This window comes from Brevundimonas sp., assembly GCF_041911375.1.
GTDB lineage: Bacteria > Pseudomonadota > Alphaproteobacteria > Caulobacterales > Caulobacteraceae > Brevundimonas.
This window is the reverse complement of the sequence record NZ_JAYRPA010000066.1, coordinates 1-56,356: the sequence shown is the minus strand read 5'-3', so window position 1 is coordinate 56,356 and position 56,356 is coordinate 1. Positions and strand designations below refer to the sequence as shown.

Here is a 56,356-nt window from a genome sequence, read left to right as displayed (position 1 = left end):
GAACAGCCGCCGGAAGGCGCCGCCGCCGACTGGACCATCCCCCAGAACTGGGCCGCCTACACCGCCGTCGAGCACCAGACCTGGGACACGCTGTACGCGCGCCAGATGGAGATCCTGCCGGGGCGCGCCTGCGAAGCCTTCCTGAACGGGCTGAAGGCGCTGGACCTTAACGCTGGCGGCATTCCCGACTTCGACGTCATAAATCCCAAGCTCCAGGCCCTGACCGGATGGACGGTGGTGTGCGTGCCGGGCCTGGTTCCCGACGAGGTCTTCTTCGATCACCTGGCCAACCGCCGTTTCGTCTCGGGCCAGTTCATCAGGAAGCCGGACCAGCTGGACTACCTGCAGGAGCCCGACATCTTCCACGATGTCTTCGGCCATGTGCCGATGCTGACCGACCCGGATTTCGCGGCCTATATGGAAGCCTACGGCAAGGGCGGTCAGCGCGCCGCCGGCCTGGGCATGCTCCAGAATCTGGCGCGCCTGTACTGGTACACCGTCGAGTTCGGCCTGATGAAGGAGGCCGACGGCCTTCGCATCTATGGCGCCGGCATCGTGTCCTCGGCGACGGAAAGCGTCTTCGCCCTGGACGACCCGTCGCCCAACCGGATCGGCTTCGACCTGGAGCGGGTGATGCGGACCCTCTACCGGATCGACGACTTCCAGCAGGTCTATTTCGTCATCGACGGCCTGGAAGCGCTGAAGGACGAGACGCTGAAGGACTTCGGGCCCGTCTATGAGCGGTTGAAGGGCCAGCCGGACATCGGCATCGAGACCGTCCTGCCCGGCGACCACGTGTTCACGCGCGGCACACAGGCATACGCCGCCAAGGGCGGTCGGTTCGCGGCCTAAAAAGGCAAGCGACGGGCGCAGCGCTCACCGCCGCGCCCGTCGTCCGTCCGCCTATTTCAGCAGGTCGAACCGGTCCAGGTTCATGACCTTGGTCCAGGCGCGGGCGAAGTCGCGCACGAACTTCTTCTGGGCGTCGGCCGCGGCATAGGCCTCGGCGATGGCGCGCAGCTGGGAGTTGGAGCCGAAGATCAGGTCGGCGCGCGTCCCGGTCCATTTCAGCTCGCCCGACAGGCGGTCGTGGCCCTCGAAGACCTGCTCGCTGTCGTCCTTGGCCTTCCACACCGTCTTCATGTCCAGCAGGTTGACGAAGAAGTCGTTGGTCAGCACGCCCGGACGGTCGGTGAAGACGCCCAGGTTGGACGCGCCGTGATTGGCCCCCAGGGCGCGCAGGCCACCGACCAGCACGGTCAGCTCCGGCGCCGTCAGGGTCAGCAGCTGGGCGCGGTCGATCAGCAGCTCTTCCTGCGTCAGGGTGAAGCGGCGGCCGTGATAGTTGCGGAAGCCGTCGTTCAGCGGCTCCAGCACGCCGAAGCTCTCCACGTCGGTCTGGTCCTGAGAGGCGTCCGTGCGGCCGGCGGTGAAGACCACCTCGACCGGATGGCCCGCGTCGATCGCCGCCTTCTCGACGGCCGCCGTGCCGCCCAGCACGATCAGGTCGGCGATGGAGACCTGCTTGCCGCCGGAACCCTTGGCGTTGAACTCGGCCTGAACGCCTTCCAGCACCTTCAGCACCTTGGCCAGAACCGCCGGTTCGTTCGCGGCCCAGTCCTTTTGCGGGGCCAGGCGAATGCGGCCGCCGTTGGCGCCGCCCCGCTTGTCCGATCCCCGGAAGGTCGAGGCCGCCGACCAGGCCACGCCGACCAGCTCGCCGACCGACAGGCCCGACGCCAGGATCTTGGCTTTCAGTTCGTCCACGTCCCCCGCGTCGATGGTGGCGTAGTCGGCTTTCGGGATGGGGTCCTGCCACAGCAGGACCTCCTGCGGCACTTCCGCGCCCAGATAGCGGTCGGTCGGCCCCATGTCGCGGTGGGTCAGCTTGAACCAGGCGCGGGCGAAGGCGTCGGCGAACTCATCCGGGTTCTGGTGGAAGCGGCGCGAGATCTTTTCGTAGATCGGGTCCATCCGCATCGCCATGTCCGCCGTGGTCATCATCGGCGGATTGCGCTTAACCCCGTCATGGGCGTCGGGCACCAGCTCGTGGGCCGCCGGATCGACGGGCCGCCACTGATGGGCGCCGGCGGGGCTCTTGGTCAGCTCCCACTCGTGGCCGAACAGCATGTCGAAATAGCTCATGTCCCACTGGGTCGGCGTGGGGGTCCAGGCGCCTTCGATGCCCGAGGTGATGGTGTGGCCGGCCATGCCCGTGCCGTGGGTCGAGTGCCAGCCCAACCCTTGCGCGGCGATGTCGGCGCCCTCCGGCTCGGGCCCGATCAGGCGCGCGTCGCCGGCGCCGTGGCACTTGCCGAAGGTGTGGCCGCCCGCGACCAGGGCCACCGTCTCCTCGTCGTTCATGGCCATGCGGCCGAAGGTCTCGCGGATGTCGCGGCCCGAGGCGACCGGATCGGGCACGCCGTCCGGCCCCTCCGGATTGACGTAGATCAGGCCCATCTGCACGGCGGCCAGCGGGTTCTCCAGCTCACGCTCGCCCGAATAGCGGGTCGAGGCATGCTTGCTGTCGGCCAGCCATTCGTCCTCGGCGCCCCAGTAGATGTCCTCTTCAGGCTCCCACACGTCCTCGCGGCCGCCGGCGAAGCCGAAGGTCTTGAAGCCCATCGACTCCAGGGCGACGTTGCCCGTCAGGATCATCAGATCGGCCCAGGAGATGCGGTTGCCATACTTCTGCTTGATCGGCCACAGCAGGCGCCGCGCCTTGTCCAGGTTGGTGTTGTCCGGCCAGCTGTTCAGCGGCGCGAACCGCTGGGTGCCCGAGGAAGAGCCGCCGCGCCCGTCGGCGGTGCGGTAGGTGCCGGCGCTGTGCCAGGCCATGCGGATGAAGAAGGGGCCGTAGTGACCCCAGTCGGCCGGCCACCACGGCTGGCTGTCGGTCATCAGGGCGGTCAGGTCGGCCTTGATCGCCTTCAGGTCCAGCTTGCGGAACTCGTCGCGGTAGTTGAACCCCGGTCCCATCGGATTGGCCGGATCGACGTTCTGGTGAAGCACCTTGATGTTCAGCGCATTGGGCCACCAATCACGGTTGTTGCGGCCGCGCGCGGTCGGCGGCTTGGGCGCGCCCGCGCCCGTCACAGGGCAGCCGCCGGTGGGTTTGTTGTCGCTTCCGTCCATTTCGCTCTCCTGTCGTCGGCCCCGTGGGGTGTGGCGGGGGCGCGGGATGACCTTCCCGCGTTCGTGGCTCGACAAGAGGTATCAAAGGCTCGTGGATAGGGTAAGCGTTATCTTTTTGTCCTCTCCATAAGTTGAGGTTATGAAGGCGCTCGCTCAGGTCCGTTGGAAGGGGTAGAAGCCGCCGCCAAGGCCAAGGATCTGGGTCAGCTCGTCCAGTGCGCCCCGGCTCTCGGCCAGGAGCTGCGGATCGGCCAGGTCGGCGGGACGCAGCTGGTCGCGATACCAGGTCGCGCCCCAGACGCTGAGCGCGCCGTGAAGCTCGTCGTTCAGCCGCATGCAAGGATTGACGGCCGCCAGCTCTTCGTCGGTCAGCACCACGCGCAGGCGCAGGCAGGCCGGCCCGCCGCCGTTGCGCATCGACTGGCGCACATCGACGTACCGGACGCGGCCGATGGGGCCGTTGGAGGCGGCTAGGCCTTGGGCGACCGCATGGCTGCGCGGATTGTCGCGGGTTTCGGTCGGACAGATCAGGGTCAGGCGGTCCTCACCCGGGATCTGCACCAGCATGGAGTTGAACAGATAGCTGCTGATCGCATCGGCCAGCGGCAGGTCGGCGGACGACACCTCCACGAAGATCGGCTCGAACAGACCCTTGGCCGCGTGGCGAATGGCGGCCTGCGTCCCAGCCGCGTCCTCGAACGCCAGGTCGTGGAAGAACAGCGTCTCCAGCGCCCCCACGCAGACCACGTCGTTGTGGAAGGTTCCCCCTGCGATGGCCGCCTTGGACTGTTGAGCCAGCACGACGCCGGATGCGTCGTGACGGCGGGCGATCGCCTGGGACGCCTCGCGCGTTTGACGGGCGGGGTAGGGGCCGTCCCAAGGCGTGAAGGCGTCGCGCCCCCACACCAGCAGGTTGACGCCCGGCGCGCCGTGTTCGGCGCACAGGCGGACATGGTTGGCGGCGCCTTCGTCGGCCAAATGGGCGACCGAAGGCAGGGCGTCGTGGACGGCGAACCGCGCCGGGTCGGGAAACAGGGCGTCCAGCGCCCGCTTCGTCTGCCGATGTTCCAGCGACCGATGCAGGTTGGTGACCAGATTGGCGGGGGTGAAATGCACCCGGCCGTCGGCGGCGTCGGCGCTCGGCGTCACCGTCGCGGCGTTGGCGGCCCACATGGGCGAGGCCGAACAGGCGGCGGCGGCGAAGGACGGCGCATCCTTCCAGGCCCGCTCCAGCACCTGGGCGTCCGAACCGGAAAAGCCCAGCGTCCTCAGGAAGGGGATGTTGGGCCGTTCATGCGGCGGCAGGACGAACTGGGGCAGGCCCAGGTCCGCCAGGGTCTTCATCTTGTCGAGGCCCTGCAGGACCGCCGCACGCGGATTCGACGCCTCGCCCTTGTTCAGGCTGGACGCCAGATTGCCCGGCGACAGCCCGGCGTAGGAGTGCGTCGGCCCGATCAGGCCGTCCGCGTTGGCTTCGACGGCGTGGGTCATCGCAACCCCTTGATCTCGCCCTCGATGTTCGCGACCGCGTCGGCCTCGAAGCTGGCGACCGGATAGGCGCAGTAATCCGCAGCATAATAGGCGCTGGGCCGGTGGTTGCCGCTGGCTCCCAGGCCGCCGAACGGCATGTCGCCGGCGGCGCCGGTGGTCGGACGGTTGAAGTTGACCACGCCCGCGCGGATGCGGCGGATGAAATGGTCCCAGTTCTTCGGATCGTCGCTGACCAAGCCGGCGGACAGGCCGTAGCGGGTCGCATTGGCCGCCTGGATCGCGGCGTCGAAGGTCGGGACGCGCATCACCGACAGGAAGGGGGCGAACATCTCCTCGTCCGGGACGTCGATCCCGGTCACGTCGATGAGGGCCGGCTTGACGAAGGCGCCCGGCAGATTGGCGACCGGACCCGAGGCGCGGATGACCTTGGCGCCCAGGTCGATCCGTTCCTGCAAAGCCTTCAACGCCGCGTCCGCCGCGCGCGCCGAGATCAGCGGCCCGGCGTAGGGTTCGGGATCGCTGTCCCACGGACCGAAGATCAGGCGGTCGGACAGGGCGGCGATCGCTTCGATGACCGCATCCCCCTGCGGCCCTTCCGACACGATCAGCCGCCGTGCGCACGAGCAGCGCTGGCCGGTGGTGATGAAGGCGGACTGCACTGCGATGCCGGCGACGGCCTCGGCGTCCGCCGCATCCCACACCACCAGCGGATTGTTGCCGCCCAGCTCCAGCGCCAGGATGACGTGCGGATCGTCCGCGAACTTCCTGCGGAAATGCGCGCCCGCCGCGCCCGAGCCGGTGAACATCAGGGCGTCGATCCCGGCGTCCAGCAAGGCGGCGCCCGTCTCGCGCCCGCCCTGGACCACATTGACCACGCCGGTCGGCAGGTCGGCGGCGGCGAAGGCCTCGGCCATCACCTGGCCGACCAGAGGCGTCTCCTCCGACGGCTTGAACACGACCGTGTCGCCGGCCAGCAGGGCCGGGACGATATGGCCGTTGGGCAGATGGCCGGGGAAGTTGAACGGGCCCAGAACCGCCGCAACGCCGTGCGGCCGATGCCTCAGGGTCGCGCGCCCGAAGGCCGTGTCGCTGGTCCGCTCGCCGGTGCGTTCGTCATAGGCGCGGATCGAGATGTCCACCTTGCCGATCATGGCGGCGGCCTCGGTCTTGGTCTCCCACAGCGGCTTGCCCGTCTCGCGGGCGATGGCTTCGGCGATCTGGGGCGCGCGCGCCTTCAGCACGGCCTGATAGCGCTTGACCGCCTCGATCCGGTCGGCGCGCGGCGCATCGGCCCAGGCGGGGAAGGCGGCGCGGGCGGCGTCCACGGCGGACTGGACCTGGGCGGGGGTGGCGGCCTCGCCCTCCCAGTTGGTGGCTTCGGTGGCGGGGTCGGTGGATTTGAACAGGGTCATGATTTCACGCGAACGGTGGCGCCGGCCTTGATCTTGAGGGCGGCGGCGGTTTCGGCGGTCAGGCGAGCGATGTCGCCGTCGATATCGGCGCGGGCGCGGACGGCGCGGAAGGCGGCGATGCTGTCGGTCGAAATCAGGGCCGGCAGCTCGGCATCGACCGATCCGACGACCTCGACCGTCAGGCGCCGCGCATCGCGGACCGTGCGGATGTTGTCGCGTCCGCACGACACGGTCGGCCCGGCGTCGAAGATGTCCACCAATCCATTGGGCCGGAAACCTTCACTTTCCAGCAGGGCCATGGCGGGCACGCCCTGCGGATGCACCTTGCCGATCACGGCGCGGGCCGGCTCGGGCAGCAGTTCGACGTAGATCGGGTGCCGCGGGGCCAGGTCGAGGATGAACTGCTTGTCGGTCGATCCGGTCATCCGATCGGCGTCGTCGAACTCCATCGGGAAGAATTTGTGCGCCACATGGTCCCAGAAGGGGCAGGCGCCGTCCGGCGTGAACACCCCGCGCAGCTCGGCCAGCACATTGTCGGCGAACAGCTCGGGCTGGGCGCCGATCAGCATATAGCGCGACTGGCTGAGCAGGCGGCCCGCGCCGCCCTTCCTCCGGTCGGCCTTGAGGAACAGCGACCCCACCTCGGTCCAGCCGGTGCATTCATTGACCAGCACCAGGGTCTGGTGATCCAGCTTGACCCCCAGCGATGGCGATGACGCCGTATTGTTCACCACCCGAAACGAGAAGAAGGGCCGTTTCAGCCCCACCGTCGCCTTGACCGAGCCGACGCCGTCGATGTCGCCCGTGTCGCCGTCTTCCAGCATCAGGGTGTACCAGGCCTCCTGCCACGGAACCTCGCCCCGGAAGCTGGCCTGGCTGAGCTCCAGCCGGTCGGACAGGGCGTCGGGGTCTTCGGGCAGACTGGTGAAGCCGGGTCCGGACAGGATGGCCAGTTCCAGCAGGTGATCGAGGTCGGCGGGGCCGGCGGGACGGACGACGAGCATTCTAGAGGGTTTCCATCCGCAGGGATTTCAGTTTGGCCGCGTCGATCTCGCCCGACGCGATCTTGCACAGGATCAGGGCGCTGAGCTGGGCGCGTTCGACGAAGCTGTCGGGCCAGGCGAACTCCTGGTCCGAATGGATGTCGCCGCCGCGCACCCCCAGGGTGTCGATATTGGGCAGGCCGGCGGCGTGCAGATTGTTGCCCTCGCACACCCCGCCGGAGGATTTCCAGGCGATGGGCTGGCCCAACAGGGCGCCGGCTGCCTTCACCGCCTCGAACAGGGCGGTCTGGGCGGCGTCCATCGGCTTGGGCGGGCGGGTGAAGCCGCCATGCAGATCCAGCGTCAGCCCCTCGAACGACGGGGCGGCGGCGATGGCGCGCACCGAGGCGTCGATCCAGTCCGCAGCGGCCTTGTCCGGCACGCGGACGTTGAACCGGACCACGGCCTTGTCGGCCACGACGTTCAGCGCGCCTCCGCCCGAAATCTTGGCCACATTGACGGTCACGCCTTCGCGCCGGCCGTTCAGGCCGTGCAGGGCGGCGGCGATGATGGCCGCGCCGGCCACCGCGTTGCGGCCTTCCTCGAAGGCGCGGCCGGCATGGGCGGCCCGGCCCGCGACGATCAGGTGGTAGTTGCCGCTGCCCTTCCTCGCCCCCGCCAGCGTTCCGTCGGCCAACGCCGGCTCATAGGTCAGGCCTACGTGTCCCCGCGCGCCCAGTTCGGCCAGCAGGGGGGCGGAGGCGGGCGAGCCGATCTCTTCGTCTGGGCTGAGCAGCACGGTCCAGCCGACGCCGTGGCGGTCGGGGTGGGTCTCGAACGCCTCCAGCGCCGCCAGCAGCACGCTGATCCCGCCCTTCATGTCGGCCACGCCGGGGCCGTTCAGCGCGCCGTCGGCTCGTGTGGCCACGGTCTGGAAGCGGCTGTCGGCCGGGAAGACGGTGTCGTAGTGGCCGGTCAGCACGACCTGGATCGGCGCGTCCGGACGGACCGTGATCTTCAGGGCGTCGGCATGGGCCTCGGTCCGCACCGAGCCGTCGTCGGCGACGGTGGTCGAGCCTTGCGTGGGGACGCGTTCGACGTGGGCGGGCAGGACGCGGACCGTCGTTTCCAATGCGTCCAGCACCGCGTTCAGCCCGGCGGCGTTTCGGCTGCCGGAGTTGATGTTGGCCCAGTCGATGGTGCGGCCGATGATGGCGTCGCGGCGCGCGGCGACGTGGTCGAGCACGGTCTGGTCGTCTGGAGATATCCGCATGCCGCCCGACCCTAGACCGCCCCGCCGCAAAGGTGAAGGCGAGCCAAAATCGACCCCGGGACCCGTCGCGTCGACCGCCGTCGTGGGCGATCCTTGCCGCCTTTCCTGTTCCTCAAAGGCGAATCTGAACCTCGGGCGCCCGCCGTTCGCTGTAGCGATCGACCAGCGGTCCGGCGATCTCCCGCGTCAGCAGCGTGAAGCGATAGAGCTCCTCCATCACATCGACCAGCCGGTCGTAGTAGGCGGACGGCTTCATTCGGCCGGCCTCGTCGAACTCGTCATACGCCTTGGCGACCGACGACTGGTTGGGGATGGTCAGCATCCGCATCCAGCGGCCCAGCACGCGCAACTGGTTGACGGTGTTGAACGACTGCGACCCGGCGTTGACCTGCATCACCGCCAGCGTCCGTCCCTGCGTCGGCCGCACGCCGCCGGACTCCAGCGGCAGCCAGTCGATCTGGCTCTTGAACACGCCCGTCATGGCGCCGTGGCGCTCGGGGCTGCACCAGACATGACCTTCGGACCACAAGGACAGGGCGCGCAGTTCGGCGACCTTGGGATGGTCCGGCTCGACCCCGTCGGGCTGCGGCAGGCCGCGCGGATCGAAGATGCGCGTCTCGCCACCCATGCGGCGAAGCAGCCGGTCGGCCTCCTCGATCAACAGCCGGCTGTAGGATCGCTCGCGCAGCGATCCATAGAGCAGCAGAAAGCGCGGCGGGTGATCGAAGCGGCGCGATGGCGTCAGCGCGGTCGCCGTGGGCGAAATGAAACGGGCTTCGTCCACCGCGGGAACATCGTCGGTTGGGGATTGTCGTTGATCCATATTTCCATCATCATAGAAATATGGAATCGATACAAGCCATAGGCGCCTTTTCGGCGCTGGCCTCGCCCGCGCGGCTGGCGATCTTTCGCCTGCTGGTTCAGGCGGGGCCCGAAGGGGTCCGGTCCGGAGATATCGCCGAGGCGATCGCCGCGCCAGCCAATACGACGTCCAGCCATCTGGCGGTTCTAAGCCGCGCGGGCCTGCTGACGTCGCGGCGCGACAGTCGCGCGATCTATTACGCCGCCGACTATGACCGGACGCGCGAGTTGCTGGCCTTCCTGGTCGAGGACTGCTGCGGCGGGCGCGCGGAAATCTGCGCGCCGCTAGCCGAGGTCGTCCAGCGCGCCTGCTGTGCCGAAGGGGGACGAGCATGAACGTTTTCGAGCGCTGGCTGACGCTCTGGGTGGCGTTGTGCATCGTCGTCGGGGTCGGTCTGGGTTGGGCCGCGCCTCAGGCCTTCGAGGCCGTGGCGGCGCTTGAGGTCGCCAACGTCAACCTGCCCGTCGCGGTGCTGATCTGGCTGATGATCATTCCGATGCTGCTGCGGATCGATTTCGCGGCCCTGGGCGGCGTGGCCCGCCATTGGCGGGGGATCGGCGCGACCCTGTTCGTCAACTGGGCGGTCAAGCCTTTCTCGATGGCGCTGCTCGGGTGGCTGTTCATCGGCTGGCTGTTCCGGCCCCTGCTGCCCGAGACGCAGATCGAAAGCTATATCGCTGGCCTGATCATCCTGGCGACGGCGCCGTGCACCGCCATGGTCTTCGTCTGGAGCCGGCTGACGGACGGCGAGCCGCATTTCACCCTCAGCCAGGTGGCGCTGAACGATGCGATCATGGTGATCGCCTTCGCGCCGATCGTCGGTCTGCTGCTCGGCTTGGCGGCGATCACCGTGCCGTGGGCGACGCTGCTTCTGTCCGTGGCGCTGTACATCCTGATCCCCGTGGCGGTCGCCCAGGGTCTGCGCAGGGTCCTGCTGGCCAGAAACGGCGAGGCGGGCCTGGAGAAGGCGCTGGCCTGGCTGGGGCCGGTGTCCATCGTCGCGCTTCTGGCGACCCTGTTGCTGCTGTTCGGATTCCAGGGCGAACAGATCATCGAACAGCCGCTGGTCATCGCCCTGCTGGCCGTGCCCATCCTGATCCAGGTCTATCTGAACGCGGGCCTCGCCTATGGCCTGAACCGGATCAGCGGCGAGGCGCACTGCGTGGCGGGGCCCTCGGCCCTCATCGGGGCGTCAAACTTCTTCGAACTGGCCGTCGCGGCCGCGATCAGCCTGTTCGGCCTCGGGTCGGGCGCGGCGCTGGCGACGGTGGTCGGCGTCCTGATCGAGGTGCCCGTCATGCTGTCGGTCGTGTGGATCGTGAACCGGTCCAAGGGCTGGTACGAAGCCGGACCGGCCGTTCGGCGCGTCGCCGCCCGCCAATCTTCCGCAGGCAGGAGCCATCCATGACCATCACCATCTGGCACAATCCGAAATGCGGCACCTCGCGCAACGTCCTGGAGATGATCCGTCAGGGCGGCGAAGAGCCGGTCGTGGTCGAATATCTGAAGACCGGCTGGGAGCGCGCGACCCTGGAACGTCTGGCGGACCAATCGGGGGAGGGGCTCAAGGGCCTGCTTCGCGTAAAGGGAACCCCGGCCGAGGAACTGGGCCTGACGGCGCCCGACGTCGATGACGTAACGCTTATCGCGGCCATGCTGGCGCATCCGATCCTGGTCAACCGCCCCATCGTCGAGACGCCGAAGGGCGTTCGTCTGTGTCGCCCGTCGGAGGCGGTCCTGCCTTTGCTGGACAATCCGCCCGCCGTCTTCACCAAGGAAGACGGCGAGGTCGTGAAACTCTAGTTCCGGTTCGGCCGGCGGTCGCGGCGGGCGCCGGCCTCGCGGCTTTCGCGGCGCCAGCGGATCGACAGGCTGGTGTCGCCCTGGCCGCCGACCTGGGAGCTGATGGCAAGGTTGCGACGCGGCTGGTACTCGACCTTGACCGCCGCTCCGCCTTCGCCGCCGCCGATGACTTCCAGATAGATGTCGTCGGTGATGTAGCGGCCGCCCGCGACCGTCAGCGCGCTGGCCTCGCCGCCGAAGGACAGTCGGTCCAGTCCGGCCAGTTCCCGCAGATTGCCGATCACGTCGAAGCCGCCGCCGCCCGCCAGCGCCGCGACCCCGGCCGCCAGCTGGGCCGCCTCGAACGCCGACAGCTGCGAGGCCGAGCGGCCGAACAGCACCTGGGACAGTATTTCGTCCTGCGGCAGGGACGGAGTGGAGGTCAGGGCGATGCGCGGTTCGGCCGCCGTGCCGGTCACGTCGATGGAAGCCGTCAGCGCCGGGTCCTCGCGCACCGCCGACAGGTTCAGGCGAATCTGGGCGGGGTCGGTCGACAGGGTCACGCGGCCGTCCTCGTCGAAGACGAAGCGCTTGCCGGCGAACTCATAGTCGCCGCGGACGACGTTGGCCGTGCCCGTCAGCTGGGGCTGGGCGACGGTGCCGCGCACGCGGGCGTTGACGTCCAGGATCACGTTCAGACCGCGTCCCGTGACGCGAGCCTTGCCGCCGGTGGAGCGCAGGGCGATGTCCATTCCGATCTGCGGGCCGCGGGCGCGCTGCTCGGTCTCGACCGGGTCGCCGCCGGGTCGGTTGATCTCGACCACGTCCATCGAGACGATGCCGGTGGCGCCGGGCACCTCGGGCTCGATGCGGGCCTCGTCGACGTTGATCCGGCCGCCCAGCAGGATGTTGCCGTCCTGGCCGCGGACGATGGTGATGGGGCCAGAGGCGCGGGCCTCGGCCAAGTCGTTGTCGATGACGCGGAAGCGCTGAAGCGTCAGCTGGGCGGTGGAGCCGGACCCCTGCCTCAGGCCGATACGGCCCTGGCCCGTGACCGTGCCGCCGGCGCCGTCGTTGGCCGAAAAGGCCTCGATGACCGCGGTGGTGTCGTCGAAGGCGGTCCGCAGCGTCAGGTCGCCCAGCACCAGCCCGACCGCGTTCTCGCGATAGCTGCCCTGCGTCAGGTCGAACCGGCCGTTGATGCGCGGCGCGTTCAGGGTGCCGGCCAGGGTGGCCTGGCCGTCGACCTGGCCCGCCAGGCTGCGCTCGCCGCCCAGGAACAGGTCCCAGATAGGCTGGATCTGACCGTCAATCGCGACCTGGCCGGACATCGCGCGGGTCCGGGCGATGGCCAGGCGCAGCGGCGCGGCTGAGGTTTCCACCGGCAGGACGACATTGGCCGAGGCGCGTACGGCGCCGTCGTCCACGGCGCTGGCGCGGATCGTCAGGCTGTCGCCGGCCAGGGTGGCGTCCACCCGACCATCGACCGACAGGCCGCGTGGGGCGTCGATGCTGCGCAGGCCCTGAAGGGTGACGTTGGCCGCACCCGACAGGTCGTCGCCGGCGCCGCGCAACGACAGACGGCCGGTGGCGCGGCCGCGCAGGTCCGGCGAGATGGAGCCCAGGTCCACGCTGGTCAACTCGGCCTGGATCGCCGCCGTGGAGGCGTCCTGGCGCAGATCGGCCGTCAGCACGCCGCCGCCGACGCCCAGGTCGATGCGCGCCGTGCGGTTGGGGCCGGCTAGAGTGACGGTCGCTGGATTGCGCGTCGTGAAGGCCACCTCGCGCACGCGGCCGCCGCCGCGCAGCGTCAGCGTCTGGGCGTCGCCGCGTCGGGCATAGACGCCCGAGCCGTTGAACTGCACGGGCGTGCCGCCGCCGACGTCCAGGGCCAGGGTGAAGGGCAGGTTGCCCAGCGTGCCGCGACCGTCCAGGTCCAGGGTGCGGACGACGAAGCTCTGGCCCGCCAGCCGGACGTTGCGGCCGCTCACGTCGACGATGGCGCTGTCGGATCCGCCGCCCTCGGTCAGGCGGATTCGGCCGTTGGCCTCGCCCGACGCCAGGAAGGCGCCGGCGCGGGCGGTGAAGCTCAGGTCGGCGCTGGAGGGGATGTTGTCCGACAGGGCGATCGCGCCCTGCGCCGTCACCCCGCCGGCGTTGAGGTCCACATCCGACAGTCGGATGCGGTCTCCGCCCAGGAAGAAATTCCCCTGCGCCCGCGCCGGGCCGTAGTTGGAGCCGCTGGTCACGGTGATCCGACCGTCGGAGGCGTCCGCGCCCTTGCGGAAGCTCAGGATCAGGTCGGCGTCGGTCAGCGTCAGGGCGCCGGCCGTGACGCGCTGGAAGCCGGCGGTCAGGTCGACGCGGGGCTGGGCCAGGGTGCCGGTCAGGGCGCCGCGGCCATTCATGTCGCCGCCGATCTCGACAGGGCCAGCCGCGAACGGACCCTGCGCGTTCCAGTCCAGCGCCAGCCGAAGACGGCCCGCCGTCTCGATCAGGCCCTTGGCGCCGGCGCGTCCGTTCGCGCCGGTCAACTCGCCGCGATCGACCTCGATGCGGCCTTCGTTGAAACGGCCGGCAAGCTGCAGACGCGGCGTGCGGCCCAGCAGGCGGTCCAGTTCGGACATGCCTGTTGTCAGCGCGCGTCCCCGGCCGTCGAAGCTGATCACCCAGGGCGCGCCGGAGCGGGCGGAAGACGCGCGGATCGCGCCGCCGAAGGCGCCCTTGGCCTGCGGCAGGACACGTGAGGCGTCAGTCAGGCGCGCGTCGCCTCGAAAGCCCAGGCCGCCCAGCAGATTGCGCGATCCCGAGCCGGTCAGCGTCAGCCCTTGGCCGCGAGCGTCGATCTTCTCCAGCAGGATGGCGCCGTCCTTCATTCGCGCGGCCTCCATCCGGACGCGCGGCGTCGCGCCCAGCAGGCCGCCGATGATGCCTTCGGCCGCGCCGCCCACGGCGCTGACGTCGGCGTCCACATCGATGCGGCCGTCGCGAACCTGGACGTTGACCGGCCCGGCGATGCGGGTGGCGCGGTAGCTGGCCAGATTGGCGTTCAGCAGGCTGGCCTGGCCCGCCAGCGTCCAGGTCTGGGCGTCGCCCTTGAACAGCCCGGAATAGGCGGCCGGCCCGGCGACGTCTGAGCCCAGCAGGCGGCTGAGCGACGGCGTCGCGATTTCCAGACGCACGCCCTGCGGCGAACTGCGGTCCGACAGGCGGATCAGGCCTTGCGCTTCGGAGGTGACGTTGTCGGAGACCAGTTTCCAGCCCACGCCCTGGAAGCCTTCATCGTCGGCGTCGGGCACGGCGGCGAAGCCGAAGCGAGCGGTGCGGCCCACGCGCTCGACGAACGGAGCCAGCAGGTCCGAACCGCTGAAGTCGAAATAGCCGGAAACGCGCGAACCCTGCTTGCCGAAGCGGCCATCGACGGTCAGCGGCGTGAACTGGCCGGTGCGGACCACGGCATGGATGACGTCGGCGTTCAGCACGGCGACCGCGGTGAAGGGCTGATCCGGCGAATAGCCCAGCGCCCCCGCCAGCGGCCCGCCCTGGGCCTCGTTGGCGCGCAGGTTCAGCCGCGTGTCCTCAAGCTTGCCGCCGAACGACGCCGCCAGCCGCAGGAAGTCGCCGGGCCGGTTCAGGCTGTCGGCGTTCAGGCTGGCGTGCTTGACGCCACGGCGCGGAATGTCGGCGTCGCCGGACAGCGTCCAGCGGCCGTACTCCTTGGAGAAGTCCTCCATCAGTTCGACGTTGGCCGAGAAGCGGTCGATGTCGATGGAGATCGGCTGCGGGCTGGGCGGCTCGCCGGTGGGCGGGTCGATGATGGGCTGGCGCACCAGGCGGATGACGTCGGCGCTGATGTCGGTGGCGTGGAAGCGGCGCGTCAGCAGCGGCCAGTAGGACCAGTCGACGCGCACGTTGCGGGCGTCCAGCCAGACGCCGTCCCGGTCCGTGACGGTGACGCGTTCCAGGGTGAAGTCGTCGAACAGATCGCCCTTCAGCCCATAGACGTTGATGCGGCCATAGCGGCTGATCTTCTGACCCTGCACGAAGCCGGTGACCAGTTCCCGCCCTGCGTCCGAGACGATGTACAGCCGGCCGCCGAACAGGGCGGCGGCGACCAGAAGCACCAGACCGCCCAGGACGCAGCCCAGCACCAGCCCCGCCAGTTGCAGGCGCGTGCGGCGCTTCTTCGCCTCTTTCGGCGTTTCGACGACCTCGGGCTCGGGCGGGGGGGTGTCGGTCAAAACGCCTGGCCGATGCTGATGTAGATCTGGAAGTCCGCGTCGCCGTCCTGCTTGTTCAGCGGCAGGGCGATGTCGGCGCGGATTGGGCCGAACGGCAGCTTGTAGCGCACGCCGAACCCGGCCCCGTAGCGCATGTTGCTCAGGTTCGGCGTCTCCTGAAAGCCCACGGCCCCGGCGTCGACAAAGGCCACGGCCTGAAAGTCGCCGAACAGATCCCGGCGCACCTCCAGCGAGGTTTCGAAAAGGCTCAGGCCGCCGCGCGGGGTGTTGTCGGGCAGGCGGGGGCTGACGCCCTGATATTCGTAGCCGCGCACCGAACCGCCGCCGCCGGCGTAGAAAAGGCGGTCAGACGGTACGGTCAGTTCTTCGCCGCCGACGATGCTGCCGATCTTCAACCGGCCGGCCAGCACGGTGCGGGCGTTGTCCTCGACCGGCAGATAGGCGGTCACCTGGCCCTCGGTCCTCAGGAACAGGACGGTGTCCTCGCCCGCGACGGCCGTGGGCTGGACCGATGCGGTCAGCCGATACCCGGTGGTCGGGTCCAGAGGGTCGTTGGACCGGTCCATGTAGAAGCCGCCGCGCCCCGTCACGATGGCCAGGTCGCGGTTCAGGCTGATCGGCGCCTGGGTCAGCGGATCGTAGCGCCGTTCGTCATAGTGGCCGACGTCCAGGCCCAGCCCATAGCTATACCATGAAGACTTGCCGAGCCGTTGGCGCGCATCGGCGTACAGGACGCCGGCGAACCGGCGGTAGGCGTCGGTGTTCTCGTTCACCACGGCGGCGCCCAGGGACAGCGTCTGGCCCGGCCGACGCCAGTGAGGCAGCTTCAGATCCGCGCCGAGACGGCTGTAGACCTCGGCCAGTCGCGCCTGGAACGCCAGTGTGTCGGCGCGTCCGTAGCGGTTGTAATAGGTCCACAGGCCTTCGATGGCCGAGCCGCCCGTCGCCGAATCGGCGCGTCCCGCCGTCACCGTCGCCTGGGCCGTCGAGATGGTGATCCCCGCTTCCTGCACCCACCGCGGCCGGTCGGTCAGCGTGACCACGATCGGGCGCAGGCCGCCCGCGTTCGTCTGGTCCTGCGGCGACAGGGCGACGCTGACGCCGTCATAGACGCCGGTCTCCAGCAGCCGGCGCTCCAGCTCGGCCACCAGCTCCGGATCATAGACCGCGCCTTCTTCCCAGGGCCTCAGGCCGTTCAGCCAGGCGGGGTTGGTCCGGGTCCGCCTCTGCACGCTCAGCCCGTCCAGCCGCACCAGCGCGCCCGAGGCGATGCGGTACTCCGGCGCGACGGTGAAGGCGGCGTGATCGACAACCACCCGGCGCGGCTCGGCGCGGGCGTCGGCGTAACCGACACGGGTGAGGGCGGCGACCAGTCGACCCTCGCCGGCGATGACCTCGACCGCCCGACCCGGATCGCCGGCCTCCAGGCCGATGGCGGCGCGGGCGTCTTCGGCGGACCGGGCGTCGGGCGCCGGCTCGGTCCAGCGCACGGCCGGCTCGGTCAGCAGGAAGCGGCGACCGGGTTGAACCGAGACGATGGCGACGGGCGAGTCGTCGCCCTCGACCAGGTCTTCCAGGACCGGCTGATAATAGCCTTCCGAACGCAGCAGGGCTTCGGCGGCCTCGGCGGCGGAGCGCGCGTTGCGGCGGGCCTCGAACCGGCTTTCGGGCGCGTCGTCGACTTCGCCCACGGCCCGTTCCAGCATGGCGCGCAGCTCGGCGTCCATGTCGCCCCGGATCTGGGCGCGGGGCGCGGCCTCGGCGCCCTGGGCCACGGCGGAGGCGGCGAGGGCGGCGAGAAGAAGAACGGGCCGAAAACTCAAGCTGAGACCTTGGTCAATGCGCGGAACGCGACGTGCGGGACGCCGCGACCTCCCACGCCCGTGTGACGCCCGAATGGCGATCAATAGAAGAGCGTCTCGCTCTCTGGCTGGACCGTCTCTTCGGACGAGCGTTCCTCGGGCGGCAGGCTGTCGACGGGCGGCGGCGTCGGGGCGGGATCCTGCACCTCGGGCGTGACGACGGCGGCGTCCTCCTCGACAGGGGGCGCGACCTCGACCGGCTGGGCCGCGTCATAGTCGTCGCGGGGCTCCTGGCGATAGTCGTCACAGCCCGCCAGGGACAACGCGCCCAGCGCGGCCAGAACGAGAGTTGTACGTAGCATCAGAAAATTCCCCGGCTTTGCGCCTTGCAACGCTTTGGCGGCGTCGCTGTTCCATAGCGCCGAACCGCAGTGCGGTCATCCCGGCACGGACCATTGCGCCACGGCCTCGTCCAGGGACAGGCCGACGCCCGCGTCGGGCGGGACGGGGCGGGCGCCGTCGAAGCGGGGCGCGGGGGCCGGCAAGCCGTCGTGGAACGTCCCGCGCGCCCGGTTGTGCGGATGAAGCGCCGCCTCGGTCAGGCTGAGCACCGGCGTGACGCAGGCCTCGGTCCCGGCGAAACGCGACGCCCAGTCATCGCGATCTCGCTCAAGGAACAGCGCCTCGAACCGGGCCGCCAGCGCAGGCCAGGCCGCAACGTCGTGCTGAGGCGCCTCGGCCGGGTCCAGCGCCAGACCGGCCAGCAGGGCGGCGTAGAACCGCGGCTCCAGCGCGGCCACGGCGACGAAGCCGCCGTCCCGGCAGGCGTAGCAGCGATAGAAGGGCGCGCCGCCGTCCAGCAGGTTGACGCCCCGCCGGTCGCTCCAAAGCCCTTGGCCGCGCAGGGCGTGGAAAAGGCCGCCCAAAAGCGCCGCGCCGTCGGTCATGGCGGCGTCCACGACGCGGCCGCGCCCGGTGGTCCGGGCCTCGACCAGGGCCGCCAGCACGCCGACGACCAGCAGCATCGCGCCGCCGCCATAGTCCCCGACCAGATTCAGGGGCGGCGTCGGCGGGCGATCCGCCGACCCCATGGCGTGCAGCACGCCGCTGAGGCCGATGTAGTTCAGGTCATGGCCGACCTGATCCGCCAGCGGGCCGTCCTGCCCCCAGCCGGTGACGCGGCCGAAGACCAACCTCGGATTGGCGGCCTGCAGCGCCTCGGGACCATAGCCCAGCCGCTCCATGACCCCGGGCCGGAAGCCTTCGATCACGGCGTCCGCGCCGGCGGCCAGCGCCAGCACGCGGTCGCGGTCGGCCGACGACTTCAGGTCGACCGGCACGGCGGAACGCGCCCGGTGCAGAACCGCGCCGCCGACCTCGTCGAACACGGCCGCGCCGGCGGAGGCCGAGCGGGTCAGGCGCAGGACTTCCGCCCCTAAATCCGCCAGCATCATGCCGGCGAAGGTGACCGGCCCGAGGCCGTCGAATTCGAGGATGCGGATGCCGGCCAGGGGTTGCATCCTGATTGACTATCGACCCATGGCCTTGACCGGAAGAGCGGATTGCAACAGAAGGCGCCCTTCGACGTCTTGGGTCAGCCCCGGACGGCGTGCGGTGCGTCCTTAGCTCAGTTGGTTAGAGCATCTGACTTTTAATCAGAGGGTCCTCGGTTCGAGCCCGAGAGGACGTACCATCTCCCCTTCATCGGAGCCCGCATGAGCCAGCCCGTCTTCCTTGCGGTCGAGACGGGCGGCACCAAGATCGTCTGGCGCGTGGCGGACGCCGCCGGCGCCGTCCTGGGCGAGGGGCGGTTCGCCACCGGCCGGCCCGATGACGCGGTCGAGGCCCTGGTCGCCGCCGCAGACGGGCGCGCCGTGGCGGCCCTGGGCGTGGCCAGTTTCGGGCCGGTCGTCGTTGATCCCCAGTCTCCCGACTATGGGCGGATGCTGCCGACGCCCAAGCCTGGGTGGGCCGGCTTCAACCTGGCTCGCGCGCTCGGCGAACGGCTGGCGGCGCCTTATGCGGTGGACACCGACGTCAACGCCGCGGCGATGGCCGAAGCGGCCCTGGGTGCGGGACGCGGCACGCGGGCGGCGGCCTATGTCACCGTCGGCACTGGGATCGGCGGCGGACTGAGCGTGGAAGGGCGCACGCTGAAGGGCGCGCTGCATCCGGAGATCGGCCATCTGTTCGTGCGCCGGGCGCCGGGCGACGCCCAGCAGAGCGCCTGCCCCTTCCACGCCGACTGCGTCGAGGGACTGGCGGCGGGACCGGCGGTCCAGGCGCGACTGAACGGGCGGCGGCTGGAGGATGCCCCGGAGGTGCGCGCTGTCGTGGCCGACTATCTGGGCCAGCTGGTTGCGGGCCTGGTGTTCGCCTGGGCGCCGGACCGGGTCGTGTTCGGCGGCGGCGTGATGTCCACGCCCGGCCTGCTGGCCGAGGTGGAGGCGCAGGCGCGCGCGGCGGTGGCCGGCTACGGCTCGGCGGTGGTGATGGGCGAGGGCGGCTATGTGGTTCCCGCGGCGCTGGAGCACGCGGGGCTGGAGGGCGCGCTGTTGATGGCCCGCCGGCTGCTGGACTGACGGAGCCGTACGGAACAAGGGCGGCGCCGGGCGGGTTGGCCTTTTGCACGAGCAGAAGGGAGAGCCTCATGCCCCACCAGAATGTCACCGCCTCCAAGGCCACGGCGCAGAACGCCGCGACGGACCCGCGCGCGCCCAACGACAAGGGCGTCGAGGAGAACGACGCCGTGCGGCCCGAGGCGCGCAGCTACGCCGCCCCCGACTACCGCGACGCCAGCCTGGCCGCGCCCGCGGCGGGCGAGATGGGCGACTACGCCGACGAGGGCGAAGCCCTGGGCGACGACGGCCTGCAACAGGGCGGCGCCCACGCCAACCGCCCGATCCGGACCGAGGCCCGTAGCGGCCAGGGCCCCAAGACCGTCAAGGCCAACCGCGACATCGTGCGCGGTCGGAACTGAGCCCTTTCGAGCCCCCGCCGGGCGTGATCTAAGGTCCGCATGAGACACGCGATCCTTCTGGGCCTGGCGCTGCCGCTGGCCCTGGCCGGCTGCAACGCCGGACGCTCGGCTGTCGGCGGCGTCGAACAGGTCGGCGCCGGCCTCGGCGCCGCCGTAGCCGCGCCGCTCGAGGACTTCAACCTGCGCCAGTCGCCGATCCCGATCGTGCTGCTGCAGGCCAAGGCCAACCCCTACGACCTGCGCAACCTGAACCAGTGCACGACCATCGCCGCCGAGGTGGCCCGGCTGGACGAGGCGCTGGGTCCCGAAACCGACGAACCCCCGCGCCAGAACGGCGCCTATCTGAGCGAGCGCGCCGCCGACGCCGCGGCCAAGGCGGCGCTGGATGCGATCCGCGACGCGACCACCGACTTCATACCCGGCCGTAGCTGGATCCGCCGGCTGAGCGGGGCCGAGCAGCACAGTCGGGAAGTCCAGTCGACCATCCAGGCCGGTCGGATGCGCCGCGCTTTTCTAAAAGGCATCGGCATCCAGCGGAACTGCGCCCCGCCCGCCGCGCCGAGCTGGTTCCGGCCGAAGTAGGACGCGGCGTCCCGCGCTCCACGAAGAGGCGACCAAGGCCTCAGCCGTTGGACGTGTGACGGGCGTGGAAGTCGCGGCGGAACTGCTCGAACCGGCCCTCGGCGATCGCCGCGCGCATGGCGGCGGTCAGGGCCTGGTAGAAGGCGATGTTGTGCCAGCTGAGCAGCACCTTGCCGAGGATTTCGTCGGCCCGGATCAGGTGGTGCAGATAGGCCTTCGAATAGCCTGAGGACGCCGGGCAGGGGATGGCGGGATCCAGCGGGTCCTGATCCTCGGCGAAGCGGGCGTTCTTCAGATTCAGCGGACCGTCCCAGGTCCAGGCCTGGCCGTGACGCCCGGCGCGAGTGGGCAAGACGCAGTCAAACATGTCGACGCCGCGCCAGACGGCCTCGACCAGATCGACCGGCTTGCCGACGCCCATCAGGTAGCGGGGGCGATCGGCCGGCAGCATCTCGGGCGCATAGTCCAGCACCTCGCACATCGCCTGGTGGCCTTCGCCGACGGCCAGGCCGCCGATGGCGTAGCCGTCGAAGCCGATCTCCCGCAGCTGTTCCGACGACTGGCGGCGCAGGTCCTCGAAGGTGGAGCCCTGCTGAATGCCGAACAGGGCCTGGGTCTCGCGCTGGCCGAACCGCGCCTTGGACCGCGCGCCCCAGCGGATCGACAGCTCCATGGCCTTGCGCGCCGCGTCCTTCTCGGCCGGATAGGCGACGCACTGGTCCAGCTGCATTGAGATGTCGGCGCCGATGCGGTCGGCCTGGATCTCGATCGAGCGTTCGGGCGTCAGCTCGTGCTTGGAGCCGTCGATGTGGCTGGAGAAGGTGACGGCGTGTTCGTTGATCTTGGAGATGCCGGCCAGGGACATGACCTGGAAGCCGCCCGAGTCGGTCAGGATCGGCTTGTCCCAGCCCATGAACTTGTGAAGACCGCCCAGCCGCTCCATCCGCTCCGGCCCGGGGCGCAGCATCAGGTGATAGGTGTTGCCCAGCAGGATGTCGGCGCCGGTCGCCTTGACCTGATCGACCGTCAGGGCCTTGACCGTGGCGGCGGTGCCCACCGGCATGAAGGCGGGGGTGCGGATGTCGCCGCGCGGGGTCTTCAGCACGCCGGTGCGGGCGCGGCCCTCGACGGCGGCGATCTCGAACGGGAAGGGCATCGGGCGAGCCTCGAAAAAAGCGAGCGGGGGACATGACCGATTACGGCCGTCGTGTCACGCCCTGGACCCTAGCCCCTCGCGCGTAACCGCCCTAAAGGTCGGCGCTTCGCCGATCGGGACACGCCTTGCCGCAGGACGCCGCCAATCCGTATCTGACGCCTGCCTGGGTCTGCGCGCCGGGGGTGCTGAAGGTCCCGTTCCTGAAGGCCTTCCTGCCCGAATACGACCTGCGCCGGACGCCGGGCGGGGATGTGAAGGCCGTGCTGGGCTGGGGCATGAAGCCGACGGCGGCGGCGGGGCGGCGCTGGGCGGCGAAGACGGGACGGCCCTATGTGGCGCTGGAAGACGGCTTCCTGCGCTCGGTCGGGATCGGCGAGGCGGGTGCGTCCAGCCTCAGCCTGATCGTCGACGACCTGGGCGTCTATTACGACGCCACGCGGCCCAGCCGGCTGGAGCGGCTGATCATCGAGGCCGAGACCTGGTGCGACGCAGGCGTGCGGGCGCGGGCGCGGGGGCTGATCGACCGCATCGTCGAGACCGGCGTTTCAAAGACCAACATGGGCGGGCCGCTGGACAAGGCGCGGCTCAAGCCCGGGCGGCGCGTGCTGATCGTCGATCAGACGCTGGGGGACGCCTCGATCGGCTATGGCCTGGCCTCGACCGAGAGCTTCGCCGAGATGATGCGGGCCGCGCGGCGGGACGAGCCGGACGCGCAGCTGATCGTCAAACGGCATCCGGCCGTGGCGGCGGGGAAGAAGCAGGGCTGCATCACGGACCTGGACGGCGTCACGCTGATCGACGCCGACGTGCGGCCGGCGGACCTGCTGGCGGCGGTGGACGCGGTCTATTGCGTGACCTCGGCGCTGGGGTTCGAAGCCCTGATGCGCGGGCTGCCGGTGCGGTGCTTCGGCGCGCCCTTTTATTCGGGGTGGGGCCTGACGACGGATGCGGTCGACACCGGGCGGCGCGGCGTGGCGCGGAAGCTTGAGACGGTCGGGGCGGCGGCCCTGATCGCCTACAGCCGCTATGTCGATCCCGTGACGGGGCGCCGCTGCGAGGCGGAACAGGCTCTGGAGCGGCTTATTGCGCTTCGGGACCGGGCGGACCGGCTGGCGGGCGACTGGGCGGCGGTCGGCTTCGCGCCGGCCAAGCGGCCGCCGGTGCGGCGTCTGCTGAACTCGCCCAAGGCGCGGATGCGGTATTTCTGGCGGGCCAAGGCGGCGGCGGCGCACGCGCGGCGCACCGGCGGGCGGCTGATCTGGTGGGCCGGCAAGGAAAGCGCGGCGATCCGCCAGGCCGCCGACGCCTTCGACGGGCCGACGGTCCGGATGGAGGACGGCTTCATCCGCTCGCGGGGGCTGGGCTCGGACTTCGTGGGCGCCTTGTCCGTCGCCCTGGACGACCAGGGCGTCTACTACGACCCCAGCCGGCCGTCGCAACTGGAGACGCTGATCGAGACGACCGATCTCAGCCCGGCGCAGCGGGCGCGGGCGGCGGCGCTGGGGCGCAGCGTGGTCGGGGCGGGGCTGTCGAAATACAATCTGCAAGGCCGGGCGCCCGAGGGCTGGCCGACCGACCGCGAGGTGGTGCTGGTGGTCGGCCAGGTCGAGAACGACAAGTCGATCCTGAAGGGCTGCGCGCCGGACCTGAACACCAACTCGGCCCTGGTCGCGGCGGCGCGGGCGGACCATCCGGGCGCTTTCCTGGTCTATCGCAACCATCCCGACGTGCTGGCGGGCAACCGGCCGGGGCGGCTGGAGGCCGGCGCCTTGCGGGAAGTGGACGCGACGGCGGACGGCCTCGACATCATCGACTGCCTGGCGGCCTCTACGCGGGTGGCCACCCTGACGTCCCTGACCGGGTTCGAGGCCCTGATGCGGGGCAAGGCCGTGTCGGTCTATGGGCGGCCCTTCTATGCGGGCTGGGGCCTGACGGACGACCGGCTGGGGTTCGAACGGCGCTCGCGGCGGGCGACCGTCGAGGACCTGATCCACGCCGCGCTGATCGCCTATCCGGTCTATGTCACGCCCGAAGGCTGGCCTTGCGAGGCCGAGGATCTGGTCGATGCGCTGATCGCCGCGCGCGACCGGCCCGCGCCGCCGGCGCCGCGCGGAAGGTTGCGGCGCTGGGCCACCGGCGTGATGGCCAGTCTCGACCGGACGCCGCCGCCGTCCTATTGACGCGTTCAAATAGGAAACGCACTTCTGACGCGGGCGCCGCGCGCCGCGCGACAGGAAGCCGCTTCCTCAAGCAGCGAGGCGCCGCGCGCCGAGCGATAGGAAAAGTCCTCAAGCAGCGAAGCGCCGCGCGCCGAGCGATAGGAAAACAAGACCGTGCCTCACGCCGTCATCGCCGCCACCGGCCTTTTCACCCCCGAACAGTCGGTCTCGAACGCCGAACTGGTCACGGCCTACAACGCCTGGGCCGACGGCTGGAACGCCGAACACGCCGAGGCAATCGCCGCTGGCGAACTGGAGCCCAAGACCCATTCCTCGGTCGAGTTCATCGAGAAGGCGTCGGGCATCAAGAGCCGCTACGTCCTGGACAAGGCCGGGATCATCGACCCGGCGCGCATGACGCCGAACCTGGCCGAACGGTCGAACGACGAGCTGTCGATCCTGGCCGAGATGGCGGTCAAGGCCGCGCGTCAGGCGATCGAGGCGTGGGGCAAGCCGGTCTCGGAGATCGGCGCCGTGCTTTGCGCCGCGTCCAATATGCAGCGCCCCTATCCGGCCATGGCCATCGAGGTGCAGCAGGCGCTGGGGATCGAGGGCTTCGCCTTCGACATGAACGTGGCCTGCTCCTCGGCCACCTTCGGCATCAAGACGGCGGCGGACTTCATCGCCGGCGGATCGGTCAAGGCGGTGCTGATGGTCAATCCCGAGATCTGTTCGGCGCACCTGAACTTCACCGATCGCGACAGCCACTTCATCTTCGGCGACGTGGCGACGGCGGTCATCGTCGAGTCGTCGGAGACCGCGGGCGCAGGCGGCTGGGACGTGCTGGGCACGCGGCTGAAGACGGTTTTCTCCAACAACATCCGCAACAACTTCGGCTTCCTGAACCGCCCGGGACGGGACACCGCGCACCTGGATACGCCGGCGGCCGACGACACGGTCCAGAACGACAAGCTGTTCGTCCAGCAGGGCCGCAAGGTGTTCAAGGATGTCGTGCCGATGGTGTCGGACATGATCGTGGACCACGCCGGCGAGCTGGGGCTGGAGCCGCAGGGGCTGAAGCGGCTGTGGCTGCACCAGGCCAACATCAACATGAACTCGCTGATCGGCAGGAAGGTGCTGGGCCGCGAACCGTCGCCGGAAGAGAACGTCATCATCCTGGACGACTACGCCAACACCTCGTCGGCCGGATCGATCATCGCCTTCCACCTGCACAACGACGGATTCGCCCCGGGCGACACGGGCCTGATCTGCAGCTTCGGGGCGGGTTACTCGGCGGGCACTGTGTTCGTCAGGAAGCGCGGCTGAGCGGATGTCCGACGATCGTCGTTAACCTGTCGCAAAGGCTAAATCGTAGCGGAGTATCAACGTGATTTGTGATCACGATCACAAAATCGCTGCTCCGCTTGAACTTCGGGCGGGATTTTGCGAGGCGTTTCATATCGAGAACGATGGGGAGTTCCCGAATGACCCAGAAGACCCCGAGGCATGTGCTGGACAGCCTGGCGCAGGACATCGCCCTCGTCCTTAAGAGCATGGGCGGTTCCGCCCACCAGACCATGATTGTCGACTGCGTCGCCGCGATGAAGCGGCAGCGTGGGGAACCGGTGGTTCCTTCCGACCTGCGCCAGAAGATCGTCGAGGTGTTCGAACACTACCGCGACCTGTTCTTCCGGCCGTTCGGAGAAGGTTCGCAGCGCTGGGCCCTGGCCGACGCTGCGGTCTGACGGCGCCGCATGAAGAAAGGGCGCGCTCCTCGCGGAGCGCGCCCTTCTCATATTCGGGACCGCGTCTGGATCAGAAGCGGCGGACGTAGCTGAGCGAGTAGCTGTCCAGCTCGTTGCTGTCGCCCTCGAAGTCGCGGCGCGTCCAGTCGGCGCGGACGCCGTTCGCGCCGTCCAGATTGTAGGTGGCGCCGGCGCCATAGCTCCAGTGATCGCCGCCGACGTCGGTGGTCTGGCCCGCGATCTCGTTCTTCAGCTCGGTGTGGCCGTAGCCGCCGCGCGCGAAGACCTCCATGCGGTCGCCGACGGGGTATTTGCCGACGACATAACCGGCGGCGTCCCATTCATGCTTCAGCGTGCCGTCCGCGCCGGCGAAGCTGTAGTCCTTGTCCTTCACCCCGACCGAGGCTTCGGTCTCGACGGCGAGGTAGCGGTTCAGATTCACCCCCAGGCGGCCGGTCACGGCGCCGGTATAGGCGTCATCAAGATAAGTATAGCCAAGCGAGCCATAGCCACGAGGCTCGCTATCTACGGTTTGGGCGAACGCCGGTGCGGCGATGGCGGAAACGGCGACAGCAGCGAGAAGAATGTTACGCATTGTTTCTTATTAACTCCTAGATGTGATGACCGTTTGGATCATCAGCCCCATCCAGCGAGTGCTTAAATAGGTCGTGAGCTGATCTGTTCCATAGTCATGCTCTCGCGACGAATGCCTGTGCGGTTCAGGCCACACACGCCGTTCTGCTAAGGCGGGCAGGATTGTGACTGAAACGAAAAAGGGCGGCTTCCGGGGAAGCCGCCCTTTCGACTCTGAAGAAGCGAAGGATCAGCGATCCTTTTCGCGCTCCACATTCAGCGCGGCCTGCGCGGCGGCCAGCCGGGCGATGGGCACGCGGTAGGGCGAGCAGGAGACGTAATCCAGCCCCGCCTTCTCGCAGAAGGCGATCGACGACGGGTCTCCGCCGTGTTCGCCGCAGATGCCCAACTTGACCTCGGGCCGCACGGCGCGGCCCCGCTCCGCCGCGATTTCGATCAGCCCGCCGACGCCGTCCTGGTCCAGACGCACGAAGGGGTCGGTCTCGAAGATGCCCTTGTCCAGATAGGCCTGCAGGAACCGCCCGGAGTCGTCGCGGCTGATGCCGAAGGTCGTCTGGGTCAGGTCGTTGGTGCCGAAGCTGAAGAACTGGGCGTGGTCGGCCAGATCGCCCGCCCGGATGGCGGCGCGCGGCAGTTCGATCATGGTGCCGACCAGGTATTCGACGCTGTCGCCGGCGTCCGCGAACACGGCCTGAGCGGTGCGGTCGGTCAGCTCGCGCAGATACTTCATCTCCGGGCCCATGGCGACCAGGGGGTGCATGATCTCGGGGATCGGCGCCTGGCCGGAGGTCTTCTTCACCTCCAGCGCGGCCTCCAGCACGGCCCGCACCTGCATCTCGTAGATCTCGGGATAGGCCACGCCCAGGCGGCAGCCGCGGTGGCCCAGCATGGGATTGGTCTCGTGCAGTTCCTTGGCGCGCCGCTTCAGCTTGTCGGCGTCGATGCCGGACGAGGCGGCCAGGGCGTCGATGTCTTCCTCGGTATGGGGAATGAACTCGTGCAGCGGCGGGTCCAGCAGGCGCACCGTGACCGGCAGGCCGGCCATGATGTCGAACAGTTCGACGAAGTCCGACTTCTGGAACGGCGCGATCTTGGCCAGGGCCGTGCGGCGGCCTTTTTCGTCGTCGGCCAGGATCATCTCGCGCACGGCGGCGATCCGGGTGTCGTCGAAGAACATGTGCTCGGTCCGGCACAGGCCGATGCCCTCGGCGCCGAAGCCGCGCGCGGTCTTGGCGTCCAGCGGGGTCTCGGCGTTGGCGCGCACCTTCAGGCGGCGCACCTTGTCGGCCCAGGCCATCAGCGTCTGGAAGTCGCCGGTCAGCTCGGGCTCGATCATCGGCACGGCGCCGTCCAGCACTTCGCCCTTCGACCCGTCGATGGTGATGATCTCGCCGGCCTTGAAGGTGCGGCCGCGCGCGGTGAAGACGCCCTTGGCCTCGTCGATATGGATTTCGCCGGCGCCGGAGACGCAGGCCCGCCCCATGCCGCGCGCCACGACGGCGGCGTGGCTGGTCATGCCCCCGCGCGCCGTGACGATGCCGCGGGCGGCGTGCATGCCGTGGATGTCCTCAGGCGACGTTTCCTCGCGCACCAGGATGACCGCCTCGCCCAGGCCCGACAGGCGCTCGGCCTCGTCGGCGTCGAAGACGATCTTGCCGGTCGCCGCGCCGGGCGAGGCCGGCAGGCCGGCGGCGACCACGGTGCGGGCCGCATCGGGGTCCAGCGTCGGGTGCAGCAGCTGGTCCAGAGCCGACGGCTCGACCCGGCTGATCGCCTCTTCCTCAGAGATCACGCCCTCGGCGGCCAGATCGACGGCGACCTTCAGCGCCGACTTGGCCGTGCGCTTGCCGTTGCGGGTCTGCAGCATCCACAGCCGGCCCTGTTCGACCGTGAACTCGATGTCCTGCATGTCGCGGTAGTGGCTTTCCAGCTTGCCGACGACATCGACGAACTGGGCGAACACCTCGGGCATGGCCTCTTCCATCGAGGGGGCGGTCTCGCCCATCTCCTCGCGGCCGACCTTGGTCAGGCTTTGCGGCGTGCGGATGCCGGCGACGACATCCTCGCCCTGGGCGTTGATCAGGAACTCGCCGTACAGGCGCGCCTCGCCGGTCGAGGGGTTGCGGGTGAAGGCCACGCCCGTCGCCGAGGTCTCGCCCATGTTGCCGAACACCATCGACTGGACGTTGACGGCCGTCCCCCAGCTTTCGGGGATGTCGTGCATGCGGCGATAGAACTTCGCCCGGTCGTTCATCCAGCTTTCGAACACCGCGCCGACCGCGCCCCACAGCTGGTCCTTCGGTTCCTGGGGAAAGGGGTGGCCCAGTTCACGCTCGACCACGGCCTTGTAGTCGGCGACGACCTTTTCCCAGTCGGCGGCGCTCAGGTCGGTGTCGACGGTGACGCCCAGCCGATCCTTGTGCTGGTCCAGCACCTCTTCGAAATCGTCGTGGCTGAGGCCCAGCACCACGTTCGAATACATGGTGATGAAGCGGCGATAGCTGTCGAAGGCGAAGCGGCGGTCGCCCGACAGTTTCGCCAGCCCTTCCACCGTCCGGTCGTTCAGACCCAGGTTCAGCACCGTGTCCATCATGCCCGGCATCGAGGCCCGCGCGCCCGAGCGGACCGACACCAGCAGCGGATTGTCCACGTCGCCGAACGTCTTGCCGACCACGCCTTCGACCTTCTCCAGGGCCGCCTGGACCTGGGCCTCCAGGTCGCCAGGATAGGTCTCGCCATTGGCGTAATAGTGGGTGCAGACCTCGGTGGTGATGGTGAAGCCTGGGGGAACGGGCAGGCCGAGCGAGGACATCTCGGCGAGGTTGGCGCCCTTGCCGCCGAGAAGGTTCTTCATCGACGCGTCGCCGTCGGCGGAACCCCCGCCGAAGCCGTAGACCCACTGAGTCATCATCTATCCCTGAGCTTGGTCATCTGATCGGCAGGGTTGGCCCTGCTCGCACGTGCGGCATGACTAGCGCGCGTCGCGCGGCTTGGCCATGCCGGTTGTTACAAACCGTGAAGTGACGCCCCGGGTTCCGGCGAAATCAGGACCGGCGGACCAGAAGCACCCCGGCCAGGACCAGGCCGACCCCCGCCACGCGCCCCAGGTTCAGCGGCTGGCGCGGCACGCCCAGGGCGCCGAAGTGGTCGAGAAACAGGCTGATCAGCAGCTGGCCTCCCACCATCAGGGTGATGGTCATGGCCACCCCCAGCCGCGGAACGCCCCAGGCGGCGGCGACCACGAAACAGGCGCCGTAGACTCCGCCCAGCCAGGCGTACCAGGGCAGGGCGCGCGTGGCGGCGAAGTCCGGCCGGGTGTGCAGGGCGGCCGCCGTCACCCCCAGCACGACCGTGCCGACGGCGAAGGAAATGAAGGCGGCGTTGACCGGCGAGGCCACGGCGCCGGCCAGCCGGGCGTTGGTCGGCGCCTGCAGCGCGGTGGCGCCGCCGGCCAGGACGACGATGAGAATGGCGATCAGCGAAGGGTTCATGCGCCTTGGCTAGCATGCTCCTGCGGCGCGCGGCAGATCGCCTTTTTTGAGGCGGCCTGACGCCGGTCGCGGCATCCGGATTGCCGCCGACGGCCCAGGCGATGCTAGATGACGCCCATTCGGAGAGACCGACCCGTGCAGAGTTCCAGCAGCAACAGCCTGAGCGGCGCGCCGCGCCCGAATCGACGCGCCGTGGCGCTTGGCGGGCTGGCCGCAGCAGGCGCCGCCGCCCTGGCCGGGCCTGCCGCCGCGCAGGCGCGGGTGGAGCGCGCATCGCCGGGGGTCGCATTGACGCCCTTGCCCTTCGTCGTCGGCGGCCGGGTGATTTCGGACGCGGCGGGCCTGACCTACCAGTGGCCCGGCGTCTATTTCGAGGCGGCGTTCACCGGCGGATCGGTCTTCTTCCGCGTCGGCGACGGGGCGCAGATCCTGCACCTGCTGATCGACGACCGACGGGTCGGCGAGTTGGTCCGGCCAGCCGCCGGCCTCTATCGGATCGCGGGGCTCGATCGCGCCGCGCACCACGTCCGGATCGACGTCGTGTCCGAACACCAGGCGGGACCGGCGCGCTTCGGCGGTTTCGCGCTGGACGCCGACGGCGTGGCGGGGACCAGCCCCCGGCGCGCGCGTCGCATCGAGTTCATCGGCGATTCCCACACCGTCGGCTACGGCGCCGCGCTGGACCGGCGCGCCTGCACGGCGGAGGAGGTCTGGGCGTCCACCGACAATTCACTGGCGTTCGGACCGCTGACCGCCCGTCGCTACGCGGCGGACTATCAGATCAACGCCATCTCCGGCCGGGGGGTGGTGCGCAACTATGGCGGCGCGCCCCTGCCCACCTTGCCCCAGGCCTATCCCTACGCCCTGTTCGACGGGGCGACGCGCCATGATGCGAGCGACGGGTCGCCGCAGGTGGTGGTGATCGACCTGGGGACCAACGACTTTTCGACGCCCCTGGCCGGCGGCGAGCCATGGGCGTCGCGCGAGGCGTTGAGGGCGGATTTCGAGGCGACCTATGTGCGCTTCGTGCAGATGCTGCGCGCCCGGCATGGCGGCGCCTTTCTGATCCTGCTGACCCCGCCGAGCGCGGAGGACGAGATCGCGGTTTCGGTCGGTCGGGTCGCCGAACGGCTGAAGGCGGCCGGCGAACAGCGGCTGGCGGTGCTGTCGACAGGGCCGCTGGCCTTCACGGCCTGCGACTGGCACCCCTCGCGGGGGGATCATCAGCAGATCGCAGGCGTTCTTTCGGCCTTTCTGGACGCCCACCCCGAGGTCTGGAGCGGGACGGGGGCATGAGGTTTCCGACACGGCTGGGCCGGGCAGGGCGCTGCATGGGCGCGGCCCTGCCGGCGGCGATGCTGGCTGCGGAGAGGCGGGACGCTTGAACCGCCGCGCGGCGCGCTTTATGCGGGCGGGACAACTGGAGCGCATCTCATGCTGGCCCTCTTCATCATCCTCGGCTTCGTCGCCGTCCTGGCCCTGATCAACTTCGTCGAGTTCGGCCGGGTTGACTGACGCCGTCCCGAGCGCGGGACGCGGCGTCGCCCTGGTCACGGGCGGCGCCAGGCGGATCGGCCGGGCCGTCTGCCTGAAGCTGGCCTCGGCCGGATTCGACGTGGCCATCCATCATCACGCCTCAGGCGACGAGGCCGAAGCCCTGGCTGCGACGATCGCGGGCCTGGGTCGGCGGGCGGTCGCGCTGAAGGCCGACCTGCGCGACGAGACCGCGGTCCGCGCATTGGTCCCCCAGGCGGCGTCCGCGCTGGGGCCGGTCACGGCCCTGGTCAACAACGCCTCGGTGTTCGAGGACGACCGGGTCGGCGGGCTGAGCCGCGAAAGCTGGGATCGGCATATCGAGACCAACCTGCGCGCGCCCATCGTGCTGGCCGAAGCCTTCGCAGGCCAGGGAGGCGAGGGCGCGATCGTCAATCTGCTGGACCAGAAGGTGCTGAAGCCGGATCCGCGCTTCTTCTCCTACAGCCTGTCGCGCAACGGCCTGTGGTGGGCCACGCGCACCCTGGCCCAGGCGCTGGCGCCGCGCATCCGGGTGAACGGTGTGGGGCCCGGACCGACCCTGCCATCCATCCACCAGACGCAGGCCGAGTTCGACGCCGAGGCGGCGGGCACCCTGCTGCAACGGTCCGGCGATCCCGAGGCGGTGGCCGACGCCGTGCTCTGGCTGATTGACGCCACGCTGGTGACGGGTCAGATGATCGCCGTCGACGGGGGCCAGCATCTGGCCTGGCGCACCCCCGACATCGTGCAGGAGTAAGCGCGTGGCCCTTTCCTCCCAGGTGTCGCCCTTCCCGGGCGAGGAGCCGGTGCGGCGCGAGGCGCTGCGCGTCTTCGTCCGCGGGCTGGAAGTCCAGGCCGGGATCGGCGTCTATGATCATGAGCACGGGCGGCTGCAGCGGCTGGTGATCGACGTCGTGCTGGAGATGGAGCCGCACGCCATCGAGCGGCTGGGCGACACCGTCAACTATGAGACCGTGGCCGAGGCGGCGCGCGCGATCGCGGCGGACGGTCACGTCGGCCTGGTCGAGACCTTCGCCGAGCGGCTGGGCCGGGCGTGCCTTCAGGATCGGCGCGTCATCCGGGCCGCCGTGCGGGTCGAGAAGCCCGGCGCGCTGGAGGCGGCCGCGGCGCCCGGCTGCGAAATCGTGCTGGCCCGCTGAGCAGCCGAGGTTGCGCCGGGGCGGACGCCCCGCCATTGTCCGAACCTATCCGCCGCCGCATCGGGCGGCCCGAGAGAAGCGTCTGAACCGCATGGCCGAACCCGGCGATCCCAAGGTCCATCAAGGCGACGATCACGACCACGACGCCGAGATCGGCTTCGTCTCGCCGGCCTCGCTGTCCGGCCGCCAGGTCCAGCAGGTCGAGCGCGACCTGTTCGAGGCGCCTGAGCCCGCCTACGACCCCTTCCGCGCCAGCGCGCCCGCGCCGCTGCGCCAGATGCGGGCGGGCGAACCCGGGTTGCGTCCGACGCCGGCGCGCCGCGAGCCCGGGTGCAGCGACACCACCCCGGAGCCGACGCCGATCCGCGCGCCGTCGACCCTCTACGCCGTCTATGTGCTGATCCTTCTGGCCGTGCCGACGCTCGGCGTCGCCGCCGCGGTCGCCTTGCTGGCCGTCTGGAAGCGCCGCTCGCCCGAGGGCGAGTTCGCCGCCAGCCACTACGTCTTTCAACAGCGCACCGTCTGGATCGCCGCCATCGGGGCCGTGGCCGGGGCGGTGCTGATCATCGTCAACGTCGGCGTCTTCATCCTGTTCGCCGCGGCGGTATGGACGCTTGCGCGCGGCGCCTATGGCGTGATGAAGCTCAGGACCGGCCGCAGCATTCCGCATCCGACCGCCTGGCTGTTCTGAGGAGAGACCGATGACGACGCCGAACTTCACATCCGGCCAAGAGGCCGAGGGCAAGGTTCCGGCGCTGATCGCCTGGGCGCTGTTCATCCTGTCGATCCCCAGCGCCAACATTCTGGTGCTGGTCGGGCTGGTGGTCTCCTACGTCTCGCGCGCATCGGCCACCGGCGTGCCGCGCCAGCACATCGAGGCGCAGATCCGTCTGTTCTGGTCGGTGTTCTGGTGGACCATCGCCGCCTGGATCGGCATCGCCGTCAGCGCGGTCGCCTCGCTGGTTCTGATCGGCATTCCGTTCCTGCTGCTGTTCCTGCTGATCTGGTTCCTGCTCAGCGTCTGGTTCACGGTGAAGAGCGTGCTGGGCCTGATCCAGCTGCTGCAAGACCGGCCGATCTGACCGCCGATGGAACGCCCGCCCTCCCAAGCTGTTGAACCGGCAAAGGAGTTAAGCATGGGCCAGTTCAGGGACGACGCGGGCGAGCAGCGCTTCGAGCAGGATTTCGAGGGGGCGAACGGCGCCGGGCAGGTGTGGGCCGATTACGCCGTGCGCGGCGGGGCGCGGGTGATCCTTCACGTCGAGGCCGAGCAGGCCTTGCGCGGCTCCGGCGCCGCGAGCCGCTTCATGCAGTCGATGGCCGAGCACGCCCGCGAAAAGGGGCTGCGGCTGTTCCCCCGCTGCAGCTATGCGGTGACGTGGCACAAGCGACACCCGGACTACGACGACGTCCTCGCCTGAGGGCCGCGCATAGGTCGGAGGACGGCGCGGTCCTTGCGCGCCCGCGCTGGCCATGCGACCGCAACACCTTCGCCGGCGAAGGCCTGGACCCCCGCCGGCAAGCGCGCCTGGATCGTCCGCTAACCGTCAGCCGCCTGAATAGCCGCCGATGATCGGCAGGATCTCGCCGGTGATGAAGCTCGACATCTGCGGCGAGGCCAGAAAAACGTAGGCGGGGGCGATCTCTTCGGGTTGAGCCGGGCGCTTCATGACCGTCTCGGCGCCGAACTGGGACGTCTTGTCCGCATCCTTGTCGGCCGGGTTCAGCGGGGTCCAGACCGGGCCGGGCGCGACGACGTTCACCCGAATTCCGCGCGGCGCCAGATGCGTGCCCAGGGACCGCGCATAGGCGTGAATCCCGCCCTTGGTCAGCGAATAGTCGAGCAGATCCTTGTTGCCCTGAAGCCCGGTGACCGAACCCGTCATGACGATCGCGCCGCCGGCCTTCATGTGCGGCACCGCCGCCTTGGTCATGTTGAAGTAGCCGTACAGGTTGGTCTTCAGCGTGCGGTCGAAATGCTCGTAGGTCAGGTCCTCGAACGCATTGACGTGCTCCTGAAAGGCCGCGTTGGGCACCAGCACGTCCAGCCGGCCGAAGGTCTCCAGCGTCGCCTTGACCGCCGTCTCGGCGAAGGCGGGGTCCGAGACGTCGCCCTTCAGCACCACGGCGCGACGGCCCTCGGCCTCCACGGCGGCCTTGGTGGTTTCGGCGTCGGCGTCCTCGTCGAGGTGACAGATGACCACATCGCAGCCTTCCCGCGCGAACAGGACGGCGACCGAGCGGCCGATTCCGGAATCGGCGCCGGTGATCAGGGCGGCGAAGCCTTCCAGCTTGCCCGAGCCCTTCCAGAACGGGGCGTCGTAGAGAGGGGCGGGGTCCAGCGCGGCTTCGTCGCCGGGCTTGGTCTGGTGCTGCTTGGGGAAGGGCGGTTCGGGATAGCGTCGCGCGCCTGCCTGGACGGCGCCGCTGTCGCTATCGTCGGCCTGAGCCTTATCTGTCTGGTCGATGTCGCGCTGGATCGCACGCTCGTGGTCGGCCACGTCTTCGGCGCGGGATTTGAATTGGTCGTCCATGGCGGGTCTCCTGAGGCTTGGCCCTCAGGAAGCGGACGACGGCGAAGGACGTTCCGTCCTTTACCCCACGCGGTGGACGATGGTCTTGATTGTCTCGGCCTTGGTGGGCAGGTCGGCGGCGAGGCGGGAGGCCATTTCACGGGCGCCGACGGGATAGGCGTCGCCGCCGTTGGCGATGTCCTTGGCCTTGGCGGCGGCTTCGAGCAGCAGCTTCTCCAGCGCCTCGATCTCTTCCAGCGCCAGGGCGTGGGCCTCCAGCTGAAGGCGTTTCACGCGTTCGGCGGTGGTCTCGGGCGCGCGCATCAGATCATAGATCTCGGCCTCGGCCGCGACGAGCCGCAGGTCGGGCTTGGCGTCGGAACCGCTGTTGCTGGCCATGGAATCAGATCCCTCGCGTCCTGTGGGATGCCAAGGTGATGCGGAACGGCCTCGACGTCGAGCTTGACCGTAGCGGTTCTCGCCACAGTGTGGCCGCCGCGCATCGGTGAAGGTTACAGCTCGGGGGCGCGGGCCGGCACCATGGCCGGCGCCACCGCCGGGGCCAGGACGCCGCCGGCCACCGCGCGCAGCGGCGAACGCGACGTGTGCAGCACGGCCGGATTGACGCTGACGCCGTCCTGCGCCGGGGTCAGCAGGAAGCCCTTGGCGGCCAGGGTGTCGCCCGAGCGGACGCGCGAAGTCCAGACCGCGATCGGCGCGGCCAGCAGCAGGGGCAGCACGATCGGCGCGAACCAGGTCGCCAGGTCGGGACGGACGCACAGCGGAAGGATGAAGCCGACGCCGGCGACCATCTGCCAGCGCATGGCGCGCAAGGCGTCGGACCAGGCCAGGCCGTCGGCCTCGCGCTGCTGGGTCGACCAGCCGGTGTCGTGACCGGACAGGATCTGGATGAAGGCCTTGGTGTTGGCGACCATCAGGATGGGGGCCAGGATGGCCGACAGGGCGATCTCGGCGGCCATGCCGCGAGCGATGGCGCGACGGCCTCCGAAGGCGCGCAGTTCGGCCGGACGGCTGAGAACCAGGGCGGCGCCCATGAACTTGGGTCCGATCAGCAGCACGCCCGACAGGAAGGACGCCAGCATGAAGGGCGTGAACTGCGGGTTCAGGATGTAGAAGAAGCTGGTCCAGTCCACCGGATAGAACATCTGGATGAACAGGCCGACCATCAGCGACGCCAGCCACAGCGGCGAGGACAGATAGGCCATGCAGCCCATGGCCAGCTGCAGGCGGCTCATCGGCGACAGACCCTTGGCGCCGATCAGGCCCAGGTGCTGCAGATTGCCCTGGAACCAGCGGTGGTCGCGGCGGATGAAGTCGGTGATCGACGGCGGGGTCTCTTCCCACGATCCGTCCAGGGCGGCGGTGACGTGAACGGCCCAGCCGGCGCGACGCAGCAGGGCGGCCTCGACCACGTCGTGGCTCATGATGTGCCCGCCGAAGGGCTTGCGGCCTTTCAGGTGGGGCAGGCCGCAGCAGGCGGCGAAGGCGCGCGTGCGGATGATCGCGTTATGGCCCCAGTAGCTGGATTCCGAGCCGGTCCAGTAGGCCAGGCCGGCAGCGGCGACGCGGCCGTACAGGCGCACCGAATACTGCGACACCCGCGCGAAGATGGTGCGGGCCTTGATGATGACCGGGGCGGTCTGGATCAGGCCGACGCCGGGATTGCGCTCCATGGCGTCGACCATGCGCAGCAGGGTCTCGCCGGCCATGGTGCTGTCGGCGTCCAGAACGATCATGTTCTCATAGGCGCCGCCGAAACGACGGACCCATTCGGCCAGATTGCCGGCCTTGCGCTCGCTGTTCTCGGTCCGGCGGCGGTAATAGGCCTTGCAGTTGGCGGCCAGACGGAAGGCCTGGAACACCGAGCGTTCGGCGGCGGCGGCCTCTTCCTTGGTGGAATCGCTGAGCACGAACAGGTCGAAGGCCGACGACGCGCCCAGGCGGGCCAGGGACGCGTCGATCTGGGCCAGGCGCGCGAAGGAGGCGCGTGCGTCCTCGTTGTACAGCGGCATCAGCAGGGCGGTTCGGGTGCGCGGCGTATCCGGGTGGGCGGCGAAGCGCAGATCGGCCTGGTCCTTGCCGCGCAGCATGACGATCAGGCCCATCAGGCCGCTGACGAACCAGCAGGAGATGGCGGTGATCAGCACCATGAAGATGCCGAAGGCCAGCATCTCGGTCGGGTCCCAGCCCTTGCGGGCGTACAGGTAGAAGGGCGCGATCGCCGACAGGCTGGTCAGCGCCAGCGTGCCGACCAGCAGCGTCAGGCGACGGAACAGCACCGTGTGCGGCGAGGTCGCCGGCGTGACGTCATGCGCCGACTGGGCCGCGTCCAGCGACTGGCGTGGCATGGCCAGCGGCGCCTCGTCGGGCAGCCACGACCAGGCCGGCTCACGCGGAGCCAGGTCGGAGATCTCGATTTCAGCCCGTTCGACAGGCCGGATCGCCAGCGTGTTCATGCCGCTCAAGACGCCCCCTGGTGAGCTGCGCCGCCCGGTGGGCGAGACGACGCGGCATGCTGCATTGCAGCACGTTCCCTATACTCGATCACATTCGCGCGATTTTCAATCACGCGATGTTGATAAGGACGAAAAATATCGGGGATGGCCGCGTGGCCTACTCCACCAGGGCGCCGGTCGGGGCGGCCGCGGTGGCGTCCGGGTCGGGATCGCGCAGTTTCCGTTCCAGAACCCAGGCGGCGACGCCGACCCAGCATACCAGAACGATCGCATAGGCGCGCTCCCACCAGCCCACATTCGACGGATTCACTGTTCCCGGAAAGACCAGGTGCTTGGTGAACAGGGTCAGGGCCGCCATGACCACGAAGGTGACGACCAGGAACAGCTTCAGGCGCGGCAGGTCGCGGCGTCGCGACAGGCCCCAGACCAGCAGCACCGGCGCCAGCTGGATCCCCAGGCCCAGGTTGATGATCATGTGGCGCGGATCCGGCCACGGGTACAGGGTCGAAAGCGACAGCCCCGCGCCGGCCAGGACGAACACCGCCGCCGTGACCGCGCCCGCGATTCGCGCCCCGCTCAGCGCATAGACGGCCAGGCCGAAGCCTATGCCCGCCAGCCCGGCCATCACGCCGGCGGCGAAAACGCCCGCGTTGAAGATGATCGGCGCCTGCGCGGTCGCCCCGCCCAGCTCACTCAGGAACTGGGTGGCGTTGTCGAATCCCGGATAGGCGGCGGCGGCGATCAGCACCACGGCCAGGGCCAGCACCGGCGCGGCCACGCCGACGGCCAGCAGGCCGCGCCGACGGCGGTACCGGGCCCCGTCTTCGCGCCAGGCGCGCAGATCCAGCGGCCACGGCCGGCCGTCCAGCGGCTTCAGCCCCCACAGCGGCCGGATGGGATCAATGCGCCGCACGATCTCATAAAGACCCAGGCTGCCCAGAAAGGTGACGGCGATCAGCGACACAGCCTCCAACGGCGCCGGCAACTGGGCGGGACGAATGACCCAGACGGCGACGACCAGCACCGTCTGGTGCGCAAGGTAGAGGGGGAAGGTCGCCTGCGTCAGATAGGTCAGCACGCGGCTTGAGCGGTCGCGCAGGTGTCGGCTGCCGAAGCCCAGGATGGCGGCGATCACCGCCCACTGGTCGACGCCGTAGACGATGGCCTTGGGCACGCCCAGGAAGGCCCGGCCGCCCGGGTGCCAGACCTGCAGCATCATGATGGGCAGGGCGACCGCCGCCAGACCGACCGCGACCCAGCGATAATCCTCCAGGCCTCGCCAGATCGATTCCCGACCCACCACGGCGAAGCCGAACACGAACGCCCCCAGCGACAGGAAGTGGTTGTACCAGTCGACCGGCAGATTGTTGGTCAGGCCGAAGAAGGGAAACAGCGTGATCCGGATCGCGATCAGATAGAGGATCGGCACGACCAGAAGGCGCCTGCCCCGCAACAGCCGCTCCAGACCGTCGCCGATCCGCTCGATCAGGCCGGGGCGGCGCCACAGCAGGATGGTCACGGCGCTGTAGGCGGCGATGTAGACCACGAACCACAGATGGTTGACCGGCACCCCGTCGGCCAGTCCGCTCCAGCTGAACTCGCGGCCCATCCAGGCCAGATAGCCGTCCAGTCCGCCGGGCCAGTTCGCCTTGTCCCGCGCCTCGATCCACGACTGGATGGGCACCAGGATCAGCGCCCCGAACACAAGCGGCGGGAACAGCCGCTCGAACCGGGCGCGAGCGACCTCGCGCGGGGTACGGCGCAGGGTCATGAAACGCAGCGCGGCGCCCGAGACCAGGAACAGCAGCGTCAGCCGCCAGGGATTGGTGACCAGAACCGCCTCGCGCATCCACTCGAAGGTGTGGGCGCTGTGCACGTGCCAGTCGTAAACGCCGTAGACCAGGCCCACGTGATACAGGATCAGCAAGGCGAACGCGCCGACACGGATCCAGTCCAGATCGTAGCGGCGGACGGACGGGGCGGGTTGCGGGGTCACGGCGGCGTCTATGAGACGAGCGCGGTCGTCAGGCAAGCGGGCGGATCGTCTCGGTTCCCTGCGCCCGCAGAGCCTGACGTCAGACGGCGACCGGCTGCGAAACGCCCAGGGCCTTCAGCGTCGCCGCGACCGAGGCGTCCTGCTCGGCCTGGTACAGCGCCATCTCATCGTGCACCGGCCGACCCAGGGCGGCTTCGAAATCGGCCTTGGCGGGATCGACGGCGTAGGCCGACCCGCGCGCCTCGGCGCCCAGGTTGGACTGGAAGATGCCGGCCGCGCTGACGGGCAGGAAGTCCTCGTAGGTGATCGGCTGGGCGACCACGTCGCCCGACCCGACCAGGCTGTCCAGATCGCCCGACAGCCGTCCGGCGCGCGCCAGGCCCTGGTCACTGGGGGCGTAGCGGAACCACGCCAGTCCCTGGCGACGCAGCTGCGTCCAGTCGTCGGGCAGGGCGGTGAAGTCCTTCTTCGCCAGCGCCGCGTCATAAAGGGCCCGTCCGGTCGGCGTCAGGGCGCAGCCGCGCTGTTCGATCTCGCCGAAGCGGGCCGTGTGCGTCCCCGCCACGGCCCCGTCGGCGCCGGGGAAGGCGATCTTCTCCTCCAGCGCCTTGAAACTGGTCTGGCGCAGCAGGATGGGACAGGCGCGCGCGGGCGGTCCCTCGATCGTCTCCTTGGGCGTGATGCCGCGCATGGGCATGGCCGCCTGCGCCGCGTCGATGTCCAGGGTGCGCGGGGTCAGGTGGTTGATGTGCGGCCCCTTGAAGCTGACCACGTCGGCGATCAGGCGGTGGGCCGCGACCAAGCGCTCATAGGTCCCGGCGCTGACCGTCGCTTCCGCATGCCAGCGGAAGGTCTCCAGCAGTTCGGACACGAAACGGTCGGCCTGGCCCTCGTCCAGCCCGCCCTGACGCTCGGCCGCATCGATCAGCTCCCGCGCGCCGGGGGTGAAGATGTCGCGCCGGGCCAGGGTCGCCGTCGCCTCCTCGCGCAGGGCGGCGTCCTCGATCAGCTCCATCCGCAGCAGTGAACAGAACACCCGGAACGGATTGCGACGCAGGGCCTCGGGATCGGTCGGGCGAAAGGCGGTCGAATGCACCGGCACCCCGGCGGGCGCCAGATTGTAATAGCTGACGGGCTCCATCCCCATGACGGCGAAGGCGCGGGCGATGGTCGCCAGCTCCTCGGCCGTGCCGACGCGGATGGCGCCGTGTCGTTCCTCCGACAGACGGCCCAGTTCGCCCGCCTGCCCCAGCCCTTCGGCCAGCGCCGGGTCGCGCTTCAGGGTGTCGGCGTTGATGTCCGCCACCAGCGTCAGCAGGTCGCCGTACTGCGGCACCTCGGCCCGGTACATGGCGGACAGCGCCGCCGAGAAGCGGCTGCGGATCTCATCCGAAGGAACGTGGCCGGAGGTGGGGGCGGACATGGACGGACTCCCTGATCTTTTGGTCCGTCCTACGCCTGTCGGCCGCCGGGGTGAAGCCGGCGGCCGCGGGGCGTCCGTCAGGCCTCGACGCCGACGCCGATCGGGCAGGTCACGCCCGTGCCGCCGATGCCGCAGTAGCCGTCGGGGTTCTTGGCCAGATAGCCCTGGTGATAGTCCTCGGCGAAATAGTACGGCCCGGCCGGCTGGATCTCGGTCGTGATGGCGCCGCGTCCCGCCGCGGTCAGCGCGGCCTGATAGGCGTCGCGCGACGCCTCGGCCTCGCGCTGCTGTTCGTCGCTCAGCGTGTAGATGGCCGAGCGGTAGGTGGTGCCGATGTCATTCCCCTGGCGCATGCCCTGGGTCGGGTCGTGGTTCTCCCAGAACGCCTTCAGCAGCTCGGCGTAGGAGATCTCCTTGGGATTGAACACCACCTGCACCACCTCGGCGTGGCCGGTGCGGCCGGTGCAGGTCTCCTCATAGGTGGGATTGGGCGTGATGCCGCCCGAATAGCCGACCGAGGTCACCCACACGCCCGGCAGGTTCCAGAAGACGCGCTCCACGCCCCAGAAGCAGCCCATGCCGAACAGGGCGGTCTCGAACCCTTCGGGATGCGGGCCCTTCAGCGGACGGCCGTTGACGTAATGGACCTCGTCGGTGCGCAAAGGCTCGGACCGGCCGGGCAGGGCGGTGTCGGCGGTCGGCAGTTCGACGCTCTTCTGGAACAGCATTGGGCAGGGCTCCTTTCGGAAATAATGACTTCGGCGCCTATATGGGGATGTCGGAGGCGCTTGCCGAGGGGGCCGTCGTGTTCTATCAGGCCCGCCTCCCGCCGGATCGACCTCCGGCGGCGCGCACGACGTGGCGTGAACGGACAGGTGGCGGAGTGGTCGATCGCGCACGCTTGGAAAGCGTGTGTACGTGAAAGCGTACCGAGGGTTCGAATCCCTCTCTGTCCGCCACGGCCTGTCGGATCCAAACAAACTTGTCCTTAGGCGTGTGGTGAAATTGGCCCAGAGTCCGGCCTGCGCCGTCCGAGCGCGCCCGCCGTGGCCTCCGCCGGAGGCAGGAGCCTCGATCGGACGGCGGAACGGCTGCTCCTGGTGGATCCTCCCTGCAGCGGGCGCTTTGGCTGTCTAACGTCCCAACGGCGCCGACAGGCAGCGGCGGACGATTTGGGGGTGCAGGGCGGGGGCGGCGCAGATCAGGCTGGCCTGGCGCGGGTCGGGGCGGTTGAAGCGCCAGGGGCGGCCGTGGTGGTCGCTGACCGCGGCGCCGGCCTCCTCGGCGATCAGGCTGCCGGCCGCCACGTCCCAGTCCCACTTGGGCGTGAGCGCGATGGCCGCATCAAAGGCGCCCGCCGCGACCAGCGCCATGCGATAGGCCAGGGCGTTTCGTTTCTCGAACCGCACGGGCGGCCAGGGTTCGGGCCAATGAGGGCCTTCGATCAGCCGAGCATCGCCCAGAAAGGACGCGTCCTCCAGGGTGTCGACGTCCGAGGCCGCGATCGTCTCGCCGTTCCGTATCGCGCCGCCGCCGCGCGTCGCCACATAGGTTTCCCCGACCACCGGCGCGTGGATCACCGCGGCGACCGCCTGGCCGTCCTCGACCACGGCGATGGGCACGCACCACCACGGCGTCCGCTTCATATAGGCGAGGGTGCCGTCGATGGGGTCCACCACGAAGATGCGGCGCTTCGACAGGCGCTCGGGCGAATCCGCCGTCTCCTCCGAGAGCCAGCCATAGTCCGGTCGCGCGTCCAGCAGCCGCCGGCGCAGCATGGCGTCCACCTTCAGGTCGCCGCTGGTGACGGGCGATCCGCCCGGCTTGGCCTCGATCGTCAGCCCCGCCTCGCGCTCGGCCAGCGCCAGGGCGCCGGCGTCGATCGCCGCCTGGCGGATCAGTTCGAGATCGGCGGCCAGATCGATCATTTGCCCGCGATGGCCACCGCGTCGAACATCAGGCTGGGCACGTTGAAGGCGCCCCGGAACTCCAGGTCCGATCCGCGCTGGAGGCGCAGGTAGAGGTCCGTCAGCTTGCCGGCCACCGTCACCTCGCTGACCGGATAGGCGATCGCCCCATCCTCGAACCAGAAGCCCGACACCCCGGCGGACCAGTCGCCGGTGTTGCCGTTCAGCGACGGCCCGAACATGGAGGTGACCAGAAGGCCCGCCCCCGCGTCGGCCATCAACTGCGCCAGCGTCCGCTCGCCCGGCTCCATGTGCAGATTGTGGGTCGAAACCCCGGACGGTCCCGCCAGGCCGCGCGAGGCGTGACCGGTGCTGGCCAGGCCCAGCTGCGCCGCCGAGGCCGTGTTCAGCAGCCAGGTGGTCAGCACCCCGTCGTCGAACAGCTTGCGTTCCTGAACCGCCACGCCCTCGTCGTCGAAGGGGGTGGAGCCCAGGCCGCGCGGCCGGAACGGATCGTCGATCAGGTCCACGCCCTCGGCGAACACCCGCTGACCCAGCCGGTCCTTCAGGAAGGAGGTGCCGCGCGCGATCGACGGGCCGGCGACGGCGCCGATGGCGGGCGATATGATCTGGCCCGCCACGCGGTTCTCGAAGATCACCGGAGCGGTGGTGGAGGCGATCTTGCGCGCGCCCACCCGCGCTGTGGCGCGCCGTCCGGCGAAGTCGCCGATGGCCTGGGCGCCGGGCAGGTCGGCCAGGTGCCGCGTCGTGCGGCTCTCGCCGCCGCGCTCCATCGCCCCGTCCTTCTCGGCGATCACGCCGACGCCCAGCGAGAAGGCCGAGCCCTGATAGGCGCCGTCGAACCCGGTGGAGGTCACCAGACGCCAGCGGCTGGACGACCAGGAGGCGTGCCCGCCCTCCGACTTGGCCACGCCCGGCACGGCCAGGGCGACGCCCTCCGCCTCGGCGGCGGCGGCCTCCAGCTCGGCCGCGCCGCGCTCGGTCGGATCGTACAGATCCATATTCGCGAACGGCCCGCGCGCCAGCCGATCTTGCGGCGCCAGGCCCGCATAGGGGTCTTCCGGCGCCATTCGCGCCATGGCGACCGCCCGCTCGATCAGCCGCGCGCGCGTGGCCGGCGACAGGTCCGAGGCCGACACCGTCGCCTGCCGCCGCCCGACAAAGACCCGCAGGCCCAGGTCGCGCGACTCCTCGCGCTCGACGTCCTCCAGCCGGCCGTTGCGCACGCCGACGGACAGCGACTGGCGATCGGCGGTCACCGCCTCGGCCGCGTCGGCGCCGGCCTTCAGCGCGGCCTGGACGATGTCATTCAGGATTTCGGGAGCGACGGACGCCTCGGGGGCGGACAGGACTTCGGTCATGCCCCGATATGGCGGACCCCCTTGGTCGCCGCAACCGGCGTCACAGCACTCCGTAGGCGATCAGGCCGACGCCCGCCGCCAACAGCGCGATCCAGGTCAGGGCCATGCCCAGCACCCGGCCGATCGAGGGACCCGTCTGGAGCAGCAGGCCCAACGCATGGATGATCCGACCCGCCAGCAGGGTCGCGCCGACCGTATGGACCATCCAGGCCTGTCCGCTGACCAGGGCCAGCATCGCCAGCGCCGCCATGCCCGTCGTCGCATATTCCACGCAATTGCCGAAGGCCCGGCTGGCCGCCATCAGGTCGGGGTGGCCGCCGTCGCCGAACGACACCAGATGCTTGCGGCGCCCGCTGACCACCATGCCGGACAGCACCAGCATCAGCAGGATCAGCAGGCCGCTCCACAGGGCGGCGGCCTGCAGGGCGTGCATCACGGCTTCGCTCGTCATCATCATCAATCCTCGCGCCCGACCGGATAGAGCAGATAGCGGTCGTCGTAAAACGGCGTGCGTTCATAGAACCAGGCCAGACGGGCGTGGGGATCGGCCGCGAACGCCGGCTCGGCCGCCAGCCTGGCCTCGAACTCGGCCTTCAGCGCCGGATCGGCCGCAAGCATTCGGTCCGCCAGCGGGGCGATGGCGTAGGGCTCGATGTATTCGACCCGGCTCAGCACCTCGGGGAACATCCCCCAGGCGAAGAAGCTCTCGCTGGATTGCGGCTCCAGCAGCAACACGACGATGTCGCCCAGCGGCTGGTCGGTCGGCACGCGGACCGAGCCGGCCGGGAAGGTCCAGTCGCGCGGTTCGACCTCGACCGTCTCGACCGAAGCCTGGACGTGCCCCTCGTTGGCGCGGGTCGCCAGCCTGGGCTCGACCAGGCGCAGCATGGAGACGGCGACGGTGCGGGGCGTCGTCACCGCCTCCATCTCGATCCCGTGGGTCTTCAGGCGCTCGATGATGTCGGCGCGGTAGCTGGGGACCCAGTAGGCCGTCGGGCGCTTCAGCGTCAGCGTCGGCCTGGAGCCGTAGAAGGGCAGGGACCAGATCTCGGGATCGGGTTCGCCCAGCCAGCGGATCTCCTTGCGGCCGGATGCGGCGCTGTCGACCATCTCGTAACGGATGCCCTTGAAGGCGCGGGTGGAGGACGGGGCGTCCTCCTGCTCGAAGTTGGCCGGGATCTCGGCGGGCCGCAGGGTCTTGTCCTGCTCCGTCGCCGCGCGCAGTCCCGCGCCCTGCTCGGCTAGCAGCCGCATCGCCTCCTCGATGAAGACATAGGTTCCCAGCACCCGCTGTTCGTGGGGTTTGAGGCTGTGGTTCTCGATCAGGATGGTCGGCACGTGGGCCGCCGCGCCCCAGCCGTTGGAGAAGCGCTCGCCCAGGCCGCCGTCGTTCAGGCCCGCCCTCGGATCGTCGTCGTCCATGCCGAAGACCAGTTCGCCGGGAATATGGCCTTCGCGTTCCAGCGCTGCGTTCATCGCCGGCTTGAACACCGAATCCAGCCAGGCGGAGCTGTTCGGCGAGCGGCTGAAGGCGCCGTCCTCGCCGTTGAAGCCGTAGGTGACGTCGTACTGGTAATCCATGCCGTCGGTGACGTGGACGTCCACGTAAAGATCGGGCCGGTACTTCAGGGTCAGGCCCCGCACCGCCCGCATCTCGGGCTGGTCCAGCTTCAGATAGTCGCGGTTCAGGTTCTGGTTCGTGGCCGTGTTGCGCCAGCCCTGGATGCGCGGCCCGCGCTGGTTGGGGCGGGAATAGGCGCCGGACCGCTCGTGCCCGTCCACGCTCAGGATCGGGATCAGGATCAGGTTCACCCGGTCCAGCAGGGCGTCCTTGCCGTAAAAGGCGATGTCGCGCAGCAGCATCATGCCCGCGTCCTTGCCGTCGATCTCGCCGGGATGGATGCCGGCCTGGATCATCAGCACGGGCTTGTTGGAATCAAAGGCTGCGCCGTCCTTGGACGCGATCACGGCGTAGATCGGCCGACCCTCGGGCGAGACGCCGAACTGTTCGATGCGGATCAGGTCGCTGGCCTGGTTCAGCCGGTCGAACCAGGCGCGGGTGTCGACATAGTTGGGCGAAAAGTCATGCGCCGGATCGGCCTCGAAGGCCGTCACGCACGGGTCGCCCGCATCGCGCAGCAGCGCCTTCGACGCGCCGTCCCACGCAGGCGCGGGCGGCAGGAAGGGCTGATCCCAGGGGGCGGCGTTGGGCAGGGACGGCGGCGGGGACTGGGACATGGCGGGGCTCACGCTGCAGACTAGGACGGCCAGGGCCGCGACGATGAAACGATCAGGGCGCATGGGTCTTCGTGGGCTGGTTGGGACGCGGTGGCAAGGTCAGCCGCCGGTGACCGGCGACCAGCCGCCCATGGCCGCCAGCGTGGCCGCCGACTTCGCCACATTCCACAGGCTGTATAGCAGAACCACGGCCAAGGCCGCGATCACCGCCTTTCGCCAGGGGGCGAAGGCCGCGGTCGCCGTGCCGACCACGAAGATCGACACCCCGACCCACAGGCTGATCGAACGCGCCACCCTGGCGAACCCCGGATCGGCCATGGCCAGCACGATCACGACCAAGGCGACGATCAGGTTGGCGGCCAGGACGCAGGCGAACACCAGCCGCCGATGGGCCCAGAAGTGGGCGTCCATGTCGATCCGCTCGCCGCCGCCTTCGGCCGACACGCGCGGGAAGGTGGTGCTGGCGGCGACATAGAAGGTCGCGGCGATGGCCAGCGAGATCAGCAGCACGAAGGTGTTGAACGGCGCGCCGCGAAAGATGACCCAGGCCTGGTTCCAGAAGGTGGCGATGTCGATGGCGACGAACAGGGCCAGCGCCGGCGTCAGCCAGCCGAACCGGATCCGCTGCTTCTCATGCAGCACCCGCGCGAGACCGCCCACCAGTTCGGCGACCGACAGCCCAAGCAGCAGGCCGTAGAAGCTGAAGAAGAACTCGAACGCGCTCAAACCGCCCCCCGGCGTCGATCAAAGACCAAGCTTATTTCCAGATCGGCGTTCCGTCACCCGGCAATCCCAACCGGCTCCACATGTCGCTGACCTTCTCGACCACCGCCGCGTCCATGCGGATTTCCTCGCCCCATTCGCGCTTGGTCTCCGGCGGCCATTTGTCGGTGGCGTCCAGGCCGATCTTGGAGCCCAGGCCGCTCTCGGGCGAGGCGAAGTCCAGATAGTCGATCGGCGTCGACTCGATCACGGTGATGTCGCGCGCAGGGTCCATCTTGGTCGAGATGGCCCACATGACGTCCTTCCAGTCGCGGGCGTCGATGTCGTCGTCCACGACGATGACCCACTTCGTGTACATGAACTGGCGCAGATAGCTCCAGACGCCCAGCATCACCCGCTTGGCGTGGCCCGGATAGGCCTTCTTCATCGACACCACGGCGATGCGGTAGCTGCACCCCTCGGGCGGCAGCCAGAAGTCGACGATCTCCGGAAACTGCTGGCGCAGCAGGGGGATGAAGACCTCGTTCAAGGCCTCGCCCAGCACGCTGGGCTCGTCCGGCGGGCGGCCGGTGAAGGTGGTCAGATAGATCGGGTCGCGGCGCATGGTGACGGCGCTGACCTGGAACACCGGGAACTTCTCGACCGAGTTGTAATAGCCGGTGTGGTCGCCGTAGGGGCCTTCGTCCTCGAACTCGTCCAGCAGGACGTGGCCCTCCAGCACGATCTCGGCCTGGGCCGGAACCATCAGCGGCACGGTCTTGCAGGGGACCAGCTCGGCCTTGGCGCCGCGCATCAGGCCTGCGAACTGATATTCCGACAGGGTGTCCGGCACCGGCGTCACCGCCGCCAGGATGGTCCCCGGATCGGCCCCCAGAACCACGGCGCAGGGCAGGGGCTCGCGCTTTCCGGCCTTCTTGTGCCGCGCATAGTGTTGCGCCCCGCCCCGGTGCGCCAGCCAGCGCATGATGGCCTTGTCCTTGCCCAGCACCTGCATCCGATAGATGCCCAGGTTGAAGTCGTCCTCGCGCTCGTCGGACGGCCCCTTGGTCACCACCAGGCCCCAGGTGATCAGGGGCGCCGGCTCGCCGGGCCAGCACGACTGGACGGGCAGGGCGGTCAGGTCGATCTGATCGCCCTTCAACACCACCTCCTGCACCGGCGCCTTCTTCACCGTCTTGGGCCGCATCGCCATGACGGTCTGCGCCAGCGGCAGCATCTCCATCGCGTCGCTCAGGCCCCGCGGCGGCGTGGGATTTCTCAGGAAGGCCAGCAACTCGCCGACTTCGCGCAGGTCTTGCCCCGTCGTCCGGTCCTTGCCCTCCAGCGTGACCCCCATGGCCACCCGCTTCACCGTGCCGAACAGATTGGCCAGGCAGGGAATGGGGCTGATGGAGCCGTCCGGCATGACCGGCTTTTCGAACAGCACCGCCGGCCCGCCGTTCCGCAGCAGCCGCGTCTGGATCTCGGTCATCTCCAGCACCGTGGAGACGGGTTCGGACACCCGCACCAGCTCGCCGCGGGCTTCCAGCTGTTCGATGAAATCGCGAAGGGATTTGTACGCCATGCCGCGACGCTTAGGCGGGAGCGGGCCCGCTGTCACGCGCGCTGCGTCCCAGGGTGCGGTCCAAGCCGACCAGAACCAGTCCGATCCCCAGGAACAGCGCCAGCATGACCCCGGCCCAGAACCCCGCCTTGGCCCACCCCAACGCGGGCACGTTCAGGAACCAGTAGGGCCACCACCCCGAGGCGTAGCCGTGCGCCAGCGTCCATCCGACATAGACCAGCGGAAAGCCCAGCCACTTCACCGCATCGATCCAGCGCAGTCGTCCCTTGGGCGTGAACAGCAGCCAGTCCAGCACCACCGCCGTCGGCATCACATAGTGAAGCAGGGCATTGGTCAGCCACGCCAGACCCTGCGGGTCCCAGGCGTGCGACAGCAGGACGTGATAGGTCAGACCGACCACCGCGATGTACATGGCGATCGCCGCCCGCACGCCTTCGGATGCGCTCCAGCGGCCCAGCCGGCTGTCCGCCCGGATCAGCGGCGCCGTCAGCGCCAGCGCCGCCAGCACATTGGTCAGTATGGTGAAATAGCTGAAGAAGTTCAGCGTCAGCGCCGGGATCGCGCCTGGCGCGCCTGGCCCGATGATCAGCAGGTACTGCAGCGCCAGGGCCGCCCATCCGACCACCGCGAAGGTCGCGCGCCAGATGCGGGCAGGCGGCGTGCGGCGCATCCTACCGCTCCAGGTCCGCCAGTCGGCGGTCCAGATCGACAGGGGCGTAGGCGGCGGACAGGTTCATGAAACCCTTCTAGCTCCCGTCCGGCCGCGAACGCCAGCGCTGCGCGATCAGGCTTGCGGCGCGTCCCAGCTGAACGCCGGGTCCAGCCAATCGCCCAACCGCTCGCCGCGATTCAGGGCGTCCATCCGCTGCATCTCCTCGCTGCTCAGCTCGAAGTCGAAGATGTCGAAGTTCTCGCGCGCGCGGCTTTCCTTGGTGGTGCGCGGAATGGCGATGATTCCGTGCTGGATCAGCCAGCGCAGCGTCACCTGGCCGTTGGTCTTGCCGTGCGCCTTCGCCAGTTCGCTGATCGTGGCGTCATCGACGATCTTGCCCTGGGCCAGCGGCGACCAGGCGGTGATGGACGAACCCAGCTCCTCGGCCGTCTGCACCAGCAGATCGACGCCCAGATAGGGGTGGTGCTCGACCTGGTTCGTCACCAGACGGGCCTCCGACAGGGCCTGCGCCTGGCGGAACTCCTTGGATGGGAAGTTGGACAGGCCGATCGACCGGGTCAGGCCCTGCGCCTTGGCCTCGTTCAGCGCGCCCAGCGTCTCCGCGAACGACGGCGTCGTCTTGGGCCAGTGCAGCAGCAGCAGGTCCGGCGTCGTCCCCAGGCTCTCTGCGGATTCCTTCGCCTGCTTCAACAGGGCGTCGTGCGCGAAGTGCTCGACCCAGATCTTGGTCGTCAGGAAAATGTCCTCGCGCGGCACGCCGGAGTCGCGGATGCCTTCCCCGACCGCCTTCTCGTTCTTGTAGATCCAGGCCGTGTCGATGTGGCGATAACCGATGCGCAGCGCCTCGGCGACCATGCGGCGGGCGTCGTCCGGCTCCAACTGCCAGGTCCCGAAGCCCAGCAGGGGAATTTCGATGTCGTCCACCTTCACGGTGGGTTGGTCGCCATAGGCCATGGGGCGCTCCTTCGCGTTGTCGGGGACGGTTCAGTTAGGCGTCCGACGGCCGCTCCGAAAGGCCGCTTTCGAACCATTCGAGGATTTCTTCCCACAACGGCTCCATGCCCTTGCGGAACGCGCCCTCGTGGCCGACGCGCTTCACGCCGAAATCGCCGGGGGTCCTCACCACGATGTCGGTCGGCGCATTGGCGTAAGCCTGCATGAGCCGGGCGGCGGTGCGTGGCGTGGCGATGGGATCGTCGGGAAAGATCCACGACCGGATCGGCGCCCGCACCGCGGCGAACTGCTGGGGCTCAAGCCGGCCTTCGGCCAGTTCGCCAAGGAAGTAGGCGGGCTTCAGACACCACCGCCTCCAGGTCTCGAACACGCCGCGCGGCAGGTCCGTGCCCCGCCACCATCCGCCGGACTTCACATAGCCGTGGCGGCGGATATGGCGCGGCCCCAGCCCGAACCAGAAGAACAGTTCGGCCGGGTTGTAGGTCCGGTGATGCCCGCCCCACCAGCCGCTGCCCACCGAGACGAAGGCGTGCCGCGCGATCTGGTCCTGGTTGGGCATGAAGCCGACGAAATGGCCGCCGACGCTGTGTCCCACATGGAAGACCGGCAGCTCCGGCGCAGCCGCCTTCAGCGCCTTCAGCGCGGCGGGCATGTCCAGCCGGCCCCAGTCGGGATAGTCCATCTGCATCGCCGCCAGGTCTTCCGGCCGCGATCCGCCGATTCCGCGATAGTCATAGGTCAGCACCACCGCGCCGCGCGCCGCCATCCAGCGCGCGAACCGGGCGTAGAAGCCGCGTGGAAAGCCCGTGCCGGCCGACACCAGCACCGCCATCCGCGGCGATTCCGACCGGAACATCGTCGCGTCCAGCGACCAGCCGTCGCTCGTCTTGACGAAGCGGTCCTCGACCTTCAGCCCCATGCGTTCCATCGGTCCGTTTCCAATCCGCACGGACCATGCGCGACTTCCCTCGCGTCAGGTCAAGCCGCGTCGAACGCCTCCACCAGCCATCTTGGGGCGACCCGTCGTCATCGCCTTTCCAGCGCCGCCCTAATAGGCGATGGCGATGCCGTCCTTGCGCATCTCGGTCGCCGCGCCATAGGTCCAGCGGCCGCCGGGGTTCTGCTGCATCATGACGTTCTGATAGCCGCCGAAGCCGCCGTCCGGTTCGCCCAGCGTCCAGCCCATGGCGCGCAGCCGGGCTTTGGTCGCCTCGGGCACGCCGCTCTCCAGATGCAGGACCCCGGCCCCTTCCTGCGGCTGGCCTGTCGGTTCGGACGAGCCGTAGTGCTGCCAGCGCGGCGCGTCGCCCGCCGCCTGGGGGTCCAGGCCGTAGTCGACCATGTTGACGATGATCTGCGCCTGGCCTTGCGGCTGCATGCCCCCGCCCATGACGCCGAACGCCATCCACGGCTGGTCGCCCTTGGTCGCAAAGCCCGGGATGATGGTCTGGAACGGCCGCTTGCCGGGCGCATAGACGTTCGGATGGCCGTCGGTCAGGGCGAACAGCTCGCCCCGGTCCTGGAACATGAAGCCCAGCGGTTCACGGCCGTTGTCCGGCGCCAGGCCCGAGCCCATGCCGCGATAGTTGGACTGGATCCAGCTGACCATCATGCCGTCGGCGTCGGCGACGCTGAAATAGGTGGTGTCGCCGTGGTGCGGGGCGTCGCCGGGCATCACCCGATCCATGATCCGGTCCGGCCGGATCAGCTTCGCCCGCTCGGCCGCATAGGCCTTGGAATTCAGCCATTCCACCGGGATGTCGCCGAAGCGGGGGTCGGCGAAGTAGCGGGCCCGATCCTCGAACGCCAGGCGCTTGGCTTCGGCCTGCACGTGCAGCGATGCGGCGGACTGGAAGCCCATGCCCTTCAGGTCGAACTGCTCGCAGATGTTCAGGATCTGGTTGGTGGACAGCCCTTGCGTGTTCGGCCCCAGGGCATGGACGCCCACGCCCCGGTAATCGGTGCGGATCGGCTCGACCCATTCGGTGCGGTGCGCGGCCAGGTCGGCGCGGGTCAGCCAGCCGCCGACGCGCTTGAAATAGGCCTCGATGCTGTCGGCGATGGGGCCGTCGTAGAAGGCGTCGCGCCCGCCCTCGGCGATCATCCGCAGGGTCTTGCCCAGGAAGGGGTTGGCGAACACCTCGCCCACCTTCGGCGTCGCGCCGGTCGGGGCCCAGATGCGCTTTCTGTTGTCGTTCTCCTCGATCGGGATGCGGCCCCGGTCGAAGGCGGCCATGTTGCGCTCCAGATAGTAGGCGATGACCTGCGGCACGGGCACGCCCTGCTCGCACAGCTCCGCCACCGGCAGCAGCACGTCCTTCCACGGCAGCTTGCCGTAGCGCTGGTGGGCGCTCCACCAGGCGTCCACCGTGCCCGGCACGTTCACCGTCACCGCGCCATAGCGGGGCAGATAGCCGTCGATCGCCTTGGAGCGCGCCGTCTCCAGGCTCAGGCCGCGCGGGCTGTTCCCCGATCCGTTCAGGCCGACGACCTTCTTCAGCTTCGGATCCCACAGCATGCAGAAGGCGTCGCCGCCGATGCCGTTGGCGACCGGCTCCAGAAAGCCCAGCGCCGCATTGATCGCGATCGCCGCGTCGATGGCCGATCCGCCGCGCCGCAGGGTGTCGATTCCCACCAGGGTGGCGACGGGATGGGCCGTCGCCGCCGCGCCGTGCATGCCCCACACCGTCGAACGGCCCATGAATTTCGGCCCCTCGATCCGGTCGCCGATGCCGATCCCGGCGTAGGGGTCCGCCGGTCGCGCCGGCGCGGGCGCCGCCGCCGTCGGGGACTGGGTCGCCCCGGAAGTCTGGGCCCCGGTCTGGCCTGCGGCGGCGGCCAGCGCCCCGGCGGGCAGGGCGGACAGGAAGGTGCGGCGACGCATGGGCGAACTCCTCGAACAGCCTGGCTGCATCAAGGCCGCCCTTCGCCGATCCGGCAACCCTCCAGCCAAAGAAAAAGGCCGCGTCCCGAAGGGCGCGGCCTCTTTTTTTCGGTCCTGAACCTTGGGCTCAGGTGATGTCTTCGTTCAGCAGGCCGACCTGGAAGAAGCCGTTCTCCTGAAGGTTGTTCATGACCTCCATGAACTGCGAGTACTTCACTTCCGGCTGGGCGCGGATGAAGACGCGCTCCTCGCGGCAGGCGCCGCCGCCCAGGGCGTTGCAGACGTCGGCGGCCAGGGTCTCGGTGGTGGTCTGCTGATCAGCGATGAACAGCGAGCCCGAGTCCTGGATGGTGACGTACACCGGCTCCTTGGGGTTCGGGTCGTTCGGGTTCGGCACGGGGGGCGGCAGGTCCAGGCGGATCGACACGGTCGCCAGCGGCGCGGCCACCATGAAGATGATCAGCAGGACCAGCATCACGTCCACGAAGGGCGTGACGTTGATTTCCGAATTCTGCTCGATGGTCTTTCCACCACCGCCGGGTCCACTCAGCTTCGCGCCCATGTGCGTCTCCGTTTACTGGCCGGACCGCTTCCGGCGTGTTCTGTCGCCCGATGGGCTTCGAAGGGTTCTTGGCGTCCCGATCGACGCTTGTAAAGCGGTTCTAAACGTCGGCGGGTTCCGAAGCGGCAATTTACCGCCGGAAAGGGCGGTCTCAGCCCTTCGCCAGCTTCAGGAAACGGTCCATCAGGGCAGGATCGTCCTTGAAGGCGCCGGTGAAGCGGGTCGTGACGGTCGAAACGTGCCGATGATGCACGCCACGGGTGGTCATGCACTGGTGGGCCGCGTCGATCATCACCGCCACGCCCTTGGGCTGCAGGTGCGATTCGATGGCGGCGACGATGTCGTTGGTCAGGGTTTCCTGGTTCTGCAGGCGACGCGCGAAGATCTCGACCACCCGCGCCAGCTTGGAGATGCCCACCACCTTCTCGCCGGGCAGGTAGGCGACATAGGCCTTGCCCAGGAAGGGGGCCAGGTGGTGCTCGCAATGGCTCTCCACCTCGATCTCGCGCAGGATGACCATGTCGTCATAGCCCTGCACGTCCTCGAACGTCCGGCTCAGCTCCTTGGCCGCATCGGCGTCATAGCCTTCGAACCATTCGCCATAGGCGTCCACGACCCGCTTGGGCGTGTCGATCAAACCCGCGCGCTCGGGGTCGTCGCCGGCCCAGGCGATCAGGGTCCGCACCGCCTCCAGCGCCTGTTCGCGGCTGGGGCGTTTGACGGTCTGCTCGTCGCTGACGAGCACGGGCTTGGCGGGGGTGACGCTCATTGAACCTGATTTCCGGCCGGTCGGGCGCAGCCGCCCGGTTTACCTTCTACAATCCGTCGGGACTGTATATCAGGCCGCTATATGGGACGGACCCTCCGTCCCGCAAGAAAACCCGCTGAAGACTTAATCGATGCCGCTGCACATCCACGACACCCTGCGCCGTGAAAAGCGCCTGTTCGAACCGCGCGATCCGAACCGGGTGACCCTCTATGTCTGCGGCCCCACGGTCTATGACTACGCCCATATCGGCAACGCCCGCCCGCCGGTCGTGTTCGACGTGCTGGTCCGGCTGCTGCGGCGCACCTACGGTGCGGACAAGGTCGTCTACGCGCGCAACGTCACCGACGTGGACGACAAGATCAACCAGAAGGCCGCCCGCGAAGGCGTGCCGATCGGCCAGGTCACGTCCCGCTACGAGGCCGCCTATCTGGCCGACATGGCCCTGCTGAACGTGTCGCCGCCCGATCTGGCGCCCCACGTCACCGACTACATTCCCGCCATCGTCGATCAGATCCAGGCCATCGTCGACGCCGGCTGCGCCTATGCCGCCGAGGGGCACGTGCTGTTCGACGTCTCGTCCTACCCGGCCTACGGCGCGCTGTCGGGCCGGAACCTGGACGACATGATCGCCGGCGCCCGCGTCGAGGTCGCGCCCTACAAGAAGAACCCCCACGACTTCGTCCTGTGGAAGCCGTCCAAGGCCGACGAGCCGTCCTGGCCCTCGCCCTGGGGGCAGGGACGTCCCGGCTGGCACATCGAATGCTCGGCCATGATCGAACAGGCCCTGGGCCTGCCCATCGACATCCATGGCGGCGGCATCGACCTGGTCTTTCCGCACCACGAGAACGAGATCGCCCAGGGCGTCTGCGCCCACGGCCACGCCCACGGCGAGGCGGCGCACGACGAATACGCCCGCTACTGGATGCACAACGGCTTCCTGACCGTGGACGCCGAGAAGATGTCCAAGTCGATCGGCAACGTCCTCTTGCTGCACGACCTGGTCCAGGCCATGCCGGGCGAGGTCGTCCGCTGGGCGCTGCTCAGCGCCCACTACCGCCAGCCGCTGGACTGGAACCAGGGCCTGCTGGACCAGTCGAAGAAGTCGCTGGATCGCCTCTACGGCGCCCTGCATCGCTCCAGCGGGGTCGAGACGCCCGATCTCGACCCGCCCGCCGACTTCGTGAAATCCATCGAGGACGACCTGAACACGCCCGGCGCCATGGCCAGCCTGTTCGCCCTGTCCAGCGAGATCGAGCGCGGCATGACGTCGGGCGACCTGGACGCCGTGTCCCAGGCGCGCGGCCGGCTGGTCGCCTGCGCCTCGATCCTGGGCGTGCTTCAGGCCGACCCCGTCGCCTGGCTGGAAGGCGAGGTCTCCGACGCCCTGCGCGTCGAGGTCGAGGCGCTGCTGGACCAACGCGCCGCCGCCCGGGCGGCCAAGGACTGGCCCGAGGCCGACCGCATCCGCGACCGCCTGAACGCCCTGAACGTCGTCGTCATGGACGGCCCGACCGGCGCGACCTGGCGGGTGAAGGGCTAAGGCGGCGCGGACCCATCCATCTCCCGCCGGGAGAGGGGGAAGCGATGCGAGTTCGAACCGGCCAACTATCCTAATGACGCTGGTCCGTTCCCAGCGATTTCAATGGGTTCCCGGATTCTCGCCCTGATCGACGCGCCTGGGTTGGAAAGGGCCTTATGCTTCTATCGTCCCGTCGCACCGGAGGGCTCATAAGGCCTGCGACCTTGCGGCGGCGGGAGCGGATGGAGCGGGGGCGGGTCTGAAACGACCCGCGCCGCCTCGCCGGCCGGCATACCGGACGCGCGCGGCGGAGGGTCGAGGGGGATACTCGGCCGCACCCGGACGGTCTTCGCAGAGACCGCCGGCCCGCCGCAGGCTTATGGGGTTAGGCGATAAGACCGCCACCACT

Annotated in this window: 49 protein-coding genes and 2 tRNA genes (1 of these 51 cut by a window edge); 19 read left to right on the top strand and 32 right to left on the bottom strand. The window is 69.4% G+C overall.

What is annotated here, in order from left to right:
• Positions 1 to 852, top strand: partial view of a phenylalanine 4-monooxygenase gene (gene phhA, locus ACE3PU_RS11600; RefSeq protein WP_374389894.1) — the 3' portion only. Its footprint begins 24 nt before the window's first position; only the last 852 of its 876 coding nucleotides appear in the window; its start codon lies off the left edge, out of view; its stop codon occupies positions 850 to 852.
• A 51-nt stretch (positions 853 to 903) separates the two neighbouring features.
• On the opposite strand, the gene katG is transcribed toward phhA, so the two are convergent.
• The 6 genes from katG to arsH all read right to left on the bottom strand — a co-directional run bounded on the left by katG (position 904) and on the right by arsH (position 9,117).
• A complete protein-coding gene (katG, locus tag ACE3PU_RS11595; protein WP_374389892.1) occupies positions 904 to 3,135 on the bottom strand; it encodes a catalase/peroxidase HPI in 2,232 nt (743 codons plus the stop codon).
• A gap of 153 nt (positions 3,136 to 3,288) precedes the next feature.
• Positions 3,289 to 4,626 carry an N-succinylarginine dihydrolase gene (astB, locus tag ACE3PU_RS11590; protein WP_374389890.1) on the bottom strand — a complete coding sequence of 446 codons (1,338 nt, stop codon included), beginning with the start codon at positions 4,624 to 4,626 and terminating at the stop codon, positions 3,289 to 3,291.
• Positions 4,623 to 6,038, bottom strand: coding sequence for a succinylglutamate-semialdehyde dehydrogenase (gene astD / locus ACE3PU_RS11585; RefSeq protein WP_374389888.1), 1,416 nt, complete (start codon positions 6,036 to 6,038; stop codon positions 4,623 to 4,625). The genes astB and astD overlap by 4 nt, the downstream gene beginning before the upstream one ends.
• Positions 6,035 to 7,042: an arginine N-succinyltransferase gene (locus ACE3PU_RS11580; RefSeq protein WP_374389886.1), complete on the bottom strand. Its 1,008-nt coding sequence runs from the start codon at positions 7,040 to 7,042 to the stop codon at positions 6,035 to 6,037. The genes astD and ACE3PU_RS11580 overlap by 4 nt, the downstream gene beginning before the upstream one ends.
• Position 7,043: 1 nt before the next feature.
• Positions 7,044 to 8,294 carry a hydrolase gene (locus ACE3PU_RS11575; RefSeq protein WP_374389884.1) on the bottom strand — a complete coding sequence of 417 codons (1,251 nt, stop codon included), beginning with the start codon at positions 8,292 to 8,294 and terminating at the stop codon, positions 7,044 to 7,046.
• Positions 8,295 to 8,406: 112 nt separating this feature from the next.
• On the bottom strand, positions 8,407 to 9,117 hold the full coding sequence (gene arsH, locus ACE3PU_RS11570) for an arsenical resistance protein ArsH (RefSeq protein WP_374389881.1): 711 nt from the start codon (positions 9,115 to 9,117) through the stop codon (positions 8,407 to 8,409).
• A 20-nt stretch (positions 9,118 to 9,137) separates the two neighbouring features.
• Here arsH and ACE3PU_RS11565 point away from each other — a divergent pair, with 20 nt between their 5' ends.
• Genes ACE3PU_RS11565 through arsC form a run of 3 tightly spaced genes read left to right on the top strand, consistent with a single transcriptional unit; the run spans position 9,138 to position 10,959 of the window.
• A complete protein-coding gene (locus ACE3PU_RS11565; protein WP_374389879.1) occupies positions 9,138 to 9,491 on the top strand; it encodes an ArsR/SmtB family transcription factor in 354 nt (117 codons plus the stop codon).
• Positions 9,488 to 10,564, top strand: coding sequence for an ACR3 family arsenite efflux transporter (arsB, locus tag ACE3PU_RS11560; RefSeq protein ID WP_374389877.1), 1,077 nt, complete (start codon positions 9,488 to 9,490; stop codon positions 10,562 to 10,564). Before ACE3PU_RS11565 ends, arsB begins: the two co-directional genes overlap by 4 nt.
• Positions 10,561 to 10,959 carry an arsenate reductase (glutaredoxin) gene (gene arsC / locus ACE3PU_RS11555; RefSeq protein ID WP_374389875.1) on the top strand — a complete coding sequence of 133 codons (399 nt, stop codon included), beginning with the start codon at positions 10,561 to 10,563 and terminating at the stop codon, positions 10,957 to 10,959. The genes arsB and arsC overlap by 4 nt, the downstream gene beginning before the upstream one ends.
• Here arsC and ACE3PU_RS11550 read toward each other — a convergent pair.
• The 4 genes from ACE3PU_RS11550 to ACE3PU_RS11535 form a co-directional block, all read right to left on the bottom strand.
• On the bottom strand, positions 10,956 to 15,179 hold the full coding sequence (locus tag ACE3PU_RS11550) for a translocation/assembly module TamB domain-containing protein (protein ID WP_374389873.1): 4,224 nt from the start codon (positions 15,177 to 15,179) through the stop codon (positions 10,956 to 10,958). The two genes, arsC and ACE3PU_RS11550, sit on opposite strands and share 4 nt — an antisense overlap.
• The gene (locus ACE3PU_RS11545) at positions 15,176 to 17,002 is read right to left on the bottom strand and encodes an autotransporter assembly complex family protein (protein WP_374389871.1); all 1,827 of its coding nucleotides are present in this window, start codon (positions 17,000 to 17,002) and stop codon (positions 15,176 to 15,178) included. Before ACE3PU_RS11545 ends, ACE3PU_RS11550 begins: the two co-directional genes overlap by 4 nt.
• Positions 17,003 to 17,082: 80 nt before the next feature.
• On the bottom strand, positions 17,083 to 17,343 hold the full coding sequence (locus ACE3PU_RS11540) for a hypothetical protein (protein ID WP_374389869.1): 261 nt from the start codon (positions 17,341 to 17,343) through the stop codon (positions 17,083 to 17,085).
• Between the two features lie 75 nt (positions 17,344 to 17,418).
• Positions 17,419 to 18,501, bottom strand: a complete 1,083-nt coding sequence (locus ACE3PU_RS11535) for a CaiB/BaiF CoA transferase family protein (RefSeq protein WP_374389867.1) — start codon at positions 18,499 to 18,501, stop codon at positions 17,419 to 17,421.
• Between the two features lie 96 nt (positions 18,502 to 18,597).
• Here ACE3PU_RS11535 and ACE3PU_RS11530 point away from each other — a divergent pair.
• The 4 genes from ACE3PU_RS11530 (at position 18,598) to ACE3PU_RS11515 (ending at position 20,543) form a co-directional block, all read left to right on the top strand.
• Positions 18,598 to 18,674, top strand: a tRNA-Lys gene (locus ACE3PU_RS11530).
• Positions 18,675 to 18,696: 22 nt separating this feature from the next.
• A complete protein-coding gene (locus ACE3PU_RS11525) occupies positions 18,697 to 19,563 on the top strand; it encodes an ROK family protein (protein ID WP_374389865.1) in 867 nt (288 codons plus the stop codon).
• Between the two features lie 68 nt (positions 19,564 to 19,631).
• Positions 19,632 to 19,961 carry a hypothetical protein gene (locus ACE3PU_RS11520; RefSeq protein ID WP_374389863.1) on the top strand — a complete coding sequence of 110 codons (330 nt, stop codon included), beginning with the start codon at positions 19,632 to 19,634 and terminating at the stop codon, positions 19,959 to 19,961.
• 39 nt (positions 19,962 to 20,000) lie between these two features.
• On the top strand, positions 20,001 to 20,543 hold the full coding sequence (locus ACE3PU_RS11515; protein ID WP_374389861.1) for a hypothetical protein: 543 nt from the start codon (positions 20,001 to 20,003) through the stop codon (positions 20,541 to 20,543).
• A 40-nt stretch (positions 20,544 to 20,583) separates the two neighbouring features.
• On the opposite strand, the gene tgt is transcribed toward ACE3PU_RS11515, so the two are convergent.
• Complete coding sequence (gene tgt / locus ACE3PU_RS11510; RefSeq protein ID WP_374389859.1) at positions 20,584 to 21,699, bottom strand: tRNA guanosine(34) transglycosylase Tgt; 1,116 nt, start codon at positions 21,697 to 21,699, stop codon at positions 20,584 to 20,586.
• A 125-nt stretch (positions 21,700 to 21,824) separates the two neighbouring features.
• Here tgt and ACE3PU_RS11505 point away from each other — a divergent pair, with 125 nt between their 5' ends.
• The 3 genes from ACE3PU_RS11505 (at position 21,825) to ACE3PU_RS11495 (ending at position 25,603) form a co-directional block, all read left to right on the top strand.
• A complete protein-coding gene (locus ACE3PU_RS11505; RefSeq protein ID WP_374389857.1) occupies positions 21,825 to 23,879 on the top strand; it encodes a capsular polysaccharide biosynthesis protein in 2,055 nt (684 codons plus the stop codon).
• Between the two features lie 153 nt (positions 23,880 to 24,032).
• A complete protein-coding gene (locus ACE3PU_RS11500; protein WP_374389855.1) occupies positions 24,033 to 25,184 on the top strand; it encodes a beta-ketoacyl-ACP synthase III in 1,152 nt (383 codons plus the stop codon).
• 158 nt (positions 25,185 to 25,342) lie between these two features.
• Complete coding sequence (locus ACE3PU_RS11495; protein ID WP_374389853.1) at positions 25,343 to 25,603, top strand: hypothetical protein; 261 nt, start codon at positions 25,343 to 25,345, stop codon at positions 25,601 to 25,603.
• 70 nt (positions 25,604 to 25,673) lie between these two features.
• Here ACE3PU_RS11495 and ACE3PU_RS11490 read toward each other — a convergent pair whose 3' ends face one another.
• From ACE3PU_RS11490 to ACE3PU_RS11480, 3 genes are all read right to left on the bottom strand, one after another.
• Positions 25,674 to 26,198 (bottom strand): porin family protein, encoded by a 525-nt coding sequence (locus ACE3PU_RS11490; RefSeq protein ID WP_374389851.1) that lies wholly within the window; start codon positions 26,196 to 26,198, stop codon positions 25,674 to 25,676.
• A 228-nt stretch (positions 26,199 to 26,426) separates the two neighbouring features.
• A complete protein-coding gene (gene ppdK / locus ACE3PU_RS11485; RefSeq protein WP_374389849.1) occupies positions 26,427 to 29,105 on the bottom strand; it encodes a pyruvate, phosphate dikinase in 2,679 nt (892 codons plus the stop codon).
• Between the two features lie 136 nt (positions 29,106 to 29,241).
• Complete coding sequence (locus tag ACE3PU_RS11480; RefSeq protein WP_374389847.1) at positions 29,242 to 29,688, bottom strand: DMT family transporter; 447 nt, start codon at positions 29,686 to 29,688, stop codon at positions 29,242 to 29,244.
• Between the two features lie 135 nt (positions 29,689 to 29,823).
• Here ACE3PU_RS11480 and ACE3PU_RS11475 point away from each other — a divergent pair, with 135 nt between their 5' ends.
• From ACE3PU_RS11475 to ACE3PU_RS11450, 6 genes are all read left to right on the top strand, one after another.
• On the top strand, positions 29,824 to 30,984 hold the full coding sequence (locus tag ACE3PU_RS11475) for a GDSL-type esterase/lipase family protein (RefSeq protein WP_374389845.1): 1,161 nt from the start codon (positions 29,824 to 29,826) through the stop codon (positions 30,982 to 30,984).
• Between the two features lie 211 nt (positions 30,985 to 31,195).
• Positions 31,196 to 31,960, top strand: coding sequence for an SDR family oxidoreductase (locus tag ACE3PU_RS11470; protein WP_374389843.1), 765 nt, complete (start codon positions 31,196 to 31,198; stop codon positions 31,958 to 31,960).
• A 4-nt stretch (positions 31,961 to 31,964) separates the two neighbouring features.
• A complete protein-coding gene (gene folB / locus ACE3PU_RS11465; RefSeq protein WP_374389841.1) occupies positions 31,965 to 32,363 on the top strand; it encodes a dihydroneopterin aldolase in 399 nt (132 codons plus the stop codon).
• Between the two features lie 91 nt (positions 32,364 to 32,454).
• Entirely contained in the window at positions 32,455 to 33,054 is a 600-nt protein-coding gene (locus tag ACE3PU_RS11460; RefSeq protein WP_374389839.1) for a hypothetical protein, read from the top strand.
• 10 nt (positions 33,055 to 33,064) lie between these two features.
• Positions 33,065 to 33,445, top strand: coding sequence for a hypothetical protein (locus tag ACE3PU_RS11455; protein WP_374389837.1), 381 nt, complete (start codon positions 33,065 to 33,067; stop codon positions 33,443 to 33,445).
• Positions 33,446 to 33,499: 54 nt separating this feature from the next.
• Positions 33,500 to 33,784: a GNAT family N-acetyltransferase gene (locus ACE3PU_RS11450; RefSeq protein ID WP_374389835.1), complete on the top strand. Its 285-nt coding sequence runs from the start codon at positions 33,500 to 33,502 to the stop codon at positions 33,782 to 33,784.
• Between the two features lie 126 nt (positions 33,785 to 33,910).
• Here ACE3PU_RS11450 and ACE3PU_RS11445 read toward each other — a convergent pair whose 3' ends face one another.
• The 6 genes from ACE3PU_RS11445 to msrA all read right to left on the bottom strand — a co-directional run bounded on the left by ACE3PU_RS11445 (position 33,911) and on the right by msrA (position 41,500).
• Positions 33,911 to 34,897 carry an SDR family oxidoreductase gene (locus ACE3PU_RS11445; RefSeq protein WP_374389833.1) on the bottom strand — a complete coding sequence of 329 codons (987 nt, stop codon included), beginning with the start codon at positions 34,895 to 34,897 and terminating at the stop codon, positions 33,911 to 33,913.
• A gap of 60 nt (positions 34,898 to 34,957) precedes the next feature.
• Complete coding sequence (locus tag ACE3PU_RS11440) at positions 34,958 to 35,275, bottom strand: hypothetical protein (protein WP_374389831.1); 318 nt, start codon at positions 35,273 to 35,275, stop codon at positions 34,958 to 34,960.
• Positions 35,276 to 35,388: 113 nt separating this feature from the next.
• Complete coding sequence (gene mdoH / locus ACE3PU_RS11435; RefSeq protein WP_374389940.1) at positions 35,389 to 37,353, bottom strand: glucans biosynthesis glucosyltransferase MdoH; 1,965 nt, start codon at positions 37,351 to 37,353, stop codon at positions 35,389 to 35,391.
• A 157-nt stretch (positions 37,354 to 37,510) separates the two neighbouring features.
• Positions 37,511 to 39,349 (bottom strand): acyltransferase family protein, encoded by a 1,839-nt coding sequence (locus ACE3PU_RS11430; RefSeq protein WP_374389829.1) that lies wholly within the window; start codon positions 39,347 to 39,349, stop codon positions 37,511 to 37,513.
• A 79-nt stretch (positions 39,350 to 39,428) separates the two neighbouring features.
• Positions 39,429 to 40,772: a VOC family protein gene (locus ACE3PU_RS11425; protein WP_374389827.1), complete on the bottom strand. Its 1,344-nt coding sequence runs from the start codon at positions 40,770 to 40,772 to the stop codon at positions 39,429 to 39,431.
• Positions 40,773 to 40,849: 77 nt separating this feature from the next.
• A complete protein-coding gene (gene msrA / locus ACE3PU_RS11420; RefSeq protein ID WP_374389825.1) occupies positions 40,850 to 41,500 on the bottom strand; it encodes a peptide-methionine (S)-S-oxide reductase MsrA in 651 nt (216 codons plus the stop codon).
• A 141-nt stretch (positions 41,501 to 41,641) separates the two neighbouring features.
• Between msrA and ACE3PU_RS11415 the strand changes: the two genes are divergently transcribed.
• Positions 41,642 to 41,731, top strand: a tRNA-Ser gene (locus tag ACE3PU_RS11415).
• Between the two features lie 174 nt (positions 41,732 to 41,905).
• On the opposite strand, the gene ACE3PU_RS11410 is transcribed toward ACE3PU_RS11415, so the two are convergent.
• The 12 genes from ACE3PU_RS11410 to folE all read right to left on the bottom strand — a co-directional run bounded on the left by ACE3PU_RS11410 (position 41,906) and on the right by folE (position 54,428).
• Entirely contained in the window at positions 41,906 to 42,700 is a 795-nt protein-coding gene (locus tag ACE3PU_RS11410) for a 3'(2'),5'-bisphosphate nucleotidase CysQ (RefSeq protein ID WP_374389823.1), read from the bottom strand.
• Positions 42,697 to 44,061 carry a TldD/PmbA family protein gene (locus ACE3PU_RS11405; RefSeq protein ID WP_374389821.1) on the bottom strand — a complete coding sequence of 455 codons (1,365 nt, stop codon included), beginning with the start codon at positions 44,059 to 44,061 and terminating at the stop codon, positions 42,697 to 42,699. Before ACE3PU_RS11405 ends, ACE3PU_RS11410 begins: the two co-directional genes overlap by 4 nt.
• A gap of 40 nt (positions 44,062 to 44,101) precedes the next feature.
• The gene (locus ACE3PU_RS11400) at positions 44,102 to 44,512 is read right to left on the bottom strand and encodes an MAPEG family protein (protein WP_374389819.1); all 411 of its coding nucleotides are present in this window, start codon (positions 44,510 to 44,512) and stop codon (positions 44,102 to 44,104) included.
• Positions 44,513 to 44,517: 5 nt separating this feature from the next.
• On the bottom strand, positions 44,518 to 46,299 hold the full coding sequence (locus ACE3PU_RS11395; protein ID WP_374389938.1) for a M14 family metallopeptidase: 1,782 nt from the start codon (positions 46,297 to 46,299) through the stop codon (positions 44,518 to 44,520).
• 99 nt (positions 46,300 to 46,398) lie between these two features.
• Positions 46,399 to 47,025: a hypothetical protein gene (locus ACE3PU_RS11390; protein WP_374389817.1), complete on the bottom strand. Its 627-nt coding sequence runs from the start codon at positions 47,023 to 47,025 to the stop codon at positions 46,399 to 46,401.
• 31 nt (positions 47,026 to 47,056) lie between these two features.
• Positions 47,057 to 48,586 carry a UbiD family decarboxylase gene (locus ACE3PU_RS11385; RefSeq protein WP_374389815.1) on the bottom strand — a complete coding sequence of 510 codons (1,530 nt, stop codon included), beginning with the start codon at positions 48,584 to 48,586 and terminating at the stop codon, positions 47,057 to 47,059.
• A 10-nt stretch (positions 48,587 to 48,596) separates the two neighbouring features.
• Positions 48,597 to 49,256: a Pr6Pr family membrane protein gene (locus ACE3PU_RS11380; RefSeq protein ID WP_374389813.1), complete on the bottom strand. Its 660-nt coding sequence runs from the start codon at positions 49,254 to 49,256 to the stop codon at positions 48,597 to 48,599.
• A 114-nt stretch (positions 49,257 to 49,370) separates the two neighbouring features.
• Entirely contained in the window at positions 49,371 to 50,213 is an 843-nt protein-coding gene (locus ACE3PU_RS11375; protein ID WP_374389811.1) for an aldo/keto reductase, read from the bottom strand.
• A gap of 34 nt (positions 50,214 to 50,247) precedes the next feature.
• A complete protein-coding gene (locus ACE3PU_RS11370) occupies positions 50,248 to 51,141 on the bottom strand; it encodes a serine aminopeptidase domain-containing protein (protein ID WP_374389809.1) in 894 nt (297 codons plus the stop codon).
• Positions 51,142 to 51,261: 120 nt separating this feature from the next.
• Positions 51,262 to 53,097: a gamma-glutamyltransferase family protein gene (locus ACE3PU_RS11365; protein WP_374389807.1), complete on the bottom strand. Its 1,836-nt coding sequence runs from the start codon at positions 53,095 to 53,097 to the stop codon at positions 51,262 to 51,264.
• A 127-nt stretch (positions 53,098 to 53,224) separates the two neighbouring features.
• The gene (locus ACE3PU_RS11360; protein WP_374389805.1) at positions 53,225 to 53,659 is read right to left on the bottom strand and encodes a biopolymer transporter ExbD; all 435 of its coding nucleotides are present in this window, start codon (positions 53,657 to 53,659) and stop codon (positions 53,225 to 53,227) included.
• 151 nt (positions 53,660 to 53,810) lie between these two features.
• Positions 53,811 to 54,428, bottom strand: a complete 618-nt coding sequence (gene folE / locus ACE3PU_RS11355) for a GTP cyclohydrolase I FolE (protein WP_374389803.1) — start codon at positions 54,426 to 54,428, stop codon at positions 53,811 to 53,813.
• Positions 54,429 to 54,558: 130 nt separating this feature from the next.
• Between folE and cysS the strand changes: the two genes are divergently transcribed.
• Complete coding sequence (cysS, locus tag ACE3PU_RS11350) at positions 54,559 to 55,968, top strand: cysteine--tRNA ligase (protein ID WP_374389801.1); 1,410 nt, start codon at positions 54,559 to 54,561, stop codon at positions 55,966 to 55,968.
• Positions 55,969 to 56,356: the final 388 nt, after the last annotated feature.

What these genes read in the sequence shown, in the direction of transcription:
- katG (WP_374389892.1), bottom strand. Translation starts at nt 3,135, where the DNA reads ATGGACGGAAGCGACAACAAACCCACCGGCGGCTGCCCTGTGACGGGC.
- astB (WP_374389890.1), bottom strand. Translation starts at nt 4,626, where the DNA reads ATGACCCACGCCGTCGAAGCCAACGCGGACGGCCTGATCGGGCCGACG.
- astD (WP_374389888.1), bottom strand. Translation starts at nt 6,038, where the DNA reads ATGACCCTGTTCAAATCCACCGACCCCGCCACCGAAGCCACCAACTGG.
- ACE3PU_RS11580 (WP_374389886.1), bottom strand. Translation starts at nt 7,042, where the DNA reads ATGCTCGTCGTCCGTCCCGCCGGCCCCGCCGACCTCGATCACCTGCTG.
- ACE3PU_RS11575 (WP_374389884.1), bottom strand. Translation starts at nt 8,294, where the DNA reads ATGCGGATATCTCCAGACGACCAGACCGTGCTCGACCACGTCGCCGCG.
- arsH (WP_374389881.1), bottom strand. Translation starts at nt 9,117, where the DNA reads ATGGATCAACGACAATCCCCAACCGACGATGTTCCCGCGGTGGACGAA.
- ACE3PU_RS11565 (WP_374389879.1), top strand. Translation starts at nt 9,138, where the DNA reads ATGGAATCGATACAAGCCATAGGCGCCTTTTCGGCGCTGGCCTCGCCC.
- arsB (WP_374389877.1), top strand. Translation starts at nt 9,488, where the DNA reads ATGAACGTTTTCGAGCGCTGGCTGACGCTCTGGGTGGCGTTGTGCATC.
- arsC (WP_374389875.1), top strand. Translation starts at nt 10,561, where the DNA reads ATGACCATCACCATCTGGCACAATCCGAAATGCGGCACCTCGCGCAAC.
- ACE3PU_RS11540 (WP_374389869.1), bottom strand. Translation starts at nt 17,343, where the DNA reads ATGCTACGTACAACTCTCGTTCTGGCCGCGCTGGGCGCGTTGTCCCTG.
- ACE3PU_RS11535 (WP_374389867.1), bottom strand. Translation starts at nt 18,501, where the DNA reads ATGCAACCCCTGGCCGGCATCCGCATCCTCGAATTCGACGGCCTCGGG.
- ACE3PU_RS11525 (WP_374389865.1), top strand. Translation starts at nt 18,697, where the DNA reads ATGAGCCAGCCCGTCTTCCTTGCGGTCGAGACGGGCGGCACCAAGATC.
- ACE3PU_RS11520 (WP_374389863.1), top strand. Translation starts at nt 19,632, where the DNA reads ATGCCCCACCAGAATGTCACCGCCTCCAAGGCCACGGCGCAGAACGCC.
- ACE3PU_RS11515 (WP_374389861.1), top strand. Translation starts at nt 20,001, where the DNA reads ATGAGACACGCGATCCTTCTGGGCCTGGCGCTGCCGCTGGCCCTGGCC.
- tgt (WP_374389859.1), bottom strand. Translation starts at nt 21,699, where the DNA reads ATGCCCTTCCCGTTCGAGATCGCCGCCGTCGAGGGCCGCGCCCGCACC.
- ACE3PU_RS11495 (WP_374389853.1), top strand. Translation starts at nt 25,343, where the DNA reads ATGACCCAGAAGACCCCGAGGCATGTGCTGGACAGCCTGGCGCAGGAC.
- ACE3PU_RS11490 (WP_374389851.1), bottom strand. Translation starts at nt 26,198, where the DNA reads ATGCGTAACATTCTTCTCGCTGCTGTCGCCGTTTCCGCCATCGCCGCA.
- ppdK (WP_374389849.1), bottom strand. Translation starts at nt 29,105, where the DNA reads ATGACTCAGTGGGTCTACGGCTTCGGCGGGGGTTCCGCCGACGGCGAC.
- ACE3PU_RS11480 (WP_374389847.1), bottom strand. Translation starts at nt 29,688, where the DNA reads ATGAACCCTTCGCTGATCGCCATTCTCATCGTCGTCCTGGCCGGCGGC.
- ACE3PU_RS11460 (WP_374389839.1), top strand. Translation starts at nt 32,455, where the DNA reads ATGGCCGAACCCGGCGATCCCAAGGTCCATCAAGGCGACGATCACGAC.
- ACE3PU_RS11455 (WP_374389837.1), top strand. Translation starts at nt 33,065, where the DNA reads ATGACGACGCCGAACTTCACATCCGGCCAAGAGGCCGAGGGCAAGGTT.
- ACE3PU_RS11450 (WP_374389835.1), top strand. Translation starts at nt 33,500, where the DNA reads ATGGGCCAGTTCAGGGACGACGCGGGCGAGCAGCGCTTCGAGCAGGAT.
- ACE3PU_RS11445 (WP_374389833.1), bottom strand. Translation starts at nt 34,897, where the DNA reads ATGGACGACCAATTCAAATCCCGCGCCGAAGACGTGGCCGACCACGAG.
- ACE3PU_RS11440 (WP_374389831.1), bottom strand. Translation starts at nt 35,275, where the DNA reads ATGGCCAGCAACAGCGGTTCCGACGCCAAGCCCGACCTGCGGCTCGTC.
- mdoH (WP_374389940.1), bottom strand. Translation starts at nt 37,353, where the DNA reads ATGAACACGCTGGCGATCCGGCCTGTCGAACGGGCTGAAATCGAGATC.
- ACE3PU_RS11425 (WP_374389827.1), bottom strand. Translation starts at nt 40,772, where the DNA reads ATGTCCGCCCCCACCTCCGGCCACGTTCCTTCGGATGAGATCCGCAGC.
- msrA (WP_374389825.1), bottom strand. Translation starts at nt 41,500, where the DNA reads ATGCTGTTCCAGAAGAGCGTCGAACTGCCGACCGCCGACACCGCCCTG.
- ACE3PU_RS11410 (WP_374389823.1), bottom strand. Translation starts at nt 42,700, where the DNA reads ATGATCGATCTGGCCGCCGATCTCGAACTGATCCGCCAGGCGGCGATC.
- ACE3PU_RS11405 (WP_374389821.1), bottom strand. Translation starts at nt 44,061, where the DNA reads ATGACCGAAGTCCTGTCCGCCCCCGAGGCGTCCGTCGCTCCCGAAATC.
- ACE3PU_RS11400 (WP_374389819.1), bottom strand. Translation starts at nt 44,512, where the DNA reads ATGACGAGCGAAGCCGTGATGCACGCCCTGCAGGCCGCCGCCCTGTGG.
- ACE3PU_RS11395 (WP_374389938.1), bottom strand. Translation starts at nt 46,299, where the DNA reads ATGTCCCAGTCCCCGCCGCCGTCCCTGCCCAACGCCGCCCCCTGGGAT.
- ACE3PU_RS11385 (WP_374389815.1), bottom strand. Translation starts at nt 48,586, where the DNA reads ATGGCGTACAAATCCCTTCGCGATTTCATCGAACAGCTGGAAGCCCGC.
- ACE3PU_RS11380 (WP_374389813.1), bottom strand. Translation starts at nt 49,256, where the DNA reads ATGCGCCGCACGCCGCCTGCCCGCATCTGGCGCGCGACCTTCGCGGTG.
- ACE3PU_RS11375 (WP_374389811.1), bottom strand. Translation starts at nt 50,213, where the DNA reads ATGGCCTATGGCGACCAACCCACCGTGAAGGTGGACGACATCGAAATT.
- ACE3PU_RS11370 (WP_374389809.1), bottom strand. Translation starts at nt 51,141, where the DNA reads ATGGAACGCATGGGGCTGAAGGTCGAGGACCGCTTCGTCAAGACGAGC.
- ACE3PU_RS11365 (WP_374389807.1), bottom strand. Translation starts at nt 53,097, where the DNA reads ATGCGTCGCCGCACCTTCCTGTCCGCCCTGCCCGCCGGGGCGCTGGCC.
- ACE3PU_RS11360 (WP_374389805.1), bottom strand. Translation starts at nt 53,659, where the DNA reads ATGGGCGCGAAGCTGAGTGGACCCGGCGGTGGTGGAAAGACCATCGAG.
- folE (WP_374389803.1), bottom strand. Translation starts at nt 54,428, where the DNA reads ATGAGCGTCACCCCCGCCAAGCCCGTGCTCGTCAGCGACGAGCAGACC.
- cysS (WP_374389801.1), top strand. Translation starts at nt 54,559, where the DNA reads ATGCCGCTGCACATCCACGACACCCTGCGCCGTGAAAAGCGCCTGTTC.